Genomic DNA, 57671 nt, shown 5'->3' with positions numbered 1-57671 from the left:
GTGTGATGAGCGGGCGTCATTTTAACCGGCCGCATTTCGTATAAATGAACATCAACACCGCGTTTGGCGATTTGCCAAGCCGCTTCGGAACCAGCTAAGCCGGCACCAATCACATTTACAAAAGGTTTTGTCGTCATCTAATTACCTCAAATTTTCTCTTATTTTTGAACGGCTTCTTCATAATCACCATTAGGACAGATGACTTGTTTGCCGCCTTTAATTTTCTTTTCAACTAAGTAATGTTCACACTTAGGACAGTTTCTGCCGACTGGTTTATCCCATGTGACAAAATCACAGTCTGGATAACGATCACAGCCGTAGAATAACCGGTTTTTCTTAGATTTACGTTCAATAACTTGCCCCTTGCCACACTTAGGACATGTCACACCGATTTCTTTGACGATTGCCTTGGTATTGCGACAATCTGGGAAGCGACTGCAGGCGAAGAATTTACCATAACGGCCCATTTTGACCACCATTGGCGCCCCACAAATATCACAATCGAACCCAGCCGGTTCATCTTTAATCTGAATTTTTTCGATTTGAACGCTAGCTTTTTCAACTTCTTTTTCAAAAGGTTGGTAGAAATTATCAATAATCTTGATCCAATTTTCTTGGCCCGTTTCAACTTCATCCAAACGATGTTCAAGATCGGCAGTAAAGTCGATACTGACAATATCTGGGAAGAATTCGACGATTAAATTATTGACGATTTCACCTAATTCCGTTGGTTCAAATCGTTTAGCATTCAACTTCACGTAATAGCGTCGTTGAATCGTTTCAATCGTTGGTGAATAGGTTGAGGGACGACCAACGCCGTTTTCTTCGAGCGCTTTAACCAAGTTGGCTTCAGAATAACGTGCCGGTGGTTGCGTGAAATGTTGCGCTGGATCGGTTTTAGCTAATTTCACTTCATCGCCAACCGCTAATTCAGGTAATAAGTTATCTTTCGCTGAATCTTCGGTATCGCGGGATGAAACGTATAGCTTAGTAAAACCTGGGAAGCGCATTTGTGAGCCATTAGCCTTAAATAAGACGTTGTTTTGGTTAATCTTAACCGCCACTGTATCAAAGACAGCGGGTGTCATTTGACTGGCAACAAATCGTGACCAAATCAAGTTGTAAATCTTATATTGATCGTTTGTTAAAACATCTTTTAAGCTCTTAGGTGTCCGCATCACAGAAGTTGGACGGATTGCTTCATGGGCATCTTGTGCGCCTTCTGGATTTTTCGTCTTATGGGCTTTAACAGCGGCGTATTCTTCACCATAGTTATCGTGAATGAATTGTGACGCTTCGTGTTTGGCACCCGTTGAAATCCGGGTTGAATCGGTACGCATATACGTAATCAACCCAACCGTGCCTTCTTTACCCCCGAGATTAATCCCTTCATATAACTGTTGGGCTTGCATCATCGTTTTACGGGTTCTAAAGTTTAACTTCCGGTTAGCTTCTTGTTGCAGTGAACTAGTGGTAAAAGGTGCCGCCGCAAAACGCTTGCGTTCACGCTTTTTGACATCTTCAATTGTAAAAGGTTGCGTCTTATCAATTTGCTTTAAGACATCTTGTACTGCATCGTTATTGCCTAAAGCTGTTTTCTTACCGTTTAAACCGTAGAAACTAGCTTTAAATTTACTGCGACCCTTCTTGAATTCGGCATCTAATGACCAATATTCTTCAGGTTTGAAAGCTTTGATTTCTTGTTCGCGATCAATCACGAGTTTTAACGCAACTGATTGCACCCGACCGGCACTCAAGCCTTTTTTAACTTTTTGCCAGAGGAGTGGACTAATTGAATAACCCACGATTCGGTCTAATACCCGTCGTGCTTGTTGGGCATCGACTAATTTCATATCGATACTACGTGGATTTTTGAAGGCACTCTTAACAGTGTCTTTGGTAATTTCATTGAAGACCACCCGGTTTTTATCGGTTGGATCTAATTTTAAAATATGCGAAACATGCCATGCAATTGCTTCCCCTTCACGATCGGGATCGGCTGCTAGATAGATATGATCCGCTTTTTTAGCGTGTTTCTTTAATTCTTTAATTGTTTCGCCTTTACCGCGAATTGAAATATATTTAGGTTCATAATTATTTTCGAAATCCACACCCATTTGACTCTTGGGTAAATCGCGGATATGACCCTTACTTGCAACGACTTTATAGTTGCGTCCAAGATATTTCTCAATTGTTTTGGCCTTTGCAGGTGATTCTACAATGACTAAATTTTTGCCTGCCATGGACAAACCCCTTTCAACAGAACGCTTTGTTCAAAATCGTACATAATAATATGTGACATGGGCGCCGTTTGTCAAATCTAAACGCGCGCTAGTGATTATCAGATTAAAGCATAGCATAGGTTTCCCCGTATTCAAAGGAAACTTATCAGAAAAACAGTGGATTATAACAAATTCATAACCAATCCTACCGCACTAAACCACAAAAAAACAAGGTGTGATAAAAAATAATTTTTATCCTTACCTTGTTTTTTAAGCGTTGACTTGCGCACTATTAGCTAAGATATCTGCAATAATGCCGGCCAACTTAATTTGCGCCATCTGATCTTCAGCCGCTTTTTGAACCTGATCATAAGCGTCATTCAATGCCGATTGAATATTAGCACCCACCAAACACTGCGGATTGGTCTTTTCATCGATGTGCAACAATTGCTGATCAGTATCAAGCGCCTGATAGACATCTAAAACACTAATCTGCTCTGCTGGCCGTGCTAATTTAGGCGCAATCGTCCCTGGACGACTCTCCAATAAGTCAGCTTTCACCAAAAGGGACATCAACCGACGCACTAAGCTCGCGTTGGATTCGATACTGCCAGCAATTGACTGGCTCGATAAGTCCCCATCTTGATAAATTTCGACATAAGCTAAGATATGGATGGCATCACTTAGTTTGTGGGAATATTTCATCGTTTAACCTCAATTTCAAACGGATTCTCTACTTTGATTCTGCTGGTAACAATTCTTGAAGGGCTGCGGTTAATGATGGCAATGGTCGACCTAAGACATCTGGTAAATCACTTGAAACTTCATCTAATTCACCATCACGAATTAAGCTTTGAATCATTGTAACAACACCAACGACTTCAGCAGGTAAACCACTTGCTTCAAGCCCTTTTTGATACTCAGCAATACTTAATGATGATACCGCAAATTCTTGATTAGTCAATTGTGCAACACTTTCGGCTAAATCAGCATAAGTTGCGGGTGCACCAGCGAATTCATAAATGTCTTTTGCATCAGTCATGGCTAATACCTTAGCGGCTGCTTCAGCATAAAGACGTTCAAGTGTCCAACCAACATGACTGTCACCAGCGCCATAAACAAATGGTTGACCGGCAATAGCACCTTTAATTGTATCGAGTTCGTTTTCAAGATACCAATTATTACGTAAGAAAGAATGCGCAATACCAGATTCGATAATAGCCGCTTCTGTTTTACGGTGGTCTTCAGCTAAACCAGAAGTTGTTTGGTCAGCGTGGGGGAAACTTGTATAACCAATCCAGTTAACACCGGCTTTTTTAGCAGCCCGGACAACGGCCATATGTTGTTGATCACGTGGGACTTCTGCGCCTGGTTGCGATGAGATGAATAGTAGGCGATCAACACCTTGTAATGAGTCTGCTAATATTGCTTCTTGTGTATAATCCCCAGGGCGAACGGTAACGCCTGCTGGCACCATCTTTTGGGCTTTTTCAACGTTCCGTGCCAAACCAATAATATCTGAAGCAGGTACTAATTTTGCTAATTCGTGAACGGCTACTTGGCCAAAACGTCCTGTTACAGCTGTAATTGCATATTTCATAATTTAAAATCCCCTTAGTGGTTTATTTGTTACTTTATAAGTAACTTGTTGTTTTAATAATAACAGGAGGGATTATGAATGTCAACCAAAACAGTTTCGCTTAATCAAAATAACGTAGTTCTTCTATTAATATGTTTTTATCTAACAATGGTGTCGCTCCCGCGGCGATTAATTGGTTGCACCCCTGTGACAGTGATTGATCAATGCGCCCCGGAATTGCATAGACATTGCGATTAGCTTGAAGGGCCAAGTTAGCGGTAATCAAGCTACCACTCTTGTGCCGTGCTTCCGTCACAATTAAACTATGACATAACCCCGCGATGATTTTATTACGGGCTGGAAATTGATAGCGCCGGGCTGGTGTACCAAGAGCGTATTCAGATAATAACAAACCTTTTTCAGCAACTACCTGTTGTAAATGCTCATTTTGTGGTGGATAACTGCAATTAATGCCCGTGCCAATCACCCCAATTGGGGCCAAACCACGCTGCAAGGCAACTTCGTGGGCCATCGCATCCGCTCCTTGTGCTAACCCACTAATAATCGTAGTGGCAGTTAGTCCTTGTAATAACTGTTCTAGTGATTGTTTAGAATAATGAGTCGCTTGACGCGCCCCGACTACCGCGAGACATGGCTGTTTTAACAATCTTAAATCACCACGATAAAATAACAAAACGGGCGGCAAATAGGTTTCCAATAAGCGTTGTGGGTAATCTTTATCTAAGATGGTTAAATAAGTCGTTCGAACTTCATGTTCGATGCATTGGCGTTGTAAGGTTGTACTTTGAAAACTTGCTTGAAAAGTCGGCCAATAACGTTCCGGCAAGCGCGTAATCTGCGCAATTTCTAACGCCGATAACGCCCAATTATGACTGGTTGCTAGCCACGCCGCCAAGCGTAATTCACTAATAGGCCCAAAACCCGCCGCTAAATGTACTTTTAAGAGTAATTGATTTTTAGTTAACACAAAAACAGCTCCTTTACGTTAATTAATAATCCGTAAAAGAGCTGTTTTATTTTTCTATAAACCGTTTTGAACAGGGGAAAAACTGCGACGATGAATTGGTGTAACCCCGAGTTCAGCAAGCCCCGCTAAATGCTTAGCTGTCCCGTACCCCATATTGTTGGCTAAATCATAACCCGGATATTGTTGATCGTAATTAATCATCAATTGATCCCGAATGACTTTTGCGACAATGCTGGCTGAGGCAATACTAATACTGCGGGCATCGCCTTTGATTAATTTTTCTTGGGGAATATCAGTCGGTACGGTCATTGCATCCACTAATAAGTAGTCCGGTTGTTTATCCAGACCAGCGACTGCTTCACCCATTGCTAATTCTGTTGCGTGGTAAATGTTTTCGGTATCGATCCGTTCAGGTGACGCAATTCCGATACTAACACTGACTGCCTGGGCCATAATCTCTCGATACAACTCTTGTTTGAGCTTAAATGACAGTTGTTTGGAATCATTGACCTGCCAAAGATCAAAATCATGGGGCAAAATCACAGCGGCCGTCACAACGGGCCCGGCTAGTGGTCCACGACCCACCTCATCAATTCCGGCGACCAACGGATAATCAGGCCAGAGCGCTTTTTCCATTTGACGCCGTTCTTCAAAAGCTGCTTTTTGAGCCGCTAATTTTGCCGCTCGCTTATGATATTGAACTACCAATTTCTGAACACCGGCCCGCGAATCAGCCGCAAAAGTGGCCAACTGCTCTTCGGTCACTGGTGCTTGTAATAATTGCTTAATTTCAGCAATCGATTGTGCTTTGGTCATCTTATGACGCCTCCACTGGGACAACGTCTAAAGTGAAGCGACCTAATTTACCTTGGCGCGCATCATTAATGAACTTCACGCAGAAACGGTCATAATCTTCTTTGAAGCCTAACCGTTTGGTTAAAATCATGATTAATTCTGCAGCTGGTTCTTCAAGTTCGGCATCTGTCACCTTATAAACTTTTTGAAGTTGACTTGGATAATATTCTTTGAAGTGTTCTAAGGCAAAAATAACGACATCATCTGGATGATAGATGGCATCTGAAATCGCACCGGTAAGGGCTAATTTACTGCCGATTGTTGGGTCTTCAAACTTAGGCCATAAAACCCCTGGTGTATCGAGCAATTCAAGTGTTTGTCCGGCTTTCAACCATTGTTGGTTCTTCGTCACACCTGGGCGATTACCCGTTACAGCGATATTCTTTTGAACTAAACGATTTAAAATCGTTGATTTGCCAACGTTAGGCACGCCGACACACATCGCCCGGATGACCGGGTTACGAATCCCTTTAGCACGTTTTTTAGCCAATTTTTCAGCTAAAATTTCTTGTGCTACTTTTTCGATCATGGGTAACTTAGCCTTATGCTGTGCATCAAGGGCAATTGCGGTAATGCCGCGTTTCTTGAACGTTTCAATCCATTGTTGTGTCCGTCGTGGATCAGCCATATCGGCCTTATTCATAATTAATAGAATGGGTTTGTTTTGACCTAATTCTTGAATCATTGGATTAATTGAAGATTCCGGTACACGGGCGTCCACAATTTCTAAAATTAAATCAACCGCCTTGAGCCGTTCTTTAATTTGTTTTTGTGCTTTGGCCATGTGACCTGGGTACCATTGTATTGTCATAATAACTCCTTTATTACTGTTTAAGATGAATACATCTCTTACCGATAGTATTATTCTTAATTCTATCATACCTCAGCGCGAACTTGACGGCTTAAATTAAAAAGGTTACGACCCGCAGTCGTAACCTTTCTCGTTTATTTAAAATAAGTGATATCTTCAAACGGCCAATAAACGCCTACTGCGCGGCCGATAATTGTTTCACGTTCGATTGTGCCAAACGTGCGACTATCCTTGCTAATTCGACGATTATCCCCGAGAACAAAGTATTGGTTAGCCGGAATCCGATCGTGATCCGTTAATGTTTTTAAATCAAAATCGGAGGTTAAAACCGTCTTTTGCTGCGATTGCTTCAAAAAAGATTCCACGACTGGCCGGTCATTAACGTATAATTGGCCCTCTTGATAAGCGATATGCTCACCCGGTAGACCAATCACCCGCTTCACGTAAGTGGTCCCATTGGCTAAGCGAAAAACAACAATTTCAAAGCGATGGACCTGCCCAAACTTTTTCAATAAGAGTTGATCACCCGATTTAAGGGTTGGTTGCATTGAATTCCCAGCAACCGTCGCCGGCACCAAAAAGAAGGACCGGATGACAAAAGCAACCAGTCCGGCCACGAGAATTGCTAAAAACCAATTACCTGCGATTGCTAGTTTCCGTCTCATTAAATCGCCTCAATCACTGTTTTACTATGCCTGTTCGCTTTCTTGATATAGCTGATAGGCCTCGTCAAAAATTAGCATGCTCGGTAAATAACTACCGTTTAACTCCAAATATTGGGATAACAGTTCATAGTCCCCTTCATGTTTAGGGAATGATTGATCGAAGAAAGCATTGTTGGCAAATTGCGCAACTGGTTCGTAGTTATTCGGATCGCGTTGTGTCATGAGATACCGATAGAAACTCTGCTTCATTTTGCACACCTTATTTCTTATTTTTTAGTGGCACGTATACGGATAAATCAATCTTATCGTTCTTCAAATCAATATGGCGGGCCTTGACTTGCATCCCGTTAGCTAACTTAAATTCATTCAAGCGCAAGGTAATGCGACTCTTATGCGCATTTAAAACAACCCATTTAGGGAATTTATATTGACGTTGAATGTAATTAAAAACAAATGACATCGGTACTTTCAGTTGACCGACAGCTAATTGCTTAGCACGTAGTTGAATATCACCGTTTTCAAGCACATATGGTTTGAAAAAGAGGTTGAATTCGACCGGAAAGCCTAAAAATTTGAATTGACCAGAAAGAATTGCTTGTTGATCTAGGGTAAAGTTGTACTTCACCTTTGAATTCTCGAGGTAGTTTTCAAGATAATAGGCCACTACACTATTAATTTGCTTCTTGTGCATCTGAATATCAAAGGTACTGTCAGCTTTGATCATTTTTTCAGTCTGAACTTGCTTAGTTTGCGGTGCACTAACGTTATAGGCGATAAAACCGAGCGTACCAATCACTAATGCTAGTAAAACAATAAAGCTATATTTCCAATAATTAATCGTTCGTTTAGGACTAACTTGTTCCTTTTTTAAATCTTGTCTGGTTTGCATTAACTAACTTCCTTACTTGGTCCAATCTTTTTGGTGTGCATTCATCTGTTGCCAAAAAGCGTTGGTGATGAGTTGATACCCTTTTTGATTAGGGTGGAAATGATCGTCGTCGCTAATATAGGGATTGAGATGCTCGTTTTCTGCAAGTGTTTTTTGCAGTTTACTACTGTCCATTTTAGCGAGCGATTTTGTTTGTTTCACATAATGGCCGTCACCATGCGTTAAAAGACGGTCGCTATTGATATAATAAGCCGACTCAAAGTCATTAGCAACTTCTTTGACTGTCTTATTCCACGCTGTCACGGCTTTTGACATCCCCGTAATCTCTGGGAAGTAAACGTAAAATGGATTATAGACCCCCATCACGAAAATTGGTGCCGTTGGATTTTGTTGGCGAATTTGTCTAAACAGCGTCATCAAATGCGTTTGGTAGGCCTTTTGCCCGGCTGTAATCTGTTTTTGATCTAAATCCAAAAAGTTATTTTGTAAGACCGCCATTAAATCATTGCCACCGACGGTCAGTGTAATGATGTCCGCCTTTTTTAAATTCGCTTGTAGCGTTGGTTGCGTGCGCACCCTTTTTTCAATCTGAACACTAGTATCACCGGTAACACCATAGTTTTCGGTTGCAACAGGATGGCCCGTTTCAGTTTTAATTTTAGCAGCAATCCGCGAAACATAACCTTCTTTATTTTGCTCATCACCAACCCCGTGGGTCAATGAATCGCCGACTGCTACTAAATGCAGTGTTTTTTTGACTTTCTTTGGTTGAACGACTTTCGTTTTCTGAACACTTTCTTGATGACTACGTACTTTCATTGGACGTGGTGTCAATAACTGCCAAACGATAAAGACGACGAGTAATACCCCGGCAAATATCCCTAGGTCGATCAACAATTGTCGTATTTTTTTCATATCTGGCATCCTCATATCTCTTTAGATAATAGTTAAGGCTGGGACAAATAAATGTCAACCAGCCTTAGTCATAAACTTCTTAGTTTTCAGTATAATACATCACTGCAAAAGCACCGGCGCCCGCATGGGTTGCAATGACTGGATCAGTGGTTCGTACTAAAATTTCGATTGCTGGAAAGGCTGCTTGTAATTGCGCCTTGATCTTTTCACTGAGTTCCAAACCATCGGCGTGTGAAATACCGATTGCTTTAACATTTTTTAACTTTCTGAGATCATCATCCATTTCATCAATGAACTTCGTAATAGTCTTCATACCGCGACCTTTACGGAGCACCTTAAGCTCACTATCAGCAACTTCAAGGATTACTTTGATGTTTAATAAACTTGAAATCACCCCGGCTGCATGGCTTAAACGGCCACCTTTAACAAGGTTGGTTAAGTCTGTGACACCCATGTATAATTTCGTATTGTCATGAACTGCTTGAATAGCTGCTAAGGCATCTTCTAATGAACCGCCCGCTTCAATCACTTCCGCTGCTTTTAAAACTTGGAAGGCCATTGCACGATCTGTAAAATCACTATCAATAACAGTGACGTCAGCTTTAGCCATTTCGCCAGCTTGACGTGCTGTATCAACTGTCCCGCTAATCGCACGTAACATATGAATTGATAGAATTTGACTACCATCAGCTGCTAGTTGTTCGTATGTTTCGATAAAATTACCAATGGCTGGTTGACTCGTCTTAGGAAGCGCACTAGCACTAGCCATTTCAGTCATAAATTGATCACGTGTGATTGTTTCACCATCAATATAGACGGTATTGTCAATCATGATGGTCAACGGAATCACCGTAATATGATGTTGTTTAATTTCTTCTGGTGTTAATTGAATTGATGAATCCGTTACGATTTTAATATTAGCCACTACTACTTCAGCCACACTTTCTATCTCGAAACAGGCCCATATGCGGACCGCTATTTCTATGATTATATCTATAAGACAGTATATCAAACTACGCCCATTTTTTCAGCAAAAGTTACTGAGAAAAAAAGCGACTGTTTATCCTAGCATAAAAAAAGATACCCTGCTTAATCGAATCACAGGGTATCTTGAGGTGTTTTTATTTAGTGATTCTTTGATAAATCTCAAAGGTATGTGGGTATTGATTACGTTCATCAACCGTTCCTGCTTGTTGCGAAATTAATTTAAATTGCGTGTAGTCAATTGTTGGCATATAAACATCACCTTGGAACTTGTCAGCAATCTTCGTAACGTATAAATAGTCGACATTAGCCGCAAAAAGTTTAAAGATATCAGCACCGCCGATAATGAATAATTTTTGCGCAGGATGTTCCCTTTGATAATCAAGCAGTTGTGTGCGCTCATTAAAAACTAAAACGTCTTTGGCAACTGTCAAACCGCTTTGGCGTGTAATCACAATGTTTTGTCGGCCGGGTAACGGCTTTTTAGGTAAGCTGTCATACGTTTTGCGCCCCATGATAACTGCTTCGTTAATCGTTTCGCGTTTAAAGTTGGCTAGATCATTCGGTAAGCGCCAAGGTAAATGTCCGTCTTGACCGATTAAGCCGTTTTGATCTTCAGCCCATAAAAATGCTATCATCTGCTACCTCCTATACCGCAACAGGTGCTTTAATTGCGGGTTCTGATTCATAATTTTCCACTTTAATATCAGCAACATCAAAATCAAAAATGCTCTTCTTATCTGGGTTTAACCATAATTTGGGTGCAGCATGCATTGATCGTGCCAATTGAGTCTTCACTTGGGTCACGTGGTTACTATAAATATGTGCATCCCCCAGAGTATGGATGAATTCACCGACCTCAAGCCCAGTTTCATGAGCAATCAAATGCGTTAATAACGCATAACTGGCGATGTTAAACGGTACACCGAGGAAGACATCCCCACTTCGTTGATAAAGTTGACACGAAAGCTTACCGTCGTTGACGTAAAATTGGAACATGGTGTGACAAGGCGGTAAAGCCATACTAGGCACATCTTCTGGATTCCAAGCAGACACAATCAACCGTCGTGAATCGGGATTCGTTTTAATCATTTCGATGACGTTTTTAATCTGATCAATGGTTTCGCCTGAACGTGTTTGCCAAGCACGCCATTGCTTACCATAAATATCACCTAATTCGCCGTATTGTTTTGCAAATCCTTCGTCGGCTAAGATCCGGTCGTTAAATAGGCGCATTTGTTCTTGATAAACAACTTTGAAATCAGCATCGTCTTGAGCCCGGTGACTGAAATCGGTCATGTCAGGACCGGTGTAATCAGTACTTTTAACGAAGCGTTCAAATGCCCATTCATCCCAAATATGGTTATTATGTTGTAATAAATAACGAATGTTCGAATCCCCTTTTAAAAACCACAAGAGTTCACTTTTGATTAAACCAAAAGGCACCTTCTTCGTCGTCAATAAAGGGAAACCCTCTTGTAAATTAAAACGCATTTGGTAGCCAAAGAGGCTATAAGTACCGGTATTAGTCCGATCTTCCTTGTAGTGACCCTCTGCTAAGATTGTCCGTGCTAAATCGAGGTATACTTGTTCTGACATGGTAAACTCCCTTTTTGATAGTTGTAATAACGTGCTAGTGCTCGGAACATAACCGGGCTGAACGCACTTCTTTAGTCTGCGTATTCGCTTAGGTAGTCCCAGCGCGCCATTTTTTCATCTAATTCTTGGTTTAAACGGTCTAACTCAGCTTGCCATTCGGCTAATTTACCGTAATCAGCACCATTTTGATTCATCTCAGTCTTGATTGTTTCGATTTGTTCATCTAGCTTTTCAAGATCTGTTTCAATATGGGCGTATTCCTTTTGTTCGTTATACGTTAACTTATGTTTAGCGGCTGGTTCCTTAACCGCTTCGACAGTGACTTCAGGTGTGGGCTTAGGTGCCGTTACCTTTGTCGTTGCTGTTTTTTGTTTAGCCAAGTAGTCACTAAACAAGCCGACTTCTGTCGTAATATTGCCGTGACCATCGAGTACTAATAATTTATCAGCAACTTGATCTAGGAAATAACGGTCATGAGAAACGGTAATGACGGTCCCGTTAAAGTTTTCGAGATAGTTTTCAAGAATCGTTAATGTCCCGATATCAAGGTCATTAGTTGGTTCATCCAATAATAAAACGTTTGGTTGTTGCATCAATAATTTTAAGAGATACAACCGGCGTTTTTCGCCACCAGATAATTTCTTAATTAACGTCCCATGTGTTGACCGGTCAAAGAGGAACTGCTCCAATAATTGCGTGACACTAATCCGATCCCCATTTTTACCGACAACTTCTTCACCGGCTTCTTGGAGGTAAGCAATCACCCGTTTATCAAGATCCAAATCTTCATTTTGTTGCGTATAATAGCCCAAGTTAACCGTCTCGCCGACGACCAATTCACCACTATCTAGCGGAATTCGTTCAGCTAAAACATTTAGTAGTGAAGACTTACCAGCACCGTTCACCCCAGTAATCCCAATTCGATCATTAGCTTGCACTAACAAGCTGAAATCTTTCAAGATAGGATGAGCATCAAGTGTTAAGTTAGCGTCTTTAAGTTCCAAGACCTTCTTGCCTAAACGTGATTGGCCCATTTGAATATCAACTTCGGCAGTATCCGGTCCAGTTGTCAGATTGCCCTTCAAATCGTTAAACCGATTGATTCGCGCTTGTTGCTTTGTCGTTCGAGCTTTAGCCCCGGCGCGCATCCACGTCAATTCTTGCTTATAGAGTTGTTGTTGTTTGTGGGCGGCTTGTTGTTCGCGTTCAATCCGGTCTGCTTTTTGTGTTAAGAATTGTTCGTAGTTCCCGGTATACGTATAGAGTTGACCGGCGTCCAATTCAAAAATTTGATTCGCAACCCGATCCAAGAAATACCGATCATGCGTCACGATTAAAAGTGCGCCCTTGTATTGTGCTAAGCGTTTTTCTAACCATTCGATAGAATCAAAATCAAGATGGTTAGTCGGTTCGTCTAAGATTAATAAATCTGGGCTTTCAATCAAGGCTTGTGCCAAACCAACCCGTTTTTGTTGGCCCCCTGAGAGCGTATTAATCGGTTGATCTAAGTCAGTTAAATGCAATTGCGTCAAGATTGTTTTGATATCGGTATCCACAGTCCAAGCATCTTGTTGCGTCATCTGCGCATCAGCTTGTTCATATTGCGTTTGCAACTTAGGATTCGTTGGATCAGCCGTATAGGCCGCCAAGACACGTTCGTAATTCTGAATCGTTTTAAACACCGGATTTTGGCCGGCAAAAATAGCGGCCATGATACTCAAATTAGTATCAAAGACCGGTTTTTGCGCTAAATAACTCATCGCGTATTGATTAGGGGTTTCAATCTGGCCACTATCATAAGAGTCAGTGCCTGTTAACGCGTTTAATAACGTCGTCTTCCCAGTCCCGTTAATCCCAACGAGGCCAATTCGATCACCTTCGCGAATTAAAAATGAGATATCTTTAAAGAGCGTTTTTTCGCCATAAGTCTTCGTTAAGTTCGTCGCTGTTAATGTTTGCAATATTTTTCACCTTTTACTTTCATTCTCTCAATCATAGCGAATAATCCGGCGGGTGACAATTAAAAATCACTAAAAAAACCGATTCATAATCGAATCGGTTTTAATGCAGTCATTAAATTTCAGGATATTCATCGGCAATTGAGCTTGTAGCATCAATGACGATGTATAAATGACCATTTTTTTGTGAGATTTGGCTGGTTTGATAAATGTTATCTAAACCGCTTGTATCCTTATTCTTGAATGGGAAGTAGATTTGAAGTGGTTTCTTATCTTGTTCGTCTTCAAAGATAAGGTCTAACTTCTCAATATCTTGATACTTCGTTGCGCGACCAAACATCCCCATTTCAAGTGAGCCAGTATTAATGTCTTCACTCTTAACATGATCAGCTTCTGGTAAGATTTCAGCTTTAAAACTCTTACATGGATGAATTTCTTGCATTGGGCCACCGTTAATTCGGCCATAGCTGGTTGTTACCCGGCTAATCCAAATATCGTTCAATTCCTTGTGGTTGATTGTCCATGCGTCACCATTTCTAAAATACAATTTCAATTCTTTAAAAACGTGTTGTGCCATCAATGTCACCCTTTCTGAATGTGCTTACATGCTTATTTTAACACAAGTCTTGAAAAAGTGGTTCATTTTTATTTAGCGGCCTTTAGTAACGCTTCCGTCGTATTTGGTAACTCGTCTAGGACCACTTTCCGTTCTAAAATAGCTAGTGTTTTGCCTAAAATAGGCCCTGGTTGGAAGCCATTTTGCATCAATATTTGACCATTAATCGCTAAATCGGCTTTTTGCTTAATTTGTAACCGATCATAGCGTTCTAACCAGTCAGCAGTTGGAATTGTCGCAGTCGTCACCAATTGTGCGATTTGCAGACTAATCACTAACACCGATTGACCAGCTTGATAAAGGTCCCATTGGTCGGCAGTTGCCGTCAATAATTTAGGGAGTAAGACCAAACCGGCTTTAACCGCATCAATCACATCATTAGCACTCTTCCAATGCTTCAAAAAACGGCCAGCTTGTGCGGGTGTTTGCCCGAGTAAATAGGTCACCACTAACCAAACCGCACTTTCATCATGTAATTGTTCCGTTGGTAAGGCCGTCAATTGTTCCAAAGCCGGTAATTGATCAGCTAAATCCGGGCAATATCGATATAAGCCCGTGTCAATAAACGTCCGTAACCCATTTTGCCGTTCAATCCCTTGCATCAACTTCATAAATTCAACGTGAATGCGTTCAATCGCAATTTTTTCAAGCAAGGCAGCGTGCTTTTCAATAGCGGCTTGCGTGGTTTCAGTCACTGAAAAACCGAGTTGGCTCTCAAACCGAACTGCCCGCATCATCCGTAGTGCATCTTCATGGAAACGTTCATCGGCGACACCGACCGCACGAATTTTATGCGCCTTCAAATCAGCAATGCCGTCAAAAAGATCGATGATTTCACCATCTGCGCGCATCGCTAAGGCGTTAATGGTAAAGTCACGCCGTTTCAAATCCTCTTCCAACGAGCGGACAAACGTTACTGAATCAGGCCGCCGGAAATCTTGATACCCGGTTTCCGTTCTAAAAGTTGTCACTTCGTAGCCATTGCCATGGTCTAAAATCATGACCGTGCCATGTTGAATCCCAGTATCGACAGTCCGTTTAAAAATTTGTTTGATTTCAGCTGGATAGGCAGATGTCGCAATATCAACATCATGAATTGGTAAGCCCAATAAATTATCACGGACACTCCCCCCAACAAAGTAAGCCTCAAAACCAGCTGCTTCAATTTGTTCTAGGATTGGCAGTGCTTCTGCAAATTCGGGCGCAAAAGTCGTTAATTTCATTTATTCAACCTCTTATCTAATCACTATTGGTACATCATTTTATCCATTTATCATACCACAATCCTTTGCTAAACTTAATTGGCTTAGTCATGACAGCGATTCCGTGCTATATTTAATAGTAGGTACCACAGTAAGGGGGAATGACAAATGACACAAAAAACAAATTTGACCACCACTCTTCGTGATTTAATCGCGATTGCCATTGGTTGTGCGATTTACGCCTTTGGTTTGATTACGATTAACATTCAAAATCATTTAGCTGAAGGCGGCTTAACCGGGATTACCTTAATTGTGCGCTATTGGCTTCATATTGATCCAGCCTATACAACTTTAATTTTAAATATCCCGTTAGTAATTCTTGGGTACAAATTTTTAGGTAAACGCGCCTTAGCCTATACAATTTACGGTACCGTCATGATGTCCGTCTTCTTATGGATTTGGCAACGAGTTCCTGTCACCATTAACTTAAACCATGATATTTTTATCGCCGCGCTACTTGCTGGTTTGTGTGGTGGCTTTGGTAGTGGTATCATCTACCGCTACGGTGGAACAACCGGTGGTAGTGATGTGATTGCTAGGATTATTGAAAAACGGCGTGGTGTTCAAATGGGACGCTCCCTATTAATTTTTGATATTTTTGTTTTAACAGCTTCTCTCAGTTACCTCGATATCGAACACATGATGTATACCCTAATCGCATCGTACGTTTTCTCCCGCGTCGTTAACTTTACACTCGAAGGGACCTATGCGGCCAAAGGCTTGTTAGTCGTCAGTGATCACTATCAAAAGATTGCCGATCAAATCATGACTCAAACCGGTCGGGGCGTGACTTTCTTACACGCTGAAGGTGGTTATTCACACCAATCGCGTCAAATGATTTATTGTGTCGTCAGCGCTAGCGAAGTGGCCCACCTCAAAAGAATTATTGAACACCAAGACCCTACAGCCTTCATTTCAATTATTGACGTCCATGAAGCGCTAGGAGAAGGCTTTACGTATGAGACACCAACGAAAGATTAAATAAGATAGACGAAAAAAGGCTGAGCAGATAACTGCTCGGCCTTTTCTGATTTCTTTTTTAAACAATTGTCACACTTTGTTCTTAATAACCCCAATTTCCTTACTTCGTAATATTTAAATCCACCGCTTGATAGAATGCGTTTGCTGTATCCGAAATATTCCAAACACCCAGCAGCACATTATAGCCACTTCTGTCGGTTGGAATATTAATCGTCTGTGCAACATCTTTGGCTGGTAACTTTCCTTGATCATCAATCGAAGTAATCTTTTCAAAGTTTAAAATACTTAGCGGTTGATTTGGATTCCAACCTGGGCGGGTTAAGTAGTAATCCCACGTACTTGTTTTATGTTGTGCCGTTAAGTGCCACTTAATCGTTAATGCGCCTGATTTAACTTGATTTTGATGCCATCTCGTACTCGTTTGTTCATCAAGATTCGAAAATGAACTGATATTAGCACTCGCTAATTTTCCATCGATAAATGTATTCTTAGGGGCTTCAATACTTTGTGGCTCGTATTGAACTTGACCAACATTGGTGTTCAATGGTTTTTGACCGGTATCATTTGTGAACGCATTACTACCTAAATACGCTCGACTACCTGGGGATGTGATATACCCGTGTGCGCTAACTTGTCCGGCACCTAATGCTGTCACACCTAATACTGAACAAAAGCCAACGATGGTCCATTTCAATAATTGCTTCTTCATCATATCCACTCCTTATCATTTATATTACATTTTAATGTTATCAAGCTCAAGAAAGCGTTGTCAAAAAATTGCGCTTCATTCTTTCTGCCTTTTTAAAATCTGAACCGTTTGGACATCAAAAAAGACCCTTCAGTTAGATAACACTAACTGAAGGGTCTTCAATTTATAGTAATTCTTTACCGTCGATCATTTCGATTTCTTTTTCTTCTTCCTCCGCCGTTATGAAATACTGTTGATTGCGAAGAACGAATAAAATCCCTATTAATATCATCAAGCCTGCGAAGTAAAATGTCCAGTGAGCTGACCATTTTTCAGCAATTTTACCAGCGACAAAAGGCGCAATGGCCCCACCGGTAAACCGAATGAAACTGTAGGCAGACGATGCGACACTACGTTCAATCGTCTTATTTTCCATCGCAACCGTTGTTAAGAGCGTATTGACTAAGCCTTGGAAGAAGCCAGCGATGATCACGCCAAAGGCCACTAGGACTGGTTGATCAGCATTAATCCCAATCACTACTAAGCAAACGAGGAAAAAGCCCAACCCAATCAACAATGTCATTAACGTATTCGTTTTTTGTTCTAAGCGAGGTGCCACAAAAACGGACGCAATGGCGAGTAAGATTCCCCAGCCAAAGAAAACAAACCCGACTTGCATTTCAGTGAGCCCAACTAATAAAAAGGGTGCGTACGCTAAAATTGTAAAGAAGCCAAAGTTATACAACAATGCAATAATTCCGATTGAGCGGAGGCGATGATTTTTTAAGGCAACCGCGCCGGCAAAAAAGCGCGCTTTTTTAACTGGTTTGGCAATTGGTTCTAATAAAAAGACAATCGTCATCGCAGCGACAAACATTAAGATTGCTACGCCATAAAACGGAAAACGCCAAGAAAAACTCCCCAGCGCCCCACCGACTAACGGACCAACTGCCATTCCGATTCCCATTGAACCTTCGTATAACATAATGGCTTGTTCCGTTTTTTCAGGCATCACACTGACAATTGCCGTTAACGCCGTCGATAAGAACAATGCGTTTCCAAAGCCCCAACCGGCCCGCAACGAAATTAATTGTGAGATTGTCTGTGAACGACCTGCCAAAGCGGCAAATAATACAATAATAATTAAACCGATACTAATTGTTCTTTTGGCACCAATTCTAGTCGAAATAAAACCGGTAAATAACATAATAATCCCTGTCACCAACATATAACTCGTAAATAATAGCGTTGTTTGCGCAGGTGTCGCGTTCAATTTAACCGCGATGGTTTTTAAAATCGGATCAACTAAGCCAATCCCCATAAAAGCGACCATACACGTAAAAGCTAAGGCATACGCTGATCGCAGCCCTTTATTTTGATTCTCCATTAACATATCACTCTCTTTCTCTTTATATAAAGTACACTAGATTTTAAAACGTGTCAATTTTGACACTAATTTTTGACATGAATTAATGACATGTTTGTGAAAGAAAAGTATGTTATACTGGGCAATAATTAATTGATTAAAGGGTGAAACAAGATGAGTACACTCAGCTATATTTTATTATGTATGTTAGTTCGTAAACCTTGCAGTGGTTATGAGCTAAAGCAGTATATTAATTTATTTTGGGAAGCACACCATAGTCAAATTTATACAGCTTTGAATAAACTTCATGAACAAGGCTACGTATCAGTCGAAACCGATGCCATTCACAAGCAAAAAAAATTTATCACTTAACACCTGAAGGGCAACTCGTAGTTGCTGACTGGTTCCAAGAAGAAACAAACGTCCCTACTCAACGTGACGAATTTTTAGCTAAAGTGTATGTCATTGCTTTATTCAACCAAGAACAGGCCACCTCTTTACTTCAAGATCGCCGTCACCATTACCAAAAAACACAAAAACAATACCAACATAAAACGCAAGAATACGACGCCATTACAGATTCAATCGAAAAACAGAAGAATTTGGGCCGCTACCTCATCTTGAAACGCCGCTTAATGGTTTGTGCCACCGAATTAGAATGGTGCGATTGGGCACAGGATATCCTTACTCTCAATCAAAACAAATAAAAGACAGCTGTTGCAAAAAGCAACAGCTGTCTTTTTATTCTTTGGTTAGCCAATTCCCATGATAAACGCGGAATACGTTCACAATCGTTAGTAAACAAAACATGCTACTTGCCATCAAGAACGGTCCAGCCAGCAAAGCTGACATTGAAATGGGCGCTTGGTGCAAAATGGTTCGCCCGACATGAATCGTCAAGCCCCAAACTAAGCCCCCTGCAAGTAGGCTCGCTACAAGACTAACCCCTACTAAGATTACGACGTTCAATTGTTGTGTCAGCAATAACTGTTGTTGCGTTAAACCAAGCAACTGTAATTGGCGCATCTGTTGGTCATTATCCTCCTTTGCGACTAACATCGTCGCCAACACATTTGCTAAAACAATCAACAAAGGGGCGCCTAAATATAAACCGATTGTCAAAATGAAATTCACTAATCGCTCATTGTTGGCACTTGTGGTATTTGTATAGGCTGGTATATTCCACATAATTGCCGACATCCCTGTTATTAAAACCGCAATGATTGTCACTGGCGTATACAACGGTAAATATTTTTTAACAGCATAGTCAATATCGTGAGCTGCCAAGTTTAAAAAGAGCGTTCTAGCACCTAGCCAATAGAGACCTCGGCTAGCTAGTTTTAATACTGTTTGCCCGGTAAGCGTAATTAGAATCAGTAGTAAGAACAACACAAGATTCAGATTACCAACAGAATTACCGAGACCGACAATCACTTTTTCAGACTGCCCAACGTAGGTTAACGTCATAATTTGCATCGCCAGTTTAATGATTAATCCAATGACGACCATTAACAAAACAATCATCTTAATTCTACAAACGATCCGCCGCCGGTGACTGGGATGCTTATTTCCATCCTTTAGTTGATGGCGTGCATGCCAAAAACCACCACTACCAGCAATTAGACTAGCCAGGATAACCGTTAACAAAAGTGCCATGAACGAAAAATGAATCGACATATTCGGCAACATTTTGGGCCCAACAATCTGCTGCAACCAAACATAACAAAAACGCGTTAGCGGCAAAGCAATGACTCCGCCAAGTAGAGCACTTACCCCACTAACAATTCCGATTTGAATCCCCAAAATAGCGGCTAATGCATTGACCGTCGCACCTAGAATCGCAAGCATTCGGTAGTCCGCTTTAAACTGATCCAAAAGCTGGTTCACGATTCCTTTAATCACGATTAACATTGTGATGCCACCAAAAACTATGGGCATGATAAAAATAGGGAGCGGTGTATTCTGACCGTATAGATCAACTTGCTGCGACTCCGCCACATTCACAATTCCCGTTAAACAAAAACCGAGGATTAAACCAACCGTTACAAAAACCGGTATTGTTGCTAGCCATTGACGCCAGGAATGCTTTAACTGTAACCAACTGATCGTCCACATCGCTTACACCACCTTATCCAAGGCTGCATAGATTGCCTCAAGTGACGGTTCAGGCACAATTTGTTGAACCTGACCGTCTTTTAATACAATCGCACGATCTGTCTGACTAGCCAACTCAATATCGTGGGTCACCATAATCACCGTTTTACCTTTGGCAACCATCTCTTTGAAATATGTAAAAATAATCGATTTGGATACCGAATCTAGCGCACCCGTTGGTTCATCAGCAAACAGCACATCACAATCAGTTAGAATCGTGCGGGCAATCGCGACTTTTTGTTGCTCACCACCTGATAAGGTCTCAACTGCACCATCGATTTGACCTGCAAAGTTCAATTTTGTCAGTAATTGTTCAATCTCAGAACGTTTCGGTTGCTGATGACTCAGTCGTTGCTGTATAACGATATTTTCAAACACAGGAAGTGACTGAATTAAATTATATTGTTGAAAGATGAAGCCAATTATCTGTCTACGAAAAGCCGCTAATTGATTAGGTTTCAATTGATACGGATTAACCCCTGCAATTGTCACGGTGCCGCTTGTTGGCCTCGTAATCCCAGAAATACTGTATAATAGCGTACTCTTACCGGATCCAGAGGGTCCCACAATGCTCACCAATTCTCCTTTTTGGACCTTAAACGAAATATTTTTCAATATGGTTGTCGTTTGGTCAGACTGCCCAATTGGTACCACCTGTGTTAACTGATCAACTGAAAGTACTGTATTTGTCATTATAAAATCCTCCCCAAATGAATTCGAATTCCCTACTCCTCTTCAATGTAACACTTTTATAGAGAGATTAAACGCGACTAAAGACGTAAAAAACGCCCGACTAAAGTAATAGTCGGACGCTTTCAAGCATTATTGCATTGTTTGATAATCATCATAGAGGGTCTGCATATCAAGGTCATTTGGCACTAATTGCAAGTATTGTTTCAAAGCCGCTAGTAATTCTGGGACTTGCGCCATTTCTTGGAAGAATAGGATTAAGTCGTGTAAGAATTCTGGATTATCCTTTAATTCCGGATAAGCGAGCAAATAATTATCACGTGCATCGTCGAATGCTTCAATCGCAAATTGTGATTGTGCCAATGACCAATAAAGTTCAGCCGTTGGTTTATGATTGGCAATTGCTTCTTGCACAAAGGCCACGTTTTCTGCATGACGATTTTGCCGGCGATAAACTTGACTCAAGGCACTGATTTCACCCATATTATCTGGATTAATTTCTAAAGCCTTGTTTAACATTTGTTCCGCAACTTGGTCGTCACCTAATTGGAGGGCTAAATCGCTCCCCTTTTGATAGAGGACCTCACTATACATATCGTAGCCAATTCCGGTTTGAACGGTCGTGAGCGCTTCTTGAAGCTCATTTTGAGCCTCTTGGGCTGTCGCTAGGTAAACGTAAAGCGATGTATATTGCGGATCAGCTAATTGAAGCTTCGTGAGAATTTCAATTGCCTTTTGATAATCCTTGATTTGTAAGTACAAGAAGCCCATTTGGAACTGATCGTCTTCCGTTAAGAATTCGACGGTCATTGTTTCGTAGATTTGGAGTGCTTCTTCAAAAGCACCGCTGCTGGCATAACTTGTTGCCAAACGTTTTTGAATATTAACTTGACCCAATTCCATCACATCTTGGTCAATTAAGGCTTCGTAGTAGTTAGCCGCCTTACCGTATTCCCCCATTTCAAAGTACAATTCGGCAAGCGCAAACTGCATCACTGGTTCGTCGGGATAAAGGCGCAGCGCCGTCAATAACTTCTGTTCACTGACTTCTGGCAAGCCCATCGTTTGGTACACGTCAGCTGCCGTTAACAGGCTTTCTGCGTATGCATTAGATTCCGGCGTAATATCCGTCAGTAAGTTAAGAGCGTCGTCGTATTGGCCATTGCTGACCGCAATATCGGCCAACGTCGTCCGAATTTGATCTTCATCTGGGAATTGCGCTAATAATTGTTGATAGATTGTCGATGCTTGTTCCAAGAAACCCATTGCGTAGAGTTCTTCGGCCAAACTGTACAACGTTTCTGGATCGTCTTCTTTTAAAGCCTTTTGGAAAAGCTCATCTGCTTGTTTTAAATCGTTATCTTCTAATGCTGATAGCATTTTTTCTGAATTCGTCATTTAACCACCCTTTTTCGATTTATCTATTCTACCATAAAATGACTTTTAGCCAATCAAAAAGGACTGGGAAAATCCCAGCCCTCTCATGAATTCTTATTTAACAGAATCCTTTAAAGCTTTACCTGGCTTGAATGCAGGTACTTTGCTTGCAGGAATCTTGATTTCTGCACCAGTTTGTGGGTTACGGCCCTTACGAGCTGCACGTTCACGTACTTCGAATGTACCAAAGCCGATTAGTTGAACTTTGTCACCTTGTTTCAAAGTGTCTTGGATTGAACCAAATACTGCGTCTACTGCAGCAGTTGCATCTTTCTTAGTTAAACCAGTCTTTGATGCAACGTTTTCGATCAATTGTGCTTTGTTTGCCATGTTTTTCACCTCCTGCTCATCACAGATAATCAGTAATAAATACCGAAATCATTTTTGAGTGGTCAAAAATGACGAAACAATGAGTTGATCACCATTTCATTTTTAAATTTATCACACAAACCTAGTGATAGCAAGGATTTTCGCTAAAAAAAGGGCTTTCTTTCCAATTTAGTTAATCATATTAGCTTATCAACTTCGAAATTTGTTTATTTCCGTTGACGAGGGATCAAATGAATTGGTGTACCGGTAAAGTCAAACGTTTTGCGTAGTTGATTCTTCAAGAAACGTTGGTATGAGAAATGTAATAGATTAATGTCGTTAACGAAGACAACAAATGTCGGTGGTTGAACCGCCACTTGTGTCATGTAATAAATTCTCAAACGTTTCCCGTTAATCGCTGGCGTTGGTGTGACCGTTGTGGCTTCCATCAAGACGTCATTTAATAAGGCTGATTGAATTCGTCTGTTTTGGTTTTCACTGACTAATTCGATCATTGCTGGTAAGTTTTGAAGACGAACACCCGTCTTAGCTGAAACAAAGATGATTGGTGCGTAGTCTAAGTATTGGAATTGATTCCGAATATGGTCTTCGAATTCCTTCATCGTATGGTTATCTTTTTCAAGCGTATCCCACTTATTAACGACGATGATAATCCCACGACCGGCTTCATGTGCGTAGCCAGCAACTTTCTTATCTTGTTCCCGAATACCTTCTTCAGCATTCAAGACGACTAATACGACGTCTGAACGGTCAATCGCACGTAAAGCACGCATAACAGCGTACTTTTCAGTATTTTCGTAGACCTTACCACGTTTACGAATCCCGGCAGTATCAATCATTGTAAATTCTTGATTATTTTCCGCCATGAACTTCGTATCGATAGCATCACGAGTTGTCCCTTCAATTTGAGAAACAATCACACGATCTTCTTTTAACATCGCATTCACTAATGATGATTTACCAACGTTGGGACGACCGATTAAACTAAATTTAATACTATCATCGTCTTCTTCTTCAAGATCCGTTGGAAATTTAGCAACAGCCGCATCTAATAAATCACCGACCCCTTGGCCATGTGCACCAGAAACGGGAATTGGATCACCAAAGCCTAAGCTGTAGAAATCAAAGATATCTTGACGTTGTTCTGGATTATCGGCTTTATTAACCCCTAATAGGATTGGTTTGTCAGCGCGATAAAGAATTTGTGCAACACGTTCATCAGCATCTGTCACGCCTTCTCTGGCACTCACTAAGAAGATAATCACGTCTGCTTCATCAATTGCGATTTCTGCTTGTTGTTTAATTTGTTCCATAAATGGTGCATCACTAATTTCAATCCCACCGGTATCGATTAGACTGAATTCATGACCTAACCATTCACTTGCTGTATAAATCCGGTCACGTGTAACACCTGGCGTATCTTCAACGATTGAGATCCGTTCGCCCGCGATCCGGTTAAAAATTGTTGATTTACCGACGTTAGGACGGCCAACAATTGCGATAACTGGTTTTGACATTGTATTCATTCCCTTCATTGTTCAGTTTACCTTGTCCATCAATTGACGACAAGCACGTTATTGCGAAAAAAGACCGTAAAATAACACAAGGACAAAAAGTGCTTTAAGCAAAGCGACCCCTTGTCCCGCGATTAGTCTATTTAGCGACTATCAGGAAAGGGTCTGGGACAAAAACCTAGTTTCGTCCCAGACCCTACCTTAAGCCTATTAAGCATTCAATACGATTTTACAAACTATTTTTCGTCTAATGCTTTACCAAGCATATCACCGATACTAAAGCCAGTTTCTTCTTCTGGCATTTCGTAATCTGATGGTGCAACGTCTTCCTGTTCAGAATCCTTAGCACCTGCTGGTTTTTCTTGTAAAGCTTTGATTGATAAACCTAAACGTTGTTGTTCAGGATCAACTGACAAGACTTTCACTTGAACAGTTTGTCCTTCTTCTAAAACATCGTTTGGTGTTGCAATATGTTGATGTGAGATTTGTGAAATGTGCACAAGACCTTCAACACCAGGGAAGACTTCAACAAACGCACCAAAAGTAGTTAAACGTTTAACAGTCCCTTCTAATGTGCTGCCGACAGGTGCTTTTTCAGCGATGTCATCCCAAGGACCAGGTTGTGTATCTTTAATTGATAATGAAATCCGGCCTTTTTCTTGGTCTAAGCTAAGAATCTTAACTTTCACGTTTTGACCAACTTCTAATACATCAGAAGGTTGGTTAATGTGATCGTATGAGATTTCTGAAACGTGAACTAAACCATCAACGCCGCCTAAGTCAACAAAGGCACCGAAGTTAGTTAAACGTGCAACTTCGCCTTCAACAATATCACCAGGCAATAGTTTTTCAAAAACGGCTTTAAGTTGTGCTTGACGTTCTTGTTCTACTAATGCTTTACGTGATAAGATTAAGCGGTTTTCGCTTGGTTCAATTTCAATGATTTGTAATTCTAATTCTTGACCCTTAAAGCTATTAAGATCACGAACGAAACGATCTGAAAGCATAGAAGCAGGTACAAAGCCACGTACGCCAGCATCAACAACTAAGCCGCCTTTGACAACGTTTAAAACTGTTGCTTTAATTGTTTCTTTATTTTCAAATTTTTGTTCGATTTCTGCCCAAACTTTACGGGCTTCTAAACGGCGCTTAGATAATAAGTAGCTACCATTTTCCTTGTCGTTACCGATTGTCGCAATAACAACTAAATCAAATTGATCACCAACTTTGACAGCGTCCGTTAATGTTTCAATTGGTTGACTTGATAATTCCTTTTGAGGAACAACGCCTTCAACGCCAGTTCCTTCAATACCAACAATGACTTGTCGGTCTTCAATTACTAAAACTTCACCCTTAACAACGTCCCCAATTTTGACTTCATGGACACTATCTAAAGCAGCTGCCATTGTTTCACTGCTTTGGGTGTCATTCAAATTAGCATCATTCATAGCTAAAATCCTCCTTAACGACTATCTATACATCTTTTATTTTAGTTGATATGGCAATGGATTACCAGTTTTTTTATCTGATTAACCCATAAAATTACATATTTTGTTTCGCAATCGTTAAAATTTCAGCAACAACGTCATCAATTGAGAGCTTTGTCGTGTCAATTTCGATTGCATCGTCAGCTTTTCTAAGTGGTGAAACTGCCCGTGTACTGTCTTTTTGATCACGTAATTCGATTTCTGCTTGTAACGTTGCTAATGGGGTCATAATCCCTTTAGCCGTATTTTCAGCATAACGCCGTTTAGCACGTTCTTTCGCACTAGCCACCATGAAAATCTTAACTTTTGCATCTGGTAAAACAGTCGTGCCAATATCGCGACCATCCATGACAACTTGCCCTTGTTCAGCAATTTGGCGTTGACGATCAACCATTTCTGTTCGAACTGCTGGTAATGCTGAAACTTGTGAGACATTATTCGTAATTTCTGGTGTCCGAATCGCTAAAGTAATGTCTAAACCATTTAAGAAGACTTTTTGACCAGCTTCATCTGGTTGGAACTGAATATCAGCTTTAGTTAATTCAGCCATCAAACCGGCTTCATCACCATAATCAAGGCCTAGTTGTTGTGCCAAGACGGTTGCTGAGCGATACATTGCTCCCGTATCAACATAAACGAACCCTAACTTAGTGGCAACAATCTTAGCCACGGTACTCTTACCAGACGATGCTGGTCCATCAATTGCAATTTGCATGTAAATCCTCCTAAAAAAATCATTAAAAAAGGCTGGGAGAATCCCCAGGCCTTCTGTCTAGCATTATTATTTAACCTTGAGTGCGGTTCCTGGTGCAACACTTGAATTAGCTGTTAATCCTGGATTCAATGCTAATAATTCACTCAATGACATGCCGTTGTTGGCAGCAGCACGGTAAAGGCCTTCACCTTGTTTAAGGGTATAAGTACCACCCGCTGTTTCAGATGAAGATGAGCTGCTTGACGCTTCAGCTTGACTTTGACTTGAACTAGCAGCAGATTCTGAAGCAGCTTGTTGACTAGCACTATCAGCGGCAGCTTGTTGTTGACTAGCTGCTTGTTCACTAGCTGCTTGTGCTTTAGCACTTTCGCTAGCAGACTTAGCACTAGCTGCCTCACTATCAGCCTTCGCCTTACTTTCACTGGCTGCTTTACTTTCAGCTGCTTCTTGGCTTTCACTGGCTTCTTTAGCCTTTTTAGCAGTTGATTTACTCTTACTCTTCTCGCTATCAGCGGTTTTGACGACAATCTTAGAATCTTCTAAACCGGGGCGGTTCGCACGACTAGAATGAACGGTGTAAGCGATAATTGGAAATGCGATCATTAAAACTAATAATACAGCTAGAATAATAGCAAAATATGTATTTCCTTTTTCCTTACTCTTGGCAGCGACGCGGGATAAATTTCCTTTGTCATCCCGATCATCGTCGAACTGGCTTTCCCAGGGTTTTTCTTCCGTCGGATTATCTTGTTTTTTCTTATCATCTTTGAGCATTGACGGCCCTCCCTATTGGTATTCTTTGATATTGTACCACAGACTTTTCTAAAAAACTTTAAATTTATCTAAAATAATTGGTCCAAGATTCCCGTCCAACCAGTCAGAACAACGGTTTCAGCGGTTTTATAATTAATAGCCTGTTCTAAGTCTAATTGTGCTAAAAAGTCGGTCGAATCCTGTTCCCCGCAACACGTTTCGCTGTGTTCAATCGTCTTTGGTGCCTGGTCAAAATAGTTCACAATAAATTGCCGTCGACAGCCCTTGAGGGTCAAATAATCCAGCATCGTTTGTAGTGAAAACTGCTTTTCGGTTTGACGATTATCCAATAACTTAATGACCTCTTCTTCGGTCATCCCCAGTTGCTGGTAGCGACGTAGTAGTTCAAATTCATTGCCTTGACTTTGTTTAAATAATTGCGGTTCCTGATAATAGCGCCGAATGAGGCCTGGTTCCGGAATTCCAAATGAAACGAGTGATTGTTGTAAATATAAATCTTGCGGAGTTGTTAGGACTAAAGCATAGGCTGGTTGCCCATCTCGACCTGCCCGTCCGATTTCTTGCAAGTAACTTTCGATGTTTTGTGGCAGGTGATAATGAATCACATAGCGAATATCCGCCTTATTAATCCCCATCCCAAAAGCATTGGTTGTACAAATCAAATCAAGTTGTCCTTGCATAAATTGTTGTTGAATCAAATACCGCTCCTGGGTTGATAACGCCGCGTGGTAATACGCAATCTTCAGATCAGTTTCTTGCTGCAAAAAGGCCGCAATCTCCATCGTCTTTTGCCGACTTGAAAAATAAATAATCCCGGGACCTTGGCTTTTTTGCACTAAGCTGGCTAAAAATTGATTCTTTGCTTGTTCATCAGGTTGTTGGCTCACGCCCAAATAGATATTGGGGCGATCAACAGAGGTCATGATTTGGGCCGCGTTTTTTAACGCCAACTTATTCAAAATATCTTGGCGTACACGATCATTGGCAGTTGCCGTCAAAGCCAATGTTGCGGTTGGCCGCAATTGGGCCTTGATGGTTGCTAAAACTAAATAGTCCGGTCTAAAATCAATCCCCCATTGTGAAATACAATGGGCCTCATCAACCACAAATAAATCAATTTGGCAACGTTGGAGCGCTTGAATCACTTCCGGTTGACTGATAGTCTCCGGTGCCATAAAAATAAAGCGGTAGTCCGCTAAATGCGTCAACAACTGGTATTTTTGCTGAGGCACTAAATTAGAATTAATGGCGACAGCTCGCTTTTCCCCTTGGTAATTCAATTGGGCGACCTGATCTTGCATTAATGCGATTAGTGGCGAGACAATCACAGTCGTATGCCCCAAGATATAGGCCGGTAATTGATAACACAGCGACTTCCCAGTCCCAGTTGGTAAAACGGCTAATGTCTCCTGCCCAGCAAGTACCGACTGAATAACCGCTAACTGGCCCGGTTTAAAGGTTGAATAGCCAAAGTGCTGCGCTAACTGGTCATAAATGAGTTGTTCAGAAGTCATGCAGCCACCACCTTCGTTTTAATTTGATATAACCGATAACTGAAAAAATCCAGTGTTGGTAATTGTTCATGCGCAGCATTAAATGTTAAATCCGGCATCTCAGTCATCAAAGCAGCCAAAGCGGTCTCTAAATCTGGACTAATAAACCGCTCAAACGGAAACTGCGGCTGCAAGATTGCTGTTTCTAAAATGTGTTCCCTAATCGTACCTAACTTAACCCGCCGTTTTTGGCTAATCGTTTCAATGGATTGTCCTTGTTGCAATAACGTCCACGTTTGCGCCGTACTTAAACTCAAGATGGCATCCAATGGTGACAATAAACCCGCTAATAACGGATAGTCGGTTGTATGCTGGCTGAGGATGGCAAAAAAATGGGCTTGCGCATCTAACAACCGAATGGTCACGATCAGTGGTGCGATCGTTAATTTTTGTGCGAGTTGCTGTTGACTCTGTCCGATTATTTGGTGACCAACCAAGCGATTCGCCAATAAATCAGCCTGAACAGGTGTTAACTGCGTTAAGATCTGTTGTAATTCTTGTTTAAACTGAGTGACCATCTCTGAATCTTGTTTATGCTGTTTAAACCAACTGACAACTTGCACACGATCACGCATGCTAGTTTCAATTGGAAAATAATGTGTGTTATGGTGACTATATTCCGACATAATTTGAATCGCCAAAAATAAGCGGCATTGAAACTGCTGTAAATGGCCCATTTCTGGGCCGTAATAATGCGTTGGCCACTCCAAAGTCGTCATTAATGTAGCCTTTTGATCGGCACCAGCCGGCGTCAACCAAGCTTGCCGATCTTCAACCATTAACCAACCTTTTTCTTGTAGTTGTGTTAATTCAGCTTGAAATTGGGCTAATTCTAGATTAGGATAAATCTGAAGCCACTTTAATAAACCATACGCTAAACCAGCGTACAAGTTGGATGTGGTGCGCTTACCGACCAATGTATAATAAATGGCTTGGTAGCGACGGGGTTCCGTCGCAAATAAACAGAGTAAGTAGTCTGTTAACATCTTAATAATTCCTCTAATCTAGAAAGTGTGAAAATAATGCTCTATAGTAAAGTTATCCCTGAGCGGTGTATTGCGTGCGGGTTATGCCAGTTAAAAGCACCTGAACTCTTCGACTATGATCACGAAGGTGTTGCTTTTTTTAAACCGGACAATAATGCCGGCCAAACCCCCATCGAAAATCCGCATGAGCTAATCGCTTTTAAAGCCGCTTATACCGCTTGTCCGACCCGCGCAATCGTCCGTCAGGAGGAACCATTTTCATCGTAGCATATTCAGCTAAATAATACACGTTTTGTCGCTAAACTAATAAAAGCCTATCGCTATTTGCGATAGGCTTTTATACTAAACTGCTGTTTTCATATGTTGTTTTAACCATGGCAAAATTCTAAGATATAAGACTGCAAAGACGACTGTGACCAACGCACCCTTAATCAAATTAAAGGGCACTAGTCCGATAAAGACGTATTTAGTCATCGACATCCCTAAATTAAAGTTCAATAGCTTAATATACATCGGTAAGATGAATAACCAGTTGGCTAAGCACATCACGATTGTCATGCTGATTGAACTGACTGTTCCGGCAATCACTTGCCCCCACAGCACACTCTTTTGACGGTTAAAGAGATAATAAAATGGTAATAGATAAAAAATCGATGCCATCACACCGGCAAAATCGCCCACCAAACTAGGTAAGCTGGCACCGGTCATGATGAAGTGGAGTAACGACCGAATTACCGCGACTCCGATTCCGCCGATTGGTCCGTAGATAAATGTTCCCAATAAGACAATCACATCACTGAAATCAATTTTCAGAAATGGAAACGCCAAAATAATTGGAAACTCGAAAAACATAACAATAAATGAAATCGCCCCTAACATCGCGACCCCCACCATTGTCCGTACTTTTGAAACACGCATTGCAAACACCCTCCGTATGAGGTTGCCTTCGTCAGCGGACCCGCTGAGTCGATTGTACCTAAAAAGGCCTGCTAATCAGGGTGATTAACAGACCTTAGTTGAATACGTTCATACTCAAATAAGCCCTATCTTCTTCCATCTAGACTTTCACTATCGGTACTGGGATCACACCAGTTCAGCCACCACAAGAATCAACATTGCAGCAGGTCGCGGACTTTTACCGCCGGTCGGGAATTTCACCCTGCCCCTGAAGACGAACTATAAATATTTTATTACGCAATAAGCATAGCAAACCAATGTGCGAAAAGCAACTAATTAGTCATGTCGTGACAATTTTGGTCTGTTTTTATGCTTTGGTTTTTCATTTAATTCAGCGATCTTTTTGAATTCTGCGACTTCGATTGGTTTCAAAGCACGGTATTCGCCAGAAACTAAACCATCTAACGTTAAGAAGCCGTATGTTTCCCGTTTTAACTTAGAAACGGGTAAGCCAACAGCAGCTAACATGTTCTTAACTTGATGGTTCATCCCTTCATGAATCGTAATACTTAAAATAGCCGTATTTTTACGACGATCCGTTGAAATGATTTTCACTTTAGCAGGGGCCGTCTTACGTTTTTCAAGCATGATTCCCTTCCGTAATTGACGGAGCATTTCTGCAGTTGGTAAACCTGATACTTTCGCAACATAGGTTTTATCAACCTTGTATTTTGGATGCATCATCATGTTGGCAAAGTCGCCGTCATTGGTTAATAGTAATAAACCTGATGTATCGTAATCAAGACGTCCAATTGGGTAAACACGTTCTTGAATATCTTCAAGGTATTCTGTTACCACGCGGCGCTTTTTATCATCCGTGACAGCTGAAATCACTTGGCGCGGTTTATAAAGGGCATAATAAACCTTTTTTTCACGCGTTAATGGCACACCATCCACTTCGATATGAGCAGAAGTACTATCAACCTTAATCCCCATTTCCTTAACCACTTTACCGTTTAAAGTAACGTGACCAGTCGCAATTAGCGTTTCAGCCTTCCGTCGTGAGGCAACGCCCGCATTTGCGATGACTTTTTGTAGTCGTTCCATAGTTATTGTTCTCCTTTAGGGGCCGTCTCTGGTCCCGTTTCATTTAATGTCTGTTCAAACTGACGATAATATAAATCAGCGGAATCATTATCCGATTCTGTCGTATCGTCCGTTAATGTCATTTGTTCTAGTTCTGGTAATTCTTTTAACGAGCCTAAGCCAAAGTAATCTAAGAAATAATCGCTCGTCCCATATAAAATCGGCCGACCAGGTGCATCTTTACGCCCTTTTTCAACGATTAATTGTCTGGCAAGTAGCGTTTGAATTGCCCCACTACTTTGCACACCGCGCACTTCGTCAATTTCAATTCGCGTTAGTGGTTGCCGATAAACGATGATCGCCAATACTTCAAGTGCCGCTTGGCTAATACTCGTCGAAACAGGACCATCAAAATAGGCCTTCAATAAGCCCGCATAAGCCTTCTTAGTCACTAACTTATAACAATCAGCCGCTTGAATCAAACTAAGGCCAGATTGCTCATCCGCCTGATAACGTTCAGCTAATTTCGTTAGTAACTGTCGTACTGCAGCCTCATCTAACATAATAAGTCGTGCGATGTGTTGCAGTGTAATGCCTTCATCGCCGGCGACATAGAGTAAACTTTCAATTTCAGCGAGATGGTTCATCTGCAATACCTTCTTTCAATGTCACTAATATCTGTTCATCATAATCTGCTTGATCACAATTAATTAGCCGTTCTTTCATCAATTCTAAGACGGCTAAAAACGTTGTGACGATTTCTTCGCGATCAAAACGGTTGATAACTAACTGTTCAAAAGTTGTTGTTGCTCGCGTCTTTAAGCGATCGATAATCCAATCCATCTTTTCAGCAATCGTAATTTCATCATTTTGAACTGTCTTAAAATCAGGTTGCTGAACAGTCGCCTCAACCAACATTTTAGACACAGCAGCCGCTAGATCACGGGGCTTAATTACGCCACGCGCCAGTGGGACCACTTTTTCGGCAGGATTAGCACTTGCCGGTTTCGCAAATAACAATTGTCTTTCAGATTCTCGTTCTTGTAAGACCGTCGCGATTTTTTGAAAAGCTTGGTATGCCAACAATTGGTCTACCAATTCCTGACGAGGATCGACATAATCTTCCTCTAAGGCTTCAGCCATTGCCGGTGGCGCTGGTAAGAGTAGCTTACTCTTGATTTTCATCAAGGTCGCTGCCATTACTAAATAATCACCCGCAACATCTAACTTCAGTTCTTGCATCTGGTGCAAGTAGTCTAGATATTGCGTGGTGATTTCAGCAATTGGAATATCATAAATATCAATTTTAGTCTGATTAATCAAATGTAATAATAAGTCTAATGGTCCTTCAAAATCCGTCAAAATTAACGTTAATTGTTCAGTCATGCGTTACATTAATCCATTTCTTTAGTCTGCTGTTGCTCCCATTTAGCAATTAAAGGCGCCGTATCCAATGATCCCATGACACGGTTATCAGGATAAAGTGCTGCCAGTTCATTCAAGATCCGGAATAGATTAGTATCAGTTCTTTCAGCGGGACTTAGCGACATATGACGCACCAAAATAAAATCAGTGCCAATCTCAACTCCTACGATGCCGGAGAAGTCGCCTTCATCATTTTGCCAAAGGTATAAGACATGTTGGTCATCTTGATTGTAAAAAGCAAGTTCTGACTGTACATGACTTACTTCTTTTAAATCTGGAATAAACGATAAAAAGCCCATCGCAATTTTTTCATAATCATTCTTGTACTTAAATAACATGTTGACCTCCAATGATCAAACAAAGTTCTGTTAGCAATACTCTACCATAAATTAGAAAACACGACAAATCAGCTTAGTCACGCGGATGGCTTCTTTGATAAACTTCCGTGAGATGTTTCTTACTGATATGCGTATAAATCTGGGTAGTTGAAATATCGGAATGGCCCAATAATTCCTGGACAATCCGTAAATCAGCACCATTTTCAAGCAGAACGGTCGCAAAAGAATGCCGCAGTGTATGCGGTGTCACATCTTTATCAATTCCTGCGGCTTGGACAATGACTTTTAAATTTTTCCAAATGCCTTGTCTTGTTAACCCGTTCCCGTGAAAATTAACGAACAAATAAGGTGAATCCTTGCCCTTGGTTAGCCGGTTACGGCTGCGTTCTAGATATTGATTAATCCAGTCCACCGCAACATCGCCAATTGGAATAATTCGTTCCTTATCCCCTTTACCTAGGGTCTGAATCAACCCCAGAGATAAATGTAAATCCGTCAATTTCAGATGAACCAGTTCACTAACCCGCAAACCAGTCGCATACAAGACTTCAAGAATTGCCCGGTCGCGCAGACCTAATGGTGTACTCGTGTCCGGGGTCTTTAACAAGCGTTCGATCTCTTCTGATGACAAAACAGCCGGTAAGTGGCGACCTTGCTTCGGTGAATCAATCTGTAGCATCGGATCTTTTTGAATACGTCCCTCACGCGCTAAATATTGATAGAATTTACGCAATGTCGAAATACTACGCGTGATACTGCTTTGCGCCTTTTTAGCCGTCGTTTGGGCCTGTAAGAAACCCAAAATAATAAATCGGTCTTCTGTAAAAGACGTCAATTTTTGTGACACTAAAAACTGCTGATACTGTTTCAAATCTTGCCGGTAACTCTGACGCGTATTTTCAGAAAGGCCGCGTTCAATCTTCAGATAATGTAAATAATCTTGAATTAAATCATCCAAACAAACCCCTCCTACAATTGGCTAATATCCACTTGCTTACTTGGATCTAGCTGATTGGCCGGTAAACCATTAGCCGAATTAACAGCTTGACAGTTTGCACAAATCCCTTGAAGGGTTAAGCGGTGATCTAAGACCGCAAATGAAAACCGCTCAGCAACCGTCTGTTCGACACTTACCAATAAGTCCTCGTGAATTTCTTCGATGGCCCCACATTGTAAGCATAACAAATGATGGTGGAAATGCTGACTCGCATTTTCTTCGCATAAATCATAATGCGTCACACCATCTTCCACAAAGCTAATCTTATTCAGAACGTGTAACTCAGTTAACATCTCTAACGTCCGGTAAACCGTCGCTAAGCCAATCTCTGGCACTTCGGCTTTAGTCTTGATAAAGATTTGCTCGGCACTTAAATGCGCCTGTGAGCATTCTAAAATGACCGCAACGGTTGCTTCTCGTTGGGCAGTCAATTTATAGCCCGCTTCTTGCAATTGTTTTCTGATTTGTTCTAACTGCTCAGCCTTACTCATCAATAGAGACTTCCTTTTTAAATAAATCACGACATTACTGTCGTCAATTCAAATTAATCTTGGTCTTGATCGTTATCAACAATTGGTTCAATATCTTTTTGGCCTTTAGCCGTTAAAATTGTTTCGCCTTCTTCTTGCACGATGAAACCATTCTTCATTAACCGGCCTAAAGCACGCTTGAAACTCCCTTTACTGATCCCAAAATAACTCTTAATTAATTCTGGATTACTGCGGTCAGTATATGGCATTGCGTAGCCTGGTTGACGTTTTAAGACGGCCATAATCATTTCGGCATCATCACCGATTTCTTCGTAGGCTCTTGGTTTCAAACTAACGTTTAAACTACCTTCTGGACGCACACCAATTACTCGGCCCTTAACCCGTTGGCCAAGACGTGGTTCTGCTTCACGTTCTGAAGGATGAATAAAGCCAATGTAGAAATCATCTGTTAATAAGAAAGTCCCTGCCATCTTCAAACGATAAACAGTTCCTTCAATATCTTGGTTCTTCATTTCTTGTTTAGCACCCTTAGAAATAGCTCTAAAGATATTTTCGTCGGCTAATTGGCCCCACATCCGACCTTTTTGATCAACTTCGATGGCAATCATCAAACGATCGCCAACCTTAGGCCATAATTTCATAATTGTTGGTAACACATCAAGTGAAACCACAATATCCTTATCAGGTAAGCCGATATTAACGAAAACGCCAAGATCACGACGTGTTTCAACAACTTCACCAAAAGCAAAGTGGCCGACACGTGATTTAGGAATAGCCGTTGATAAAACTAATTCCCGACTTGAATTTTCGTATGCAAAACCAGTGACTGTTGCCCCGATTGCTAATTCTTCTTCTAAATGGTCTTTCTTTAATTCAAACGTCACACCGTCTTTTTGGGCGAAGTACGCTTCTTCATTCTCATCTGTTACAAGTGCTGTAATCACTTGTCCGATTAATTCGTTCATAGTTAACCTCTTTATTCTTCTTAATGGATTGGTACTAAATTGAAAATTGTTAAAATGGTGTAGGTGATACCTGCAGCAATCACTGGTCCAGCCGCAATCCCCTTAAGGAAAACGACTCCCATAATTGTGCCAAATACAAGCGCCACTGTCATTTCGGGACTAGCGGCTAACAAGCCAACACCCTTTGCCGACAAAACAGCGACTAACACGCCACACCCAACGGCAATAAAACCTGCCGGTGTCTTAAAAGCACTGATTAATTCTTTAAAACCGATTTGACCAGTCGCAATTGGCACTAAGATGGCCACTGAAATGACCGTCACGCCCCAATTAATCCCTTTAGACTGGATAACCGGTAATACTTTTTCAGAAATCGGTAATGCCTTTAAGACTAAAACAACTGCGGTGGCAATGATTAAAGATTGATTTTTTGCTAATAAGGCAACGATTAAAATCGCTGCTAAAAATAACCAACTTTCCATGTGAACCTCCAATAAAGTCTCCCTATCATTGTACCGATAATTAGGCGGCTTGTCAGTATTTTCATGAAAGTAATTTCAGAAAACAAAATTTTCAAAGTAAAAAGCGATTTGCGCATAAAAAAACACCCTCAAAATTTGAGGGTGTTTTCTTTCTTAATCAACGTTTGATTAAAGGGCGTTTGTTGCACCGCGGTAAACAATACCACGACGTGAATCAACAGTAACAACTTCGCCATCTTTGATAGCTTCTGTTGCGTCTTTAGCACCAACAACAACTGGGATACCCATAGCGATACCAACAACAGCAGCGTGTGATGTTAAACCACCGTTTTCAACAACGATAGCACTTGATTTTTCGATTGCTGGTAAGTAATCTTTGTCAGTTGCTTTAACAACTAAGATACCACCATCAACAGCTTTTTCAGCTGCTTCTTTAGCGTTTGAAGCAACAACAGCCTTGCCAACGATTGTTTCATCGCCAACACCTTGGCCTTGTGTTAATTTTGAACCAATTAATTGGATCTTCATAACGTTTGTTGTGCCACGTTCGCCAACAGGAACACCAGCAGTGATCAAGATTAGGTCGCCTTCTTTAGCAAAACCATGTTCTTGAGCTGTTTGTGTAGCTAAGTTGAACATATCATCTGTATTAGCAGGTTTCTTAGCGATAACTGGGTATACACCATAGTTAACTGTTAAACCACGACGTGTACGTTCGTCGAATGTAACGGCTAAGATGTCAGCTTGTGGACGGTATTTAGAAATCATACGTGCTGTAGAACCTGATTCTGTAGCAGCAACGATTGTCTTGATACCTAAGTTACGTGCAGTATGTGCAACAGCTTGGCCAATTGATTCTGTCAAGTTAGTCTTGCTGTATGCTTTCAATGCATATGCATCGCGGTCTGTTAATGATTTTTCTGTTCTTTCATCAATGCGGGCCATTGTTGCAACAGCTTCTACTGGGTAGTCACCGTTAGCACTTTCACCTGAAAGCATTGTTGCGTCAGTACCATCAATAACAGCGTTAGCAACGTCATTAACTTCAGCACGTGTAGGACGTGGGTTTTCTTGCATTGAGTCCAACATTTGTGTAGCTGTGATAACTGGTTTGCCAATAGCGTTACATTTCTTGATCAAGTTCTTTTGTACGAAAGGAACGTTTTCAAATGGAATTTCAACACCCATGTCACCACGAGCAATCATTAAACCGTCTGAAACTTTCATGATATCGTCAATGTTGTCGATACCTTCTTGTGATTCAATCTTAGGGAAGATTTGAACATGTTCCATGTGTTTTTCTTCTAATAATTCACGGATATCTAAAACGTCTTGAGGTTTACGAACAAAACTTGCAGCGATAAAGTTGATATCGTTATCTAAACCAAAACGGATGTCACTAGCATCTTTTTCTGTGATACCAGGTAAGTTGATTGAAACACCAGGTGCGTTAACACCTTTACGTGAGCCAACCATACCATCGTTTTGAACTTCAGTAACAAGTTCTTTGTTTGCTTCGTCTTTTTCAATAATCTTAAGATCCACTAAACCATCATCGATTAAAACGTGGCCACCAACGTGAGTATCGTCGTATAGACCTGGGTAAGTAACGGCAATTTTTTCAGGTGTTCCTTCAAGAGTATCGTCCATTGAAATACGTACCACTTCACCAGTGTGTAATTCAAATTTCTTACCTTGTTGAACAGTTGTCCGGATTTCAGCACCCTTAGTATCTAACATGATACCAACAGTTTTGCCTGTAGCTTTTTCAGCTTCGCGAACCATATTCATACGGCTTAAATGTTCTTCATGATCACCATGAGAGAAGTTAAAGCGGAATACGTTAGCACCTGCTTCAATTAATTTTGTGATGATTTCAACACTGTTACTTGCGGGTCCAAGTGTACTTACGATTTTGGTTTTCTTCATAAGTGGAATCTCTCCTTTTATGTCTGTTTTTTTAAAAGACTTTACAGTCATTTTAACGAATTTTGGGTAGAACTATAAAATACTAGTAAGCTAAATCTTCATTTAAATCATAAAGATCTAACATTGCGTGATGCTTGTGATTGAATAAGTCTAACATATCATGTGCGATAATTTCATTCTTTTCAATCCCAAGTGCAACCCCGCCTTTACCTTCAAGCAATAATTCAACTGCTTTTGAGCCTAAGCGGCTAGCTAATACACGATCACTAGCTGTTGGTGAACCACCACGAACAACGTGTCCTAAAACAGTTGAACGTAAGTGGAAATCGCCGTATTCAGAAAGTTTTTCTGAGAATTCATCGGCATGCATAACGCCTTCAGCCAAAACAATAATAGCATGTTTTTGGCCATGTTCGCGTGAAGCACGTAACTTTTCAGCAACGGCCTTAACGTCGAAATCACGTTCTGGAATAATAATATCTTGTGCGCCACCGGCTACACCAGCCCATAAAGCGATGTCGCCAGCGCCGCGGCCCATTACTTCCACAACGAAAGTTCTTTCATGACTTGCAGCCGTATCGCGAATACGGTCAATTGATTCAAGAACTGTGTTAACAGCTGTATCAAAGCCAATTGTTTGATCTGTAAATGGAATATCGTTATCAATTGTTCCTGGAAGACCAATTGCGTTATAACCATGTTCAGTCAAACGAAGAGCACCGTGATAAGAACCGTCACCACCGATAACAACTAAAGCTTCGATACCGAACTTGTTGAGTTGTTCAATACCCTTCAATTGTCCTTCGACTTGTGCAAATTCTGGATAACGTGCTGAGTATAAGAATGTACCACCACGTTGAATCTTGTCTCCAACCGTAATTGGATCCATCTTGAAGATATCACCAGCAACTAAGCCAGCGTAACCATAATTGATACCATAGACTTCAAGGCCTTCATGCATTGCTTTTCTTGCAACGGCACGGACGGCAGCGTTCATACCAGGTGCATCCCCACCACTTGTCAAAATACCTATGCGTTTCATCTTTTCACCCCAGGCAAATATTTTACTTAAAAAACCGATTTGGTCTTTCAAAGTCACTAATATATTATCACTTTTCTGAAAAGAAGTCTTGTCTTTTCAGAAGTTTTTAACAAACTTATTTTCAAAACTAAACTAACTAAAGCCCTTTAAAATAACGTTTGTAGGCCCCAGTAAGGTTGTAAGCGCCGTCGTTAATTTTTCATCGTTCGCAATCCAATAGCGTTCGTTCAAAAGAATTGACTTCTTCGTTGCTGAATTATAGAGAATTACCGGGATTGGCCCTCGACTTTTTTCGAGTAGTTGGTACATTTTTTGTTGCTGTTCACGCGTTAAATCCGCAGATAGTCGTAAATAAAGCGTGGCCTTAGGCAACCCTTTTTGCGCTTGTTCCGCTAACATAATCTGATTACCGATAAGTTGCAACTCTTGGCGTTGTTCCGTCTTTCCTGTGACTAAAATCACTTGTTCTTTGGCCAGCCAATCTGCTACTTGCCGATAAACCGATGCAAACAGCGTGACACTAATCTCGCCGGTGGCATCTTGTCCCGTCACAAAAGCCATTTGCTCGCCTTTTTTCGTTCGAATCACCTTAATTCGGCGGACAAATAAGACTAGTCGGACATTTTGATTGGGTGCTAAGTCACTAACTTCCGGCACGTGATAGTACCGACGGACACGTTCATACTTTTCTACCGGATGCCCTGAAAGATAAGCCCCCAGGTACTCCGCTTCTTTATCCAAGCGCTCCGTTAACGTCAAATTAGGCACCGTTTTTTCTTTGGGTGCTAGAATTTCGAATAACGACATATTATCGCCAGCTAACTTAACACTATCCAATAAATCATCGAGATTCATCAAAAGTGCGTTGCGGTTGGGATTAAATTGATCAAAGGCCCCACTGTAAATCAACGCCACTAGCGCCTCTTTTTTGAGATACTTCGCGGCTAGTCGTTGTAGAAACTGTAACACAGATTTGAACGGACCACCCGTTTGGCGCTCATCCAAAATTGCCGCTACAAAATCCCGTCGTAAACCCTTGATGCTGTATAATCCAAAAATAATCCCGGCATCTGTCACCTTAAAATAACGCTGACTGAGATTAATATCGGGTGGTAAGACTGATAGTTGCCGCTTCTTTGCTTCCGCTAAATACGTTTTAGTCTTTGTTCCTTGATTTAAAACGGCATTTAAAACCGCTGCGAAAAAGGCTTCTGGCTGGTGGACTTTTAAATAAGCCAACCAAAAGGCAATTTTACTGTAAGCGACCGCGTGCGATCGGTTAAAACCGTAATTGGCAAACTGTTCGATATAGTCGTAGACCGTTGTCGCGGCTTGTTCGGTATGCCCTAAAGCCAGTGCACCTTCGATAAACTTCGTTCGACTCGCATCAATCACCACTTTTTTCTTTTTACTCATTGCCCGCCGTAAGATATCGGCTTCCCCTAAGGTAAAACCGCCCATCTTAGAAGCCGCCTGCATGACTTGTTCTTGATACACCAAGATGCCATAAGTTGGTTGTAAAATTTCAGCCAACGAGTCATCCGGATAGGTCACCGGCACTTTGCCACTTTTACGATCGATAAATGTATCGATATTTTCCATTGGCCCCGGTCGATAAAGCGCATCGGTTGCGACAATATCTTCAAAAGAAGTCGGTTTCAAGCGCCGTAAAACATTTTTAATCCCTGTTGATTCGAACTGAAAGATGCCGTTTGTATCACCTTGTTGAAATAACGCTAGCGTTGCTGGATCATCTAACGGAATATTTTGCGGATTAAAAGGCTGACCTGTTTGTTGGCTGACTAATTTAACAATATTCGCTAAAATCCCTAAGTTTCTTAGACCCAAGAAGTCAATCTTCAACAATCCTAATTCTTCAACGTTGCCCATTGGTAGTTGGGTTAACTCAATTTCATCGCCACCGCTTTGCAGCGCAACGGTTTCCGTTAATGGCGCTTGGCTCAACACAATTCCCGCCGCATGGGTTGAATAATGGCGTGGTAAGCCCTCAATTCGCTGCGCCGTTTCAAATAGTAAGCGATTTTGTTGAGAATCTGCTACGAGGTTCTTCAAAGCTTGCGACTGATCGTAAGCTTCTTGGAGCGTAATTTTTAAAACATTTGGAATCGCCTTAGACCAAGCACTCATTTCAAACTGACTGAGGCCAAAGACCCGGCCAACATCTTTTAACGCCATCTTAGCGGCCAAGGTCCCAAAGGTAATGATTTGGGCCATATGATTTTGACCGTACTTTTGATAAACGTAATCTAAAACCTCATCCCGGCGGTTATCCGGAATATCCAAATCAATATCCGGCATATTGGCCCGGTTGGGATTTAAGAACCGTTCAAATAGTAATTGATACCGAATTGGATCAACATCTGTAATCCGCAGCGCATATGCCACTAGCGCGCCAGCAGCCGACCCCCGCCCTGGACCCGTCATGATATTTTGCTGGTGGGCGTATTGCATCACGTCGGCGACAATGAGGAAATAATCGGCAAAACCCATTTCGTTGATCACTTGTAATTCATAATCCAAGCGTGTTTGATACGCCTCTGGGATAGATTGCTTGTTAAACCGCGCTTGTAAGCCCGCTTGACTCTGTTGCTTTAAATAAACGGCGGCCGATTGTCCTGCCGGCGTTTCAAATTGAGGCAATTGCGCCCGTTTGAAAGATAAATCCACCTGACATTGAGCCGCAATTTTTTGCGTATTAGCGACGGCTTCTGCCAATTGTAATGCTTCAAAGGCGGCCGTTACCTGCTGCGCATCTTCTAAAAAGTAGCCGCCTGACGCTTGCGGCGTCTGGAGATTGACCTGCGTACCCGCTTTAATATGTTGTAGGACTTGAACCGCAAATGCGTCTTCCGGTTCTAAATACCGCACGTCACCTAAAGCAACTAACGGTACTGCCGTTTGCTGACTTAATTGTCCCAGGGGCACTCGCTGTTGGCTAGCGGCTTGTTTAGCACTAATCCCTAGATAAAGACTGTCCGCGTCGGTAACTGCCTTTAACTGCTCAATATAGGTCTGTGCTGGCGTTGCATCATTTTGCAATAACAGGCGCACTAACTCGCCATCTTGACTTGGTGTGATAACCACTAATTGTTGCAATAGTGATTGAACCGCCTCAAATGGGACTAATTCTGATTGCGTCATAATTTTCGTTGAAATTTTTAAAATATTTTGATAACCCGTTAAATTTTTGGCCAGTAAAATCAACGGAAACCGTTCGTCAGTTTGGAAAAGTCCACCGACTTCAATCGTGATCCCCAATAGCGGCTTAATATCGGCTGCTTTGGCAGCCTTATAAAAATCAACTAACCCATAGACAACGTTCTTATCCGTTAACGCTAAACTCTGATAGCCACGCGCTTTGGCGGCTGTTACTAAATCCGTAATTTTAGTGGTACTTTCTAAGAGCGTATAGGTACTCTTAACCTGGAGTTGCACAAATGCCAAGAACGCCCCTTCTTTCTGATGACAGATTCTAATAATTCCAGTATAACAAATTATTTCAAATGAATCTCGTTGTAAAACGTGTTACAATATCATAGAATTGCATGAAAGAAAGAAGGTCAATCATGAAATACGTTATGACGCTTTTTTGGACGCTAATCTTCGGATTCGTTGTCGGCTTCATCGGTTCTAAGTTAGTTAAATTGGACTTTAATGTTCAAGCAACGTTGACTGTCTCAGTCATCTTTGGGATTTTACTCAACCTAGTACCCCTTGTTTTACCTAAAGACCCAGCAGCATAAGACTTAAAAAGGACGACCCAACGAAAATGTTGGGTCGTCCTTTTTTGCTTTATTTTGTAATGTAGATGTATAAATGACTTGCAGAAAAGCCGGTATTAAACTTAACGCCATTTGAAGTAATGGTCTTCATTGTCGTTTGGTTGCTCTTCTTATTTTTCTTCGTAAACTTACTGAATTCAGACATGACTTTCTTAGAATCCGCACCAGTTGATTGTGCGAGTAACGCAAAACTCGTTCCGAATTCCTTCAAAGCCGCCTTATCCTTAAGTGCTTTGATTGGTGCGATTAAAGTAAGTCCCATCACATCTTGATCAGCAATTGCCCCTCGGATCACAACGTTATCAGTTTTCACCAATTGATGAACGCCATCAGCTGGTTTTGCTGGTAATAATTGATCCTTTTTAGCCGTTTTAGCTTGTTGCATAGCTGCTTGAACATCTTTTTGCGTTTGTTGGAGTGCCATTAATTGGGCTGGTGCCAATTGACCGGCTTTAGCTGCTGCCGCTTGTTTTTGTAAGCTTTGCGCTTTGGCTTGATCTGCCTTTGATAACGCCATACCAATGACAGCTTGATTATACTTGTCGGCAATCGCTTGGTATTGACCAACAGCGGTGCCTGCTGCCACTGTAACTTTCTTTTCAATCGTCTTTGAGCCCGTTTTAGCCTTTAATGTGACCGTTTGTTGTTTGGTTGTTGTTGGTACTTGAACAACGTATGTGCCTTCTCTAACGCTTGTTTTATGCGTTGCGCCTTGGTCAATTTGATAGCTTAAGTGGGCCTTCTTATTAGTGGTGCCTTTGACAACTGCGACCATCCCATTTTGATGGTAATTTGTTTTAGAAGTCGTTAACTTTGCTTGGCCACAGCCCGCTAGTAAACTAACTAATCCCAAACTCACGACTAATCCAACTACTGTTTTTTTCATTTTTCGTCACCTTTTCATAGAAATTATCGTTAATGAGCTTTTAGCGTAACCCTTTTAGAACAACATTTCAAGTCAAAACGACGACGTGTCACAAATATTTCCGCCATACAAAAAGGCCACCGCAGATCCGGTGACCTTTATTAATCTTTTTATTTTAAGCCTGTTTTCTTTTCGTAACGATTGAACATAATCAATGCGACAACTGTAAAGAAGACTGGACCGGCAATTGACCAGAATGTTTGGCCAAGGTTACCGTCGATTGCAGGTTGAATAATTGTGAAGACGTTGGCGAACCCAACTGTGAACATTACCATCCAAACACAGAATTTGTAGAAGGTTTTACCCTTATAAATCGTGAATGGCTTTTCGATACTGTTATCCTTCTTAAAACCAAAGAAGGCAAAGGCAACGAATAAGTATGGTAATGTCATTGAAACGTTTGTCATTGCTGTTAAAATTTCGAAGAACTTAGCAGCACTCTTACCACCAAAGGCAACAAAAGCGATAATTACAATTACAATAGCAGCTTGCACGATCATCGCGTTAACTGGCATGTTATGTTTGTTCTTCTTAGCGAATGACTTAGGCCATAATTCAGCTGGTGTGCCTTCGATAATCGTCTTAAGAGGTGAGAAGATCAATGTAAAGAATGCACCTGTAAGTGCAAGGAACATTGAAAGACCCATATAACGACTTAACCAAATCCCAACTTGAATTGCAGCGTGATGACTCATATGAAGCGCAAGTCCTAATTGGTAACCCATGTTATTCATCGCAATGTAAGCAACGTTCCCTAAAGTAACTTCGGCATTTGAGCCAGTTGCTTTAGCAAAACCGCCGCCTGTTTTGAAGACGAAATCCCAGTTAGTAAATGTCCCCATCATGAAGATCCCGATGGCATAACCAATTGCAATTACGATTGCTGAAATTGCTAACCCTTTAGGGAAGTTGACTTTAGCATTTTCTGTTTCATCAACTAACCCACCAACAACTTCCAAACCACCATATGCGAAGATTGCAAATACAACGAAACTAAAGACCTGAATCATTGATGTATAACTTTCGTTAGGTGATTGGAAAAAGGCCTTAGCCGTGATTGGTTGTGCTGTAACACCCTTGTTTAGGATCAGGATTAATAATCCACCTAAGAATAAGATCACATTAATCAATGTGATGGCTGAACCACCGATGCTTGTTACTTTTTTGACTTTATCAAGCCCTTTGGATGTGACAAAAGTAATCACAATAATCCAAATAATAGCAAGAATTCCTAATGTTTGCACACCATTGGTTAACCCAAAGAATGTCCAACTTTGCGTCTTATCAACCCCGAAAATAGCATTTGATAATGGAATCCAAATCCCGTTCCCAACGTTAACCATCCAAATGATGTATGACGCAAACCACATGAAAGTCCCAATAAAGGCAAATTTAGCATTGACGGATTTTTCCATCCAAGAATAAATCCCACCCTTAGCTTCACCAAAGGCAGCGCCCATTTCCCCAAGCATAAATGCGTAAGGAATAAAGAAGGTTACAGCTGCTAAAACATACCAAAAAATTGATGCATATCCCATTAAGAAGAACGCTCGTGGAATATTTGTAAAACCAAAGACTGACGTGAAAATCATGAGAATAAGTGCCCCTAAAGTCAACTTACTCGTCTTTTTCTTTTCTGCCACCCCAAACACCTCTTTCAAATAGTTTAATGGTCTAAGAATAATAGCCATTTGCCTAATATTGTTCATTATTAAATTAATAACAAACTAACTAGTCATCTTCATTTTACGGTGCAAACTGGTTTAGGTAAACGCTCTATTTCGTTTTCTAATCTAATTATTTTGTTTTTTAATCAAAAATTAATAATCTTTTCAATTACTTATTTTTTATCAGCCGATTTTAACGTTTTCGTTTGATCCTTTTTAACGGTAATCCGAATCGCAATCTTATAAACCACACTCTGACAAGCTAACTTCAATAATGTTTTTTGGGTTTCAGTCACTAAGCCGTTAGCAGGTTTGGTCCCTTGTTCAAATGGACTGTATTCTTCGTCCAATTGATGAATCGCATCTAAGAACGTCAAAATAAAATAATCATAGAGTTGCTTTTCGTTACGATCAGTCGCTGTTTCTACTGACAGTAAGCGACCAATTTCTTCAATTGAAAAATTAGTCTTTAATAACGCAATAATCAAGACTTGTGAGATTTGTTGTTTAGCATAGCGCTTCTTGTCCGGCGCAACCACCAAGCCCTTCTTCACGTAATTGTTGATCATCGCAGCTGTGATTTCATCTAAATCCAACACTTCTAAATACTGATTGATATAACTGACGACTTGGTCCATGTATAAATTCAATCCTGGCAAATCCGTCCAGCGAGGTAATTGTAATAGTTGTAATTGATTTAAGTCTCGTTTTAATAGCTCATTATTCATAATAATCAGCCTCCTTATATTTAATTGCAATTATAGCATCATCTAGTTTTAAAAACCAGAATAGCGCATAAAAAAAGAGCTTCCCGAAGGAACCTCTTAACTAAGACTAGTCGTTAGCTTTTGGTGTAACAACTTGTTCGCCTTTGTAGAAACCTTTTGGTGAAACACGGTGACTTACACGGTATTCGCCATTAGTTGCATCGAATTGTACGTTTGGTGTGTTCAATTTGATATGTCCACGACGCATACGTTTCTTCGTCTTTGATGTTCTTCTTGCTGGAACTGCCATTATTTTCAGACTCCTTTATATCTTAGATTCATTAATGATATACCGAACTCAGGGAACTTAGCAAGGATTAAATCAATCTTTGCTAAATTGATTTAAAATCAATTAGACGTCCCACTACTTTTGTCCGCGACTTCTATAATACTATGTTTACGTAACAAGAGCAAGTTATTTCATAAAAAACAATCTACTCAAGGCATTCAATCAAAACAAAATTCGAGATTGAAACTCATCATTTCAACCTCGAATTCATGTTTAATCTTATTTTTAATAAACACAAAGTCAATCACTGATTACACGTAATTGTATAATACAAATCTTGATAAATCAATCATAATCCGACTATTTTGAAAAAGCTTCTTGCAAAAATTAGTCAGTTGCTTTGTTTTCAAATACTAATTGATTATCTTTTAGACCAATTTCAACTGTTGTGTTAGGTAAAACGTTTCCGGCAATAATTTCTTTGGCCAACGGTGTTTCAATCCGATTTGTAATATAACGCCGTAATGGTCGTGCCCCGAACGCTGGATCATAACCTTCTTTAGCGACCCATAACTTAGCGTCTTCAGAAATCGTCAATGTGATTTCTTGATCTGCTAAACGATGTGATAAATCAGCCAACATTTTAACTACAATTTGTTCGACATCTTGCAAGCTCAATGGCGTAAACATAATCGTATCATCAATTCGGTTCAAGAATTCCGGTTTGAATTTCGTTTGAATCAAGGCTTGAACACTATTAGCTGCTTCTTTTGAAATTTGACCTTGATCATCAACACCATCCAAGAGGATTTCAGAACCCAGGTTAGAGGTCATGATGATAATTGTGTTCTTAAAGTCGATTGTACGCCCTTGTGAGTCGGTTAAACGACCATCATCTAAGACTTGTAAAAGGATATTGAAGACATCTGGATGGGCCTTTTCAATTTCATCTAACAAGACAATTGTATATGGATTACGACGAACAGCTTCCGTTAATTGACCGCCTTCTTCATAACCGACATAACCAGGTGCCGCACCAACAAGTCGTGATACTGAGTATTTCTCCATGTATTCACTCATATCGATTCGGACCATGTGTCGCTCAGAATCGAAGAGGTCTTCAGCTAAAGCTTTAGCTAATTCCGTTTTACCAACCCCAGTAGGGCCTAAGAACAAGAATGAGCCTAAAGGTCTATTAGGGTCTTGCAAGCCAGCACGCGCTCTTAAAACGGCATCTGTGACCGCATCAACAGCTTGGTCTTGACCAATTACCCGTTCGTGTAAATGATCAGCTAATTGTAATAGTTTTTGCCGATCACCTGCTACTAATTTAGCGACTGGAATCCCAGTTTGCGAACTAACAACTGTTGCAATTTCGTTTTCGGTAACTGATTCTTGAACCATCCAATCCTCTGGTTTTTCAGCCTTTTCAAGGTCAGCAAGATCTTGTTCCAATTGCGGAATGGTGGCGTGTTGCAATTTAGCAGCTGTTTCCAAATCGTAGTTACTTTGGGCATCTTCTAATTGCCGTTTTGCTTGGTCTAATTCTTCCTTTTTGTCGTTAATCTTGTTCAAATCAGCCTTTTCGGTTTCCCAACGCATCTTCAAGCTATTCGTCGTTTCCCGTAAATCTGCTAATTGTTTTTGCGTTTCGGCTAACCGTTTTTGTGAAGCCGCATCCGTTTCATTCTTCAATGCCGCTTCTTCAATTTCCAATTGCATTAATTGCCGCGTTGCTTGATCAAGCTCAGTAGGTTGCGAATTCATTTCAACGTTGATATTAGCACTCGCTTCATCGACTAAATCGATTGCCTTATCAGGTAAGAAGCGATCTGTGATGTAGCGGTTAGATAACGTTGCAGCCGCCACTAGGGCATTATCATGGATACGAACACCGTGGAAAATTTCAAAACGTTCCTTTAAACCCCGCAAAATACTAATCGTATCTTCAACGGTTGGTTCTTGAATTAACACTTTTTGGAATCGTCTTTCGAGGGCTTTATCTTTTTCAATGTTTTGACGATATTCGTCAAGCGTTGTCGCGCCAATCATGTGTAATTCGCCACGCGCTAACATCGGTTTCAAAAGATTACCGGCGTCCATGCTGCCTTCAGTCTTCCCAGCACCAACGATTGTGTGAATTTCGTCGATGAAAACTAAAATCCGACCTTCACTCTTCTTAACTTCTTTTAAGACCGCCTTTAGTCGTTCTTCAAACTCACCACGATATTTGGCACCCGCAATTAAGCTCCCCATATCAAGTGAGACGATGGTTTTATCCTTTAAGTTATCAGGAACGTCTTTTCTAACGATTCGTTGGGCTAAGCCTTCAACAATCGCTGTTTTACCAACACCGGGTTCGCCGATTAAAACTGGGTTATTCTTGGTCTTTCTAGAAAGAATCCGGATGACGTTTCTAATTTCTTCGTCCCGACCAATGACGGGATCCATCTTACCTTCACGAACAGCTTTCACTAAATCAGTGCCATATTTTTCAAGCGCTTGGTAGTTATCTTCTTGGTTTTTAGATGTCACACGCTCGCCTCCTCTTAATTTGGTAATAATATCTTTTAATTGTTTAGTCGTGACGTTATTTTTTTGTAAAAATTGTACTAACGGATTGTATTTAGACTTCATCAACCCTAAAATAACCGTTTCAGTTGATAAAAATTCATCTTGAAACTCTTGCATGTAAGTTTGAGCCGCGTTCAAAACTTGATAAAGATTTTGTGAAATATTTTGACCATAGTTTGTTTGACCTTCAACTGTTGGAATCGTATCAATCTCGCGATCAATTTCACTTTCAAGTGCGGTTAAATCAATTCCCGCTTCCTGATAGATTTGCCGACCCAGTTGTTGGGGTTGAATTAAATATTTAAATAAATGTGGGACATCGATTTCTGTTTGATGACGCGTTTTTGCAATATTTTGTGCTTCTGCAATTGCATCTTGAACAGCTTGTGTCATTTGTTCTGGATTCATAAACGTCATTCCTTTTTAGGTTTATTTTTTGAATTAAACGTCAATACTGATTGACTAATTCTATGATAGTCAAAATAGGTCAAACATTCAAGACTAATGCTCAAAAATAGGACTTAAGTCTAATAAAAAAAGAGGCACTAACCAAAATAAATTCGGTTAGTGCCTCTTTTTTTAATTAAACTTCTTTTGATTGCATTAATTGCTTCATTTTGGCATTCATTTCGTGTAATTCAGCCTCTTTATCAGCCAATAATTTATCATACGTTGCTTTTTGCTTAACCTGTTCTGCTTCAACTGCGGCTTTGATTTTTGCTTCTTGACCTTGTTCTAAATCTGCTTTTTCTTTAGTCCATTGCTTTTGCGCCTTACGTTGGCTCAATGAACTCCCAGTTGCGGCTAAGAATGTGATAATCGCACCGATTAAAAGCGACACAACGATCACAATGATCAAGGGCCAATCAACCGTTGTAAAGCCAAAATTAATGGCAACTGGATCAACATTCAAAACGGCAAAAACCACCACGATTAGTGCGAGAATTAAAATTGTAATTAAACGACCTTGCTTTTTCATCATACAACCTCCTATTTCTTGTTAAACAAATTACCAGCGACGTAGTCACCAATATGGGGTGCCAATTGATAAAATTGAGCACCTAGTGACATCAACCACGGTGCGTTAATTTCGCGCTTAGGATGCCCAATAGCCCCCACAATTTTGTGTGCGAGTTGATCTGGATCAAGCACGATCCAGTTAATCGATTTAAGATAGTTACCAGTTTGATCAGCAATATCAAAAAAGGCGGTATCAATCGGTCCTGGATTAACAGTTGTCACTTGAACACCAAATGGTTTCAATTCAAGCCGCAATCCGTTTGAGTAGCCTACAACGGCAAACTTAGTCGCTGAATAGATTGCTGATTTAGGTGTCGCCATCTTACCGGCCATTGAGGCAATGTTAATGATGTGCCCACGTTGTTTTTCGATCATCTGTGATCCAATGGCCCGCGTCAAATACATCAAGCCTAAAACGTTCACTCTAAACATCTGTTCCACCAAAGGCATCGGTGTTGCTAGCGCTTCTTCAAAATGACCAAACCCAGCAGCATTCACTAAAACATCCGGTATCCCCACTTCTGTTGTTAATCGCGCAACAACCGCTTCAATCGCTTCTGGGGCACTGACATCTAATTGATAAGCATAAGCTGCTTGGCCTGAGAGCCGTTGACATTCGTCACGAACCTCTTCCAGAGCCGCTTGACGCCGTGCTAAAACGACGACAATGGCACCTTTGCTAGCTGCTTCATAGGCAATTGCCCGGCCTAAACCTGACGAACCCCCTGTAACCACCACAATCTTTTGTTTTAAGTCTTGTAATGCTGCTAAATTTTGCATTTTAATTACTCCTTCCGACCATGAAATGGAATATCATACAAATCTAAATCGCTAACGACACGCGTATTTTTGAAAATATCGCGGGCATCATTTTGTAATTCACGCACAGCTTGGCCTAAATAACGGGCTGAAATATGCGTGAGTAATAGGCGTTTGACATGTGCTGTTTTGGCCACCTTGGCTGCATTGATATTAGTTGAATGATAGTATTGACGCGCAATTTTTTGTTCTTGCTTGCCAAAGGTACTTTCATGGACTAAAACATCGGCGTTTTCGGCTAGGCGCGTAATCGCTTCACAATTGCGGGTATCGCCAATAATGGTCACAATCCGTCCTTTTTGTGCGTTACCGATGTAGTTACGACCGTCAATTTCGCGGCCATCACTCAATGTGACTGTTTCACCATTTTTAATCCGGGCATAAACGGGACCTGAAGGGACACCGTCAGCTTGTAGTTTTTCAACCTGTAATTCACCAGGATGATCTTTTTCAACAATTCTAAAACCGTAACTTGCAATCCGGTGATCCAATTTTGCACATTCGACCCGGAATGTTTTGTCATCAATAATGACACCATTTTCTGGTAATACAACGAACTTCAAGGCATACGTTAAGTGACTTTCGGAAAGTTTTAAACTCGTCCGAACGTATTCTTCTGTTCCTTTGGGGCCATAAATCGTCAACGGTTCGTCGCCACCTTGAAATGAACGGCTTGATAAGAAGCCCGGTAACCCGAATAAATGATCACCATGTAAATGCGTTAAAAAGATTTTCTTAACTTTCCGTGGTTTTAACGTTGTTTTAAGAATTTGGTGTTGCGTTGCTTCACCAACGTCGAATAACCACACTTCATTCCGTTCATCCAATAATTTTAATGCAATACTCGTGACGTTACGTTGACGGGCAGGAACACCCGCACCAGTACCAAGAAATTCTAATTCCATCTAACTCTTCCATTCTATATTAAATTTAAATCAATTACTGCTTAACTAACGCTTTTGTAACGATCGCCGCATATTCTTTCACACCAACCGGATTAGGATGCACTTGGTCATCATAGAACCAGTCACCGTGTTTTCTTGCTTGATCGTACCAATTAATAATCGTTAGATTTGGATACTTCTTAGCGGCTCCTTTAAGCATTTGATTAACATCATTTTGCCAAGGCCGCGTTGGCACGTATGCATTTAGCCAGAACACTTTGCGTTGACTACCAATGGCAGCCATAAATTCATCTAACTGCGCTTGGGTAAATGAGCCGTTGGTTCCCAAACTAATTAGAACCGTATCGCTAAGCGCGCCTTTTTGGGCGTAGCTATCAACAACTGGCGTACTCTTGTTCAATTGGCGACCAACAGAGGCATCCACCAACATATTAGGGAACAGTGTTTGCAACGTTTTACCAGCATCAAGTAATACAGAATCCCCAATTGCTGTAATTGGCATCGATTGGGCTTTTTGCAATTCAACCTGCGTTAACCCGTACTTCTCATATTCTTGGTTAACTGGGTGTTTTTGCGCCGCTGCTTCGGCCTCTTTATCAGCTTGCGCTTTTGATTTAGCCTTTTTCTGTTGCTTATTTTGAGCCTTAGCCTTTTCAACTAAGGCTTTATTACGAGCATCATTTTCTTTTTTGTTCTTTTGAATATTAACCGCAAGTGCCGATTTATGAGCATCCGGCGCTGGTTGCCCCGGTGCTTGAATCGCACCTACAAGGCCCACTAAAAAGACAATTGCCATCCCAAAAACTAAACCGGATTGCCGATTTAACGTTGGATGTTTAACAAATTGACGCATTCTCTGCCCTAATTCTTGATATGGATAATGGGCCAATGGTTGTTCAATAAAGCGATATGACAATTCAGTTAGTCCGAAAATAATCGCGACTTCGATCACTGGGTATAAAACCGGATGTGCAGCAACATTTTTAAAGACGCCCTCAAAGAAAATCATCACTGGAAATTGATACAAATAAATCCCATAACTGCGTTTTTCTAACCAGTTAAAGACCGGATTGGTTAACAGGCGATTCCAATCTGAACCTGGATGTGCAACAACTGCTACCAAGACACAGATTAGTAAACTAAAGATGAATAAGCCACCCCGATAAACAAAGGCACTTTCTGCATTCATTTTGACCATTAAGATCAACATTGTAATGGTGCTCAAAAGACCAATACCATCTAACGTCCATCGTTGGCGCGGAATAATCTTTTGTTTCAAAGCTGTCGATGGCCAGACAAAAGCTAAAGCAGCCCCCACCAAGATTGAGAACATCCGAGTATCTGTCCCATAGTAAAGCCGACTTGGATCCGCATTTGGATGATATAAAATGGCCATCCAGATTGCCGAAACTAAACCAGCACCTAATAAAACACGGGCAATCCGGCCTTTATTCTTAAAGCCAATAATTAATGCAACAACGACAAACGGCCATAACAGATAAAATTGCCCCTCAATCGAAAGCGTCCATAAATGTGTAAAGGGTGATTCATTATTAGCAAACCGATCAAAATAAGATTGACCGTGGCCAATTTGCCACCAATTATAAACGTACAAAATATTAGTGATAATAATTTGATTTAAGTTATGCAACATCTGCCGTTCAAATAAAGTAATATACGCACCTGTCGCAAACAACATCGTCAATAAACCCGGATAGAGCCGCTTAACACGTCGTAAATAAAAACTCTTCAAATTAATCCAATGATTTTGTTCCCATTCTTGGACCAGTAAATCCGTAATCAAATAGCCCGAAACCACCATGAAAATCGGAACGCCTAGATAACCACCTGTAAAAGTGTACGGCATCAAATGATACAAAATAACTCCGATAACCCCAATAGCCCGTAATCCGTCAAACCCAGTAATATAACGACTGTTATTTAAGCGCTTTTTCCCTGCCATTTTCTCAACCTACTCTATATTCTAATATAAAACATTATAGCAATGTTTCCCACCACTGCCTACTTGAAGCTCTTTTTTATATTGATGCTATAGAAAAAGGAAGAATCCAGAGTCGAATTTCTTCCTTTTTGAACCCTATTATTCGACAAATTCAAACGTAAAGTTATCAATTGCCACTAAATCGCCATCATGAGCGCCTTTTTCACGTAATGCTTCGTCAAGTCCCATAGAACGCAATTGACGGGCAAAACGCATCACACCATCTTGATGATCTAAGTTACTCATCTTGAAGAGACGTTCAACTTTTTCACCTGTGATGTAGAACGTACCGTCTTCATCTTGTTCGACGTTAAAGGCTGGTCCTTCTGGTTGATATTGATAAAGTTTTTGTGTTTGTGCTTCTTCAACATCACCCATTGGGAATTCTGCTGTTTCAGCTAATAAATCGGCTGTCTTGTTCATCAATGGTTGAACACCTTGATGCGTAATACTTGAAATTTCGAAAATCTCATGTGTATCACCAGCCGCTGCTAATTTTTGTTTGAATTCAGCTAATAATTCGGCTGAGCCTGGTAGATCCATCTTAGTTGCCACAATCACTTGTGGACGTTCCAAGATTTTTGGATCATATGATTCTAATTCATGATTAATTTGTTGGTAATCTTCATATGGATCACGACCAGTTTGATCGTCCATTTCGATTAAATGTAAAACAACTCGTGTCCGTTCAACGTGGCGTAAGAATTGAATCCCTAAACCAACACCATCTGAGGCACCTTCGATTAACCCTGGTAAATCGGCTAATACGAAATCACGGCCATCATCCAGTTGAACCATCCCTAAGTTAGGCACCAATGTTGTAAATTGGTAGCTCGCAATCTTAGGTTTAGCACTTGTGACAACCGAAAGTAATGTTGATTTCCCAACAGATGGGAAGCCAACTAACCCAACATCGGCTAAAACTTTCAATTCGAGTTGAATACTGCGTTCTTGGCCTGGTTCGCCGTTTTCAGCAATTTCAGGGGCACTATTCTTAGCGGTTGCGAAATGCATGTTGCCACGGCCACCACGACCGCCCTTTGCAATCACTAATTCTTGACCATCTTCCGTTAAATCGCCTAGCAATTCATTTGTGTCGGCATCACGGACAGTTGTACCAGGTGGCACTTGGACAAATGTATCTTCGGCACCGCGGCCATACATTTGTTTATTCTGACCGTTACCACCACTATTGGCTTTAAAGTGATGACGGTAGCGGAAGTCCATTAATGTCCGTAGACCTTCATCTACGACTAGAATGACACTACCACCACGACCACCATCGCCACCGGCTGGTCCGCCAAGTGGCACAAACTTTTCACGACGAAATGCAACAGCACCATCGCCGCCTTTACCAGCTTTCACATCAATTTTGACTTGATCTACAAACATTATTTTGACTCCTTCTCGTTTCTAAACAGTACCTTATATACTACCTAAATTTAGGCTAAAAGTAAACAGACAACGTCATAATCAATCATAAAGTCTTCTAATTTAATGATTTTTAAGTAAAAAAAGAAGACGCATTAATCATCGTCTTCAGTATAACGCTTATTGTGCATTCGGGATTAATTTAAATGAACTCCAAGGTTTTAAATATTTTAATAAGAATAATTCATCTGGTGCAATATGGCCCACAACGTTTACCCGACCATCATTTGGCATTGATTGAAGCGCAATTTGGGTTTCGCCTTTGTATTGGCCGTAGCCAACATTGTCAATCAAGATATCGCCCCGTTTTATATCAACTGTATTGTGGGCTGCAAATGGTAAGTCTTTATAAATAACTCGCGTCATTGTTGAACGCAGAATGTATTCAGAACGGTCACCGCGATAACTGTGTAAGCTTTCAAATAACACTTTGCGTTCATCAGCTGTAATATCGTCAGCCACATCAATCATAATCGCTGGGAATTCTGCATTAAAGACCGTTTGCATTGTTTTTAGTTCTGCTTCGGAAGCATAAGCATTGCCAACAATGATGTCATCGATATTATCCATTAACATGTAATGTTTCATTTGGGTCGCCATCGCTAAGTCCCGATCAACTTCCATCGTTGGTAGGCCGTCTTGTGTTGGCCAAGGTCCGAAAGTCGCTTCATGTGAATTAACGAAAGCAGCCGTATTTAAATTATACTGTGCAAATTGCGCTGTACATTGATTAAAGAAGTCTTCCCCTAAACCGGAATAACGATGTGGATAGAAGTTATGACACCCCAATAAGTTAGCCCGTTTAGGTGAAAAACTCATAATATTGTCAACATAGCTTGTCCCTTGACTCATATTAATTTCGATTTTAAGATCGTATGGATTACGGGTCATCTTCGCTTCTTCTTGGCCTGTAAACCCGTTATCTAACCGAATTCCCCAAGCACCTAATTCATGGAAGAAACTTAAATCATCATAGGAAATACCAAGTTGTTCAAACAAACCAGGATTAATGTCAATCATCACTTGCATCCCTAATTGATTTGCATAATCAACCACGCGCTTGAAATTAGTAAGCACCGCATCTTGATCACCACTGACTTCTAATAATGATGTGAAGACCCGTTTAAAGCCGTATTGATGTGCAAGGTCTAGATAAGCCGCATCCTTTTCAAAAGTTGATCGTTCTGGATAAATTGAAACGCCTAATTTTCCCATGTCTATTACCTCCTAAAAATTGGGCTATACCGCCCTAACATCTTTTAGTTTATCATAGATGACCCATCAATGAAAACCTTTACACAATTATAAATTCAGTTCTCTTTAAATTCATTTGATTGTTTTTGAACGTTTTTGAAATATTTTGGTTGCTTTTTATTGTAAACGATGACATAATGAATGCACGGAGGTTTTTGATATGTTAACAGAAGAACGGCACCAAGCCATCCTGGATTTATTACAACAACAAGATGTCGTCAAAATGAAAGCGTTATGCCGCTTATTAGACGCATCAGAGTCCACTATTCGTCGTGACCTTCAACTTTTGGAAGAACAAGGATTGGTCACTCGAATTCACGGCGGTGCTAAACGCCTCAATAAATTACAGGTTGAATTAGGACAAATCGAAAAAACGAGCAAAAACGTTCACGAAAAAAATGAAATTGCTAAGTTTGCAGCTTCTAAGATCCAATTAGGGTGCGTCATCTATCTGGATGCCGGCACAACGACTCAAGCAATCATCCCTTATTTAACACCTGAAATGAATTTAACCGTTGTCACTAACGGTGTTGATACAGCTTCACTTTTAGCTGATCATCATATTCAAACCTACCTATTAGGTGGCCGGGTTAAAAATAAGACCA

At 40.9% G+C, this 57671-nt stretch carries 58 protein-coding genes and 1 riboswitch (2 of these 59 only partly in view); of the genes, 6 read left to right on the top strand and 52 right to left on the bottom strand.

Annotated features, from left to right (window positions below):
• The 17 genes from trmFO to LEUCM_RS07145 form a co-directional block, all read right to left on the bottom strand.
• Positions 1-137, bottom strand: partial view of an FADH(2)-oxidizing methylenetetrahydrofolate--tRNA-(uracil(54)-C(5))-methyltransferase TrmFO gene (gene trmFO / locus LEUCM_RS07225; protein WP_016265141.1) — the 5' portion only. The gene continues 1174 nt to the left of window position 1, outside the view; the window shows 137 of its 1311 coding nt (coding positions 1-137); the start codon lies at positions 135-137; its stop codon lies beyond the left edge, outside the window.
• Positions 138-158: 21 nt separating this feature from the next.
• The gene (gene topA / locus LEUCM_RS07220) at positions 159-2243 is read right to left on the bottom strand and encodes a type I DNA topoisomerase (protein WP_016265142.1); all 2085 of its coding nucleotides are present in this window, start codon (positions 2241-2243) and stop codon (positions 159-161) included.
• Between the two features lie 249 nt (positions 2244-2492).
• On the bottom strand, positions 2493-2927 hold the full coding sequence (locus LEUCM_RS07215) for an Rrf2 family transcriptional regulator (RefSeq protein ID WP_011374692.1): 435 nt from the start codon (positions 2925-2927) through the stop codon (positions 2493-2495).
• A 28-nt stretch (positions 2928-2955) separates the two neighbouring features.
• On the bottom strand, positions 2956-3822 hold the full coding sequence (locus LEUCM_RS07210; RefSeq protein WP_056936410.1) for an NAD(P)H-binding protein: 867 nt from the start codon (positions 3820-3822) through the stop codon (positions 2956-2958).
• A 100-nt stretch (positions 3823-3922) separates the two neighbouring features.
• Positions 3923-4789: a DNA-processing protein DprA gene (gene dprA, locus LEUCM_RS07205; protein WP_025015773.1), complete on the bottom strand. Its 867-nt coding sequence runs from the start codon at positions 4787-4789 to the stop codon at positions 3923-3925.
• Between the two features lie 54 nt (positions 4790-4843).
• Positions 4844-5605 (bottom strand): ribonuclease HII, encoded by a 762-nt coding sequence (gene rnhB, locus LEUCM_RS07200; protein WP_025015772.1) that lies wholly within the window; start codon positions 5603-5605, stop codon positions 4844-4846.
• A 1-nt stretch (position 5606) separates the two neighbouring features.
• Positions 5607-6458 (bottom strand): ribosome biogenesis GTPase YlqF, encoded by an 852-nt coding sequence (gene ylqF, locus LEUCM_RS07195; protein ID WP_025015771.1) that lies wholly within the window; start codon positions 6456-6458, stop codon positions 5607-5609.
• A gap of 131 nt (positions 6459-6589) precedes the next feature.
• Positions 6590-7120, bottom strand: a complete 531-nt coding sequence (gene lepB, locus LEUCM_RS07190) for a signal peptidase I (RefSeq protein ID WP_025015770.1) — start codon at positions 7118-7120, stop codon at positions 6590-6592.
• A gap of 24 nt (positions 7121-7144) precedes the next feature.
• A complete protein-coding gene (locus LEUCM_RS07185) occupies positions 7145-7369 on the bottom strand; it encodes a YozE family protein (protein WP_011374698.1) in 225 nt (74 codons plus the stop codon).
• A gap of 10 nt (positions 7370-7379) precedes the next feature.
• On the bottom strand, positions 7380-8009 hold the full coding sequence (locus tag LEUCM_RS07180) for a YpmS family protein (RefSeq protein WP_011374699.1): 630 nt from the start codon (positions 8007-8009) through the stop codon (positions 7380-7382).
• 12 nt (positions 8010-8021) lie between these two features.
• Entirely contained in the window at positions 8022-8924 is a 903-nt protein-coding gene (locus tag LEUCM_RS07175; protein WP_025015769.1) for an SGNH/GDSL hydrolase family protein, read from the bottom strand.
• 79 nt (positions 8925-9003) lie between these two features.
• Positions 9004-9849 (bottom strand): DegV family protein, encoded by an 846-nt coding sequence (gene fakB / locus LEUCM_RS07170; protein ID WP_025015768.1) that lies wholly within the window; start codon positions 9847-9849, stop codon positions 9004-9006.
• 196 nt (positions 9850-10045) lie between these two features.
• The gene (locus LEUCM_RS07165) at positions 10046-10546 is read right to left on the bottom strand and encodes a dihydrofolate reductase (protein ID WP_025015767.1); all 501 of its coding nucleotides are present in this window, start codon (positions 10544-10546) and stop codon (positions 10046-10048) included.
• Positions 10547-10556: 10 nt separating this feature from the next.
• Positions 10557-11507 (bottom strand): thymidylate synthase, encoded by a 951-nt coding sequence (locus LEUCM_RS07160; protein ID WP_025015766.1) that lies wholly within the window; start codon positions 11505-11507, stop codon positions 10557-10559.
• 71 nt (positions 11508-11578) lie between these two features.
• The gene (locus tag LEUCM_RS07155) at positions 11579-13468 is read right to left on the bottom strand and encodes an ABC-F family ATP-binding cassette domain-containing protein (protein ID WP_056936411.1); all 1890 of its coding nucleotides are present in this window, start codon (positions 13466-13468) and stop codon (positions 11579-11581) included.
• A 112-nt stretch (positions 13469-13580) separates the two neighbouring features.
• Positions 13581-14042 carry a hypothetical protein gene (locus LEUCM_RS07150; protein ID WP_011374705.1) on the bottom strand — a complete coding sequence of 154 codons (462 nt, stop codon included), beginning with the start codon at positions 14040-14042 and terminating at the stop codon, positions 13581-13583.
• Positions 14043-14110: 68 nt separating this feature from the next.
• Positions 14111-15304, bottom strand: coding sequence for a CCA tRNA nucleotidyltransferase (locus tag LEUCM_RS07145; protein WP_025015765.1), 1194 nt, complete (start codon positions 15302-15304; stop codon positions 14111-14113).
• A gap of 147 nt (positions 15305-15451) precedes the next feature.
• On the opposite strand from LEUCM_RS07145, the gene LEUCM_RS07140 reads away from it, so the two are divergent.
• Positions 15452-16324 carry a YitT family protein gene (locus LEUCM_RS07140; RefSeq protein ID WP_025015764.1) on the top strand — a complete coding sequence of 291 codons (873 nt, stop codon included), beginning with the start codon at positions 15452-15454 and terminating at the stop codon, positions 16322-16324.
• A 100-nt stretch (positions 16325-16424) separates the two neighbouring features.
• On the opposite strand, the gene LEUCM_RS07135 is transcribed toward LEUCM_RS07140, so the two are convergent.
• Together LEUCM_RS07135 and LEUCM_RS07130 are read right to left on the bottom strand one after the other, a co-directional pair.
• Positions 16425-17033 (bottom strand): lytic polysaccharide monooxygenase, encoded by a 609-nt coding sequence (locus tag LEUCM_RS07135; protein WP_025015763.1) that lies wholly within the window; start codon positions 17031-17033, stop codon positions 16425-16427.
• A 163-nt stretch (positions 17034-17196) separates the two neighbouring features.
• Positions 17197-18399: an MFS transporter gene (locus LEUCM_RS07130; RefSeq protein ID WP_056936420.1), complete on the bottom strand. Its 1203-nt coding sequence runs from the start codon at positions 18397-18399 to the stop codon at positions 17197-17199.
• A gap of 153 nt (positions 18400-18552) precedes the next feature.
• On the opposite strand from LEUCM_RS07130, the gene LEUCM_RS10010 reads away from it, so the two are divergent.
• Positions 18553-18750, top strand: a complete 198-nt coding sequence (locus tag LEUCM_RS10010) for a PadR family transcriptional regulator (protein WP_309299999.1) — start codon at positions 18553-18555, stop codon at positions 18748-18750.
• Between the two features lie 83 nt (positions 18751-18833).
• On the top strand, positions 18834-19085 hold the full coding sequence (locus LEUCM_RS10005; protein WP_235803809.1) for a virulence activator alpha C-terminal domain-containing protein: 252 nt from the start codon (positions 18834-18836) through the stop codon (positions 19083-19085).
• A gap of 34 nt (positions 19086-19119) precedes the next feature.
• On the opposite strand, the gene LEUCM_RS07120 is transcribed toward LEUCM_RS10005, so the two are convergent.
• From LEUCM_RS07120 to LEUCM_RS07075, 10 genes are all read right to left on the bottom strand, one after another.
• Positions 19120-20493 carry an ABC transporter permease family protein gene (locus LEUCM_RS07120; protein ID WP_056936412.1) on the bottom strand — a complete coding sequence of 458 codons (1374 nt, stop codon included), beginning with the start codon at positions 20491-20493 and terminating at the stop codon, positions 19120-19122.
• 3 nt (positions 20494-20496) lie between these two features.
• The gene (locus LEUCM_RS07115; RefSeq protein WP_035148466.1) at positions 20497-21225 is read right to left on the bottom strand and encodes an ABC transporter ATP-binding protein; all 729 of its coding nucleotides are present in this window, start codon (positions 21223-21225) and stop codon (positions 20497-20499) included.
• Positions 21226-21354: 129 nt separating this feature from the next.
• On the bottom strand, positions 21355-22620 hold the full coding sequence (locus LEUCM_RS07110; protein ID WP_025015759.1) for a tetratricopeptide repeat protein: 1266 nt from the start codon (positions 22618-22620) through the stop codon (positions 21355-21357).
• A gap of 93 nt (positions 22621-22713) precedes the next feature.
• Positions 22714-22989, bottom strand: coding sequence for a non-specific DNA-binding protein Hbs (gene hbs, locus LEUCM_RS07105; protein WP_011374717.1), 276 nt, complete (start codon positions 22987-22989; stop codon positions 22714-22716).
• A 206-nt stretch (positions 22990-23195) separates the two neighbouring features.
• Positions 23196-24506, bottom strand: a complete 1311-nt coding sequence (gene der, locus LEUCM_RS07100) for a ribosome biogenesis GTPase Der (protein WP_016265173.1) — start codon at positions 24504-24506, stop codon at positions 23196-23198.
• 233 nt (positions 24507-24739) lie between these two features.
• Entirely contained in the window at positions 24740-25951 is a 1212-nt protein-coding gene (gene rpsA / locus LEUCM_RS07095) for a 30S ribosomal protein S1 (protein WP_025015758.1), read from the bottom strand.
• A gap of 94 nt (positions 25952-26045) precedes the next feature.
• Positions 26046-26705 carry a (d)CMP kinase gene (gene cmk, locus LEUCM_RS07090; protein ID WP_025015757.1) on the bottom strand — a complete coding sequence of 220 codons (660 nt, stop codon included), beginning with the start codon at positions 26703-26705 and terminating at the stop codon, positions 26046-26048.
• Between the two features lie 66 nt (positions 26706-26771).
• The gene (locus LEUCM_RS07085) at positions 26772-27479 is read right to left on the bottom strand and encodes a LysM peptidoglycan-binding domain-containing protein (RefSeq protein WP_025015756.1); all 708 of its coding nucleotides are present in this window, start codon (positions 27477-27479) and stop codon (positions 26772-26774) included.
• Between the two features lie 68 nt (positions 27480-27547).
• Positions 27548-28993, bottom strand: a complete 1446-nt coding sequence (locus LEUCM_RS07080; protein WP_056936413.1) for a RecQ family ATP-dependent DNA helicase — start codon at positions 28991-28993, stop codon at positions 27548-27550.
• Positions 28990-30018 (bottom strand): YpbB family protein, encoded by a 1029-nt coding sequence (locus LEUCM_RS07075; RefSeq protein ID WP_025015755.1) that lies wholly within the window; start codon positions 30016-30018, stop codon positions 28990-28992. The genes LEUCM_RS07080 and LEUCM_RS07075 overlap by 4 nt, the downstream gene beginning before the upstream one ends.
• Positions 30019-30054: 36 nt before the next feature.
• Between LEUCM_RS07075 and LEUCM_RS07070 the strand changes: the two genes are divergently transcribed.
• A complete protein-coding gene (locus tag LEUCM_RS07070) occupies positions 30055-30285 on the top strand; it encodes a ferredoxin (RefSeq protein WP_016265179.1) in 231 nt (76 codons plus the stop codon).
• Between the two features lie 75 nt (positions 30286-30360).
• Here LEUCM_RS07070 and LEUCM_RS07065 read toward each other — a convergent pair whose 3' ends face one another.
• The 12 genes from LEUCM_RS07065 to dnaE all read right to left on the bottom strand — a co-directional run bounded on the left by LEUCM_RS07065 (position 30361) and on the right by dnaE (position 43135).
• Entirely contained in the window at positions 30361-30936 is a 576-nt protein-coding gene (locus tag LEUCM_RS07065) for an ECF transporter S component (RefSeq protein WP_016265180.1), read from the bottom strand.
• Between the two features lie 123 nt (positions 30937-31059).
• A riboswitch (FMN riboswitch) is annotated at positions 31060-31195 on the bottom strand.
• 56 nt (positions 31196-31251) lie between these two features.
• Positions 31252-32022 carry a pseudouridine synthase gene (locus LEUCM_RS07060; RefSeq protein WP_011374726.1) on the bottom strand — a complete coding sequence of 257 codons (771 nt, stop codon included), beginning with the start codon at positions 32020-32022 and terminating at the stop codon, positions 31252-31254.
• Between the two features lie 2 nt (positions 32023-32024).
• Complete coding sequence (gene scpB, locus LEUCM_RS07055; protein ID WP_076645129.1) at positions 32025-32648, bottom strand: SMC-Scp complex subunit ScpB; 624 nt, start codon at positions 32646-32648, stop codon at positions 32025-32027.
• Positions 32632-33387 (bottom strand): segregation and condensation protein A, encoded by a 756-nt coding sequence (locus LEUCM_RS07050; RefSeq protein WP_025015753.1) that lies wholly within the window; start codon positions 33385-33387, stop codon positions 32632-32634. The genes scpB and LEUCM_RS07050 overlap by 17 nt, the downstream gene beginning before the upstream one ends.
• 8 nt (positions 33388-33395) lie before the next feature.
• A complete protein-coding gene (locus tag LEUCM_RS07045; RefSeq protein WP_025015752.1) occupies positions 33396-33764 on the bottom strand; it encodes a hypothetical protein in 369 nt (122 codons plus the stop codon).
• 73 nt (positions 33765-33837) lie between these two features.
• Positions 33838-34722, bottom strand: a complete 885-nt coding sequence (xerD, locus tag LEUCM_RS07040; RefSeq protein ID WP_035145836.1) for a site-specific tyrosine recombinase XerD — start codon at positions 34720-34722, stop codon at positions 33838-33840.
• A gap of 11 nt (positions 34723-34733) precedes the next feature.
• On the bottom strand, positions 34734-35252 hold the full coding sequence (locus LEUCM_RS07035; RefSeq protein ID WP_025015751.1) for a Fur family transcriptional regulator: 519 nt from the start codon (positions 35250-35252) through the stop codon (positions 34734-34736).
• Between the two features lie 53 nt (positions 35253-35305).
• Positions 35306-36217, bottom strand: coding sequence for a CvfB family protein (locus LEUCM_RS07030; protein WP_056936415.1), 912 nt, complete (start codon positions 36215-36217; stop codon positions 35306-35308).
• 20 nt (positions 36218-36237) lie between these two features.
• Positions 36238-36699, bottom strand: coding sequence for a DUF441 domain-containing protein (locus tag LEUCM_RS07025; RefSeq protein ID WP_016265188.1), 462 nt, complete (start codon positions 36697-36699; stop codon positions 36238-36240).
• A gap of 168 nt (positions 36700-36867) precedes the next feature.
• Positions 36868-38628 (bottom strand): pyruvate kinase, encoded by a 1761-nt coding sequence (gene pyk, locus LEUCM_RS07020; RefSeq protein ID WP_016265189.1) that lies wholly within the window; start codon positions 38626-38628, stop codon positions 36868-36870.
• 82 nt (positions 38629-38710) lie between these two features.
• A complete protein-coding gene (gene pfkA / locus LEUCM_RS07015; RefSeq protein ID WP_011374735.1) occupies positions 38711-39670 on the bottom strand; it encodes a 6-phosphofructokinase in 960 nt (319 codons plus the stop codon).
• 132 nt (positions 39671-39802) lie between these two features.
• Positions 39803-43135, bottom strand: coding sequence for a DNA polymerase III subunit alpha (gene dnaE, locus LEUCM_RS07010; protein ID WP_056936416.1), 3333 nt, complete (start codon positions 43133-43135; stop codon positions 39803-39805).
• Positions 43136-43257: 122 nt separating this feature from the next.
• On the opposite strand from dnaE, the gene LEUCM_RS07005 reads away from it, so the two are divergent.
• Positions 43258-43434: a YjzD family protein gene (locus LEUCM_RS07005; protein ID WP_011374737.1), complete on the top strand. Its 177-nt coding sequence runs from the start codon at positions 43258-43260 to the stop codon at positions 43432-43434.
• A 49-nt stretch (positions 43435-43483) separates the two neighbouring features.
• Here LEUCM_RS07005 and LEUCM_RS07000 read toward each other — a convergent pair whose 3' ends face one another.
• The 11 genes from LEUCM_RS07000 to LEUCM_RS06950 form a co-directional block, all read right to left on the bottom strand.
• Complete coding sequence (locus tag LEUCM_RS07000) at positions 43484-44359, bottom strand: hypothetical protein (RefSeq protein ID WP_016265192.1); 876 nt, start codon at positions 44357-44359, stop codon at positions 43484-43486.
• A gap of 149 nt (positions 44360-44508) precedes the next feature.
• Complete coding sequence (gene yjeM / locus LEUCM_RS06995) at positions 44509-46041, bottom strand: glutamate/gamma-aminobutyrate family transporter YjeM (RefSeq protein WP_011374739.1); 1533 nt, start codon at positions 46039-46041, stop codon at positions 44509-44511.
• A gap of 197 nt (positions 46042-46238) precedes the next feature.
• Positions 46239-46793, bottom strand: coding sequence for a DUF1836 domain-containing protein (locus LEUCM_RS06990; RefSeq protein WP_035145844.1), 555 nt, complete (start codon positions 46791-46793; stop codon positions 46239-46241).
• 106 nt (positions 46794-46899) lie between these two features.
• The gene (gene rpmF / locus LEUCM_RS06985; protein ID WP_004270395.1) at positions 46900-47082 is read right to left on the bottom strand and encodes a 50S ribosomal protein L32; all 183 of its coding nucleotides are present in this window, start codon (positions 47080-47082) and stop codon (positions 46900-46902) included.
• Positions 47083-47448: 366 nt separating this feature from the next.
• Positions 47449-50043: an ATP-dependent chaperone ClpB gene (gene clpB / locus LEUCM_RS06980; protein WP_025015748.1), complete on the bottom strand. Its 2595-nt coding sequence runs from the start codon at positions 50041-50043 to the stop codon at positions 47449-47451.
• A gap of 175 nt (positions 50044-50218) precedes the next feature.
• The gene (locus tag LEUCM_RS06975) at positions 50219-50617 is read right to left on the bottom strand and encodes a LapA family protein (protein WP_051524255.1); all 399 of its coding nucleotides are present in this window, start codon (positions 50615-50617) and stop codon (positions 50219-50221) included.
• Between the two features lie 8 nt (positions 50618-50625).
• On the bottom strand, positions 50626-51435 hold the full coding sequence (locus LEUCM_RS06970) for an SDR family NAD(P)-dependent oxidoreductase (protein WP_035145845.1): 810 nt from the start codon (positions 51433-51435) through the stop codon (positions 50626-50628).
• Positions 51436-51440: 5 nt separating this feature from the next.
• Positions 51441-52379 carry a ribonuclease Z gene (rnz, locus tag LEUCM_RS06965; protein ID WP_011374744.1) on the bottom strand — a complete coding sequence of 313 codons (939 nt, stop codon included), beginning with the start codon at positions 52377-52379 and terminating at the stop codon, positions 51441-51443.
• 34 nt (positions 52380-52413) lie between these two features.
• Positions 52414-54342 carry an acyltransferase family protein gene (locus LEUCM_RS06960; protein WP_025015746.1) on the bottom strand — a complete coding sequence of 643 codons (1929 nt, stop codon included), beginning with the start codon at positions 54340-54342 and terminating at the stop codon, positions 52414-52416.
• 138 nt (positions 54343-54480) lie between these two features.
• Positions 54481-55773 carry a GTPase ObgE gene (gene obgE / locus LEUCM_RS06955; protein WP_011374746.1) on the bottom strand — a complete coding sequence of 431 codons (1293 nt, stop codon included), beginning with the start codon at positions 55771-55773 and terminating at the stop codon, positions 54481-54483.
• Positions 55774-55932: 159 nt separating this feature from the next.
• On the bottom strand, positions 55933-57027 hold the full coding sequence (locus LEUCM_RS06950) for a DUF871 domain-containing protein (RefSeq protein WP_025015745.1): 1095 nt from the start codon (positions 57025-57027) through the stop codon (positions 55933-55935).
• A 199-nt stretch (positions 57028-57226) separates the two neighbouring features.
• On the opposite strand from LEUCM_RS06950, the gene LEUCM_RS06945 reads away from it, so the two are divergent.
• A protein-coding gene (locus tag LEUCM_RS06945) for a DeoR/GlpR family DNA-binding transcription regulator (RefSeq protein ID WP_025015744.1) crosses the window boundary here: on the top strand, positions 57227-57671 show its 5' portion. The gene runs 308 nt beyond the window's last position; only the first 445 of its 753 coding nucleotides appear in the window; it begins with the start codon at positions 57227-57229; its stop codon lies beyond the right edge, outside the window.

Origin of the sequence: Latilactobacillus sakei subsp. sakei DSM 20017 = JCM 1157, assembly GCF_002370355.1 — a bacterium.
GTDB classification, from domain to species: domain Bacteria; phylum Bacillota; class Bacilli; order Lactobacillales; family Lactobacillaceae; genus Latilactobacillus; species Latilactobacillus sakei.
Note: the sequence above shows the minus strand (reverse complement) of the source record. Positions and strands in the feature narration are given on the sequence as shown.

Excerpts from the sequence above, each read along its gene's own strand:
- topA (WP_016265142.1), bottom strand. The coding sequence starts at position 2,243 with ATGGCAGGCAAAAATTTAGTCATTGTAGAATCACCTGCAAAGGCCAAA.
- LEUCM_RS07215 (WP_011374692.1), bottom strand. The coding sequence starts at position 2,927 with ATGAAATATTCCCACAAACTAAGTGATGCCATCCATATCTTAGCTTAT.
- LEUCM_RS07210 (WP_056936410.1), bottom strand. The coding sequence starts at position 3,822 with ATGAAATATGCAATTACAGCTGTAACAGGACGTTTTGGCCAAGTAGCC.
- rnhB (WP_025015772.1), bottom strand. The coding sequence starts at position 5,605 with ATGACCAAAGCACAATCGATTGCTGAAATTAAGCAATTATTACAAGCA.
- lepB (WP_025015770.1), bottom strand. The coding sequence starts at position 7,120 with ATGAGACGGAAACTAGCAATCGCAGGTAATTGGTTTTTAGCAATTCTC.
- LEUCM_RS07185 (WP_011374698.1), bottom strand. The coding sequence starts at position 7,369 with ATGAAGCAGAGTTTCTATCGGTATCTCATGACACAACGCGATCCGAAT.
- LEUCM_RS07180 (WP_011374699.1), bottom strand. The coding sequence starts at position 8,009 with ATGCAAACCAGACAAGATTTAAAAAAGGAACAAGTTAGTCCTAAACGA.
- LEUCM_RS07175 (WP_025015769.1), bottom strand. The coding sequence starts at position 8,924 with ATGAAAAAAATACGACAATTGTTGATCGACCTAGGGATATTTGCCGGG.
- LEUCM_RS07165 (WP_025015767.1), bottom strand. The coding sequence starts at position 10,546 with ATGATAGCATTTTTATGGGCTGAAGATCAAAACGGCTTAATCGGTCAA.
- LEUCM_RS07160 (WP_025015766.1), bottom strand. The coding sequence starts at position 11,507 with ATGTCAGAACAAGTATACCTCGATTTAGCACGGACAATCTTAGCAGAG.
- LEUCM_RS07150 (WP_011374705.1), bottom strand. The coding sequence starts at position 14,042 with ATGGCACAACACGTTTTTAAAGAATTGAAATTGTATTTTAGAAATGGT.
- LEUCM_RS07145 (WP_025015765.1), bottom strand. The coding sequence starts at position 15,304 with ATGAAATTAACGACTTTTGCGCCCGAATTTGCAGAAGCACTGCCAATC.
- LEUCM_RS07140 (WP_025015764.1), top strand. The coding sequence starts at position 15,452 with ATGACACAAAAAACAAATTTGACCACCACTCTTCGTGATTTAATCGCG.
- LEUCM_RS07135 (WP_025015763.1), bottom strand. The coding sequence starts at position 17,033 with ATGAAGAAGCAATTATTGAAATGGACCATCGTTGGCTTTTGTTCAGTA.
- LEUCM_RS07130 (WP_056936420.1), bottom strand. The coding sequence starts at position 18,399 with ATGGAGAATCAAAATAAAGGGCTGCGATCAGCGTATGCCTTAGCTTTT.
- LEUCM_RS10010 (WP_309299999.1), top strand. The coding sequence starts at position 18,553 with ATGAGTACACTCAGCTATATTTTATTATGTATGTTAGTTCGTAAACCT.
- LEUCM_RS07120 (WP_056936412.1), bottom strand. The coding sequence starts at position 20,493 with ATGTGGACGATCAGTTGGTTACAGTTAAAGCATTCCTGGCGTCAATGG.
- LEUCM_RS07115 (WP_035148466.1), bottom strand. The coding sequence starts at position 21,225 with ATGACAAATACAGTACTTTCAGTTGATCAGTTAACACAGGTGGTACCA.
- LEUCM_RS07110 (WP_025015759.1), bottom strand. The coding sequence starts at position 22,620 with ATGACGAATTCAGAAAAAATGCTATCAGCATTAGAAGATAACGATTTA.
- hbs (WP_011374717.1), bottom strand. The coding sequence starts at position 22,989 with ATGGCAAACAAAGCACAATTGATCGAAAACGTTGCATCAAAGACTGGT.
- der (WP_016265173.1), bottom strand. The coding sequence starts at position 24,506 with ATGTCAAAACCAGTTATCGCAATTGTTGGCCGTCCTAACGTCGGTAAA.
- rpsA (WP_025015758.1), bottom strand. The coding sequence starts at position 25,951 with ATGAATGATGCTAATTTGAATGACACCCAAAGCAGTGAAACAATGGCA.
- cmk (WP_025015757.1), bottom strand. The coding sequence starts at position 26,705 with ATGCAAATTGCAATTGATGGACCAGCATCGTCTGGTAAGAGTACCGTG.
- LEUCM_RS07085 (WP_025015756.1), bottom strand. The coding sequence starts at position 27,479 with ATGCTCAAAGATGATAAGAAAAAACAAGATAATCCGACGGAAGAAAAA.
- LEUCM_RS07080 (WP_056936413.1), bottom strand. The coding sequence starts at position 28,993 with ATGACTTCTGAACAACTCATTTATGACCAGTTAGCGCAGCACTTTGGC.
- LEUCM_RS07075 (WP_025015755.1), bottom strand. The coding sequence starts at position 30,018 with ATGTTAACAGACTACTTACTCTGTTTATTTGCGACGGAACCCCGTCGC.
- LEUCM_RS07070 (WP_016265179.1), top strand. The coding sequence starts at position 30,055 with ATGCTCTATAGTAAAGTTATCCCTGAGCGGTGTATTGCGTGCGGGTTA.
- LEUCM_RS07065 (WP_016265180.1), bottom strand. The coding sequence starts at position 30,936 with ATGCGTGTTTCAAAAGTACGGACAATGGTGGGGGTCGCGATGTTAGGG.
- LEUCM_RS07060 (WP_011374726.1), bottom strand. The coding sequence starts at position 32,022 with ATGGAACGACTACAAAAAGTCATCGCAAATGCGGGCGTTGCCTCACGA.
- scpB (WP_076645129.1), bottom strand. The coding sequence starts at position 32,648 with ATGAACCATCTCGCTGAAATTGAAAGTTTACTCTATGTCGCCGGCGAT.
- LEUCM_RS07050 (WP_025015753.1), bottom strand. The coding sequence starts at position 33,387 with ATGACTGAACAATTAACGTTAATTTTGACGGATTTTGAAGGACCATTA.
- LEUCM_RS07045 (WP_025015752.1), bottom strand. The coding sequence starts at position 33,764 with ATGTTATTTAAGTACAAGAATGATTATGAAAAAATTGCGATGGGCTTT.
- LEUCM_RS07035 (WP_025015751.1), bottom strand. The coding sequence starts at position 35,252 with ATGAGTAAGGCTGAGCAGTTAGAACAAATCAGAAAACAATTGCAAGAA.
- LEUCM_RS07030 (WP_056936415.1), bottom strand. The coding sequence starts at position 36,217 with ATGAACGAATTAATCGGACAAGTGATTACAGCACTTGTAACAGATGAG.
- LEUCM_RS07025 (WP_016265188.1), bottom strand. The coding sequence starts at position 36,699 with ATGGAAAGTTGGTTATTTTTAGCAGCGATTTTAATCGTTGCCTTATTA.
- pyk (WP_016265189.1), bottom strand. The coding sequence starts at position 38,628 with ATGAAGAAAACCAAAATCGTAAGTACACTTGGACCCGCAAGTAACAGT.
- pfkA (WP_011374735.1), bottom strand. The coding sequence starts at position 39,670 with ATGAAACGCATAGGTATTTTGACAAGTGGTGGGGATGCACCTGGTATG.
- LEUCM_RS07005 (WP_011374737.1), top strand. The coding sequence starts at position 43,258 with ATGAAATACGTTATGACGCTTTTTTGGACGCTAATCTTCGGATTCGTT.
- LEUCM_RS07000 (WP_016265192.1), bottom strand. The coding sequence starts at position 44,359 with ATGAAAAAAACAGTAGTTGGATTAGTCGTGAGTTTGGGATTAGTTAGT.
- LEUCM_RS06990 (WP_035145844.1), bottom strand. The coding sequence starts at position 46,793 with ATGAATAATGAGCTATTAAAACGAGACTTAAATCAATTACAACTATTA.
- rpmF (WP_004270395.1), bottom strand. The coding sequence starts at position 47,082 with ATGGCAGTTCCAGCAAGAAGAACATCAAAGACGAAGAAACGTATGCGT.
- clpB (WP_025015748.1), bottom strand. The coding sequence starts at position 50,043 with ATGAATCCAGAACAAATGACACAAGCTGTTCAAGATGCAATTGCAGAA.
- LEUCM_RS06975 (WP_051524255.1), bottom strand. The coding sequence starts at position 50,617 with ATGATGAAAAAGCAAGGTCGTTTAATTACAATTTTAATTCTCGCACTA.
- LEUCM_RS06970 (WP_035145845.1), bottom strand. The coding sequence starts at position 51,435 with ATGCAAAATTTAGCAGCATTACAAGACTTAAAACAAAAGATTGTGGTG.
- rnz (WP_011374744.1), bottom strand. The coding sequence starts at position 52,379 with ATGGAATTAGAATTTCTTGGTACTGGTGCGGGTGTTCCTGCCCGTCAA.
- LEUCM_RS06960 (WP_025015746.1), bottom strand. The coding sequence starts at position 54,342 with ATGGCAGGGAAAAAGCGCTTAAATAACAGTCGTTATATTACTGGGTTT.
- obgE (WP_011374746.1), bottom strand. The coding sequence starts at position 55,773 with ATGTTTGTAGATCAAGTCAAAATTGATGTGAAAGCTGGTAAAGGCGGC.
- LEUCM_RS06950 (WP_025015745.1), bottom strand. The coding sequence starts at position 57,027 with ATGGGAAAATTAGGCGTTTCAATTTATCCAGAACGATCAACTTTTGAA.